The organism is Neobacillus drentensis, from assembly GCF_036965425.1.
GTDB lineage: Bacteria > Bacillota > Bacilli > Bacillales > Cytobacillaceae > Neobacillus > Neobacillus drentensis_F.
This window is the reverse complement of record NZ_JBALPP010000106.1, coordinates 1-57,671: the sequence shown is the minus strand read 5'-3', so window position 1 is coordinate 57,671 and position 57,671 is coordinate 1. Positions and strand designations below refer to the sequence as shown.

The following is a 57,671-nucleotide window of genomic DNA, read 5'->3' as shown; positions in this document are numbered from 1 at the left end:
TTCGCCTTGGCCACCTCATCCGGCGCCCGGTAAGAACGGTCATCATCATCGGAAGAGTGTGGTGTTAAACGGTAAGAAACAGTTTCAATCAGAGTTGGGCCCTCGCCACTGCGACCGCGGTCGGCAGCTTCTTTTACCACTTTATAAACTTCTAATGGATCATTCCCATCAACCGTATATCCTGGCATCCCGTAACCAATTGCACGATCTGAAACCTTTTCACAGCCCAATTGCTTTTCTATCGGAACAGAAATAGCATATTTGTTGTTTTCGCACATAAAAATAACCGGAAGCTTATGTACACCCGCAAAATTTGCACCTTCATGGAAATCCCCCTGGTTTGAGGAACCTTCACCAAACGTAACAAACGTAACAAGGTCTTTTCTTTCCATTTTTCCAGCAAGAGCAACACCTACTGCATGTGGAACTTGGGTAGTAACTGGCGAGGAGCCAGTCACAATCCGGTTTTTCTTTTGGCCAAAGTGCCCAGGCATTTGACGTCCGCCTGAGTTAGGATCTTCCGCTTTAGCAAATCCTGACAACATAAGTTCTCTTGGTGTCATGCCGAATGTTAAAACAACTCCCATGTCGCGATAATATGGCAGTACATAATCTTTATCACGATCAAGGGCAAATGCTGCACCGACCTGAGCTGCCTCCTGTCCCTGACAAGAAATAACAAATGGAATTTTCCCAGCACGATTCAAAAGCCACATCCGTTCGTCTATGCGGCGGGCTAAAAGCATCGTTTCATACATTTCCAATACTTTTCCGTCGTTTAACCCTAAAGCTTCATGACGCTTTTCTACCATTAATTTCTAACCTCCCAATTGTTCGTAAAAAAAGTCCTTATTATGAATGAATTGCTTTTCCGTCCACTGCCAGTGCAGCTTCTCCAATGGCTTCAGATAATGTTGGGTGCGGATGAATTGTGTGGCCAATTTCCCAAGGTGTAGCATCTAAAACCATCGCAAGCCCAGCTTCAGAAATCATATCAGTTACATGAGGACCAATCATATGCACACCTAGAATATCATTGGTTTCTTCATCTGCAACAATTTTAACAAATCCATCTGATTCTCCAAAAACTAATGCTTTACCAATTGCCCTGAATGAAAACTTTCCGACCTTTACTTTATAGCCCTTTTCTATCGCTTGGTCCTCTGTTACCCCGACACTAGATACTTCAGGGCTTGAATAAATACATCTTGAAACTAGATTGTAATCAAGATTTGAAGGATCTTTTCCAGCAATATGCTCAACGGCAATTATTCCTTCGTGGCTTGCCACATGTGCAAGCTGAAGACCGCCGATGACATCACCAATTGCATATATATGGGATTCCTTAGTTTGGTAAAATTCATTTGTAGATATAAAACCTTTTTCTATTTGTATTTCGGTGTTTTCAAGTCCAATTCCTTCTGTATTTGCTTGTCTGCCAACAGAAACAAGCAGTTTATCTGCTTTAAACTCTTTCACAGAACCTTTAACTTCCGCTGAAATGGCAACTCCATTATTTTTTACCATTGTTTCTGAAAGGACTTTTGCACTTGTTACCAGTTTAATCCCTTTTTTCTTCATTAAACGCTGCATTTCTTTGGAGATTTCCTTATCTTCTGTCGGGATGATTCGGTCAGCATACTCAATGACAGTAACTTCAACCCCGAAATCTGAAAGCATGGATGCCCATTCTATTCCAATTACACCGCCGCCCACAATAATGATCGAGTTTGGAAGCTCCTCGAGCTGGAGTGCTTCATCAGAGGACATAACATACTCCCCGTCAATTTCAAGTCCAGGAAGAGTTCTTGGTCTCGATCCAGTCGCCACAATCACATTTTTCGGTATTAGCATTTCGTTTTCCGATCCATTATTCATTTCAACGGAAATCGTTCCTGGCATTGGTGAAAAAATGGATGGTCCAAGGATACGTCCAAGGCCTTCATAGACATCAATTTTCCCCTGCTTCATTAAATGCTGAACACCCTTATGTAACTGATCGATAATTTTATTTTTTCTTTCCTGAACCTTAGTAAAATTAACAGAAACTTCACCTGTGACAACACCGAAATCTTCACTATGTTTTGCTGTTGCGAAAACTTCTGCACTTCTTAGGAGTGCCTTACTTGGAATACACCCTTTATGAAGACATGTTCCTCCTAATTTTCCCTTTTCGACAATCGCTGTTTTTAACCCAAGCTGAGAAGCGCGAATGGCAGCTACATAACCGCCAGTTCCACCGCCAAGAATGACTAAATCATATTCTTGTGCCACTTAAAATTCCTCCCCAAAGTTTCTTATATGTTTGCTGTTGTAAAATTCCCAGGGTATACCTTTACCTCTTCTTCACCGCGCAAGACCCTGATAGCCCCTTCTGCCAAAGCTTGAAGTTCATTTTCACCAGGATGGACAATAACATCGGCAATCCAGTTTATTCTATCAGATATTTCTTTTACAAAATCTTTACCATAAGCAAGACCGCCTGTCAGCACAATGGCATCTACTTTACCAGCCAAAACGGCACTTGCCGCCCCAATTTCCTTAGCAACCTGATAGGCCATTGCATCGTAGACAAGTTTGGCTTCTTTGTCACCAGAAGCGATCCTTTGTTCCACCTGAACGGCATCATTCGTTCCAAGATATCCAACAAGTCCACCTTGACCAACAAGTTTCTTCATAATTTCTTCCCGGTAATATTCACCTGAATAACAAAGGGCAATTAAATCTCCCGCCGGAACTGTCCCTGCTCGCTCTGGACTGAAAGGTCCATCACCATGGAGTCCATTATTTACATCAATAACTTTTCCATTCTTATGAACACCAACGGTAATGCCGCCGCCCATATGGGTTACGATTAAGTTCAACTCATTGTATTTTTTCCCTAATTCTTTTGCGATTCTTCTTGCAACTGCCTTTTGATTTAAGGCATGAAAAATACTTTTTCTTTCAATTAAAGAGAACCCTGAAATTCTTGCTATTGGATCGAGTTCATCGACAACCACCGGATCTACGATATATGCAGGAATATTAAGACCTGCCGCAATTTCGTAAGCAATGATACCGCCTAGGTTTGATGCATGCTGTCCGGAAAAACCGGCCCTTAAGTCTTTTAGCATCAAGTCATTGACTGCATAGGTACCACCCTCGATTGGACGGAGTAATCCGCCCCTGCCGCATACGGCACTTAATTTGGAAATATTTATTCCTTCTTTATCCAGTGTTTCCAAAATAGTGGACTTTCTAAAATCGTACTGTTCAATAATATTGGAAAAAGAATTGATTATTTCTGCATCATGGCGGATTGTTTTTTCAAAAATAGAAATTTCATTATCGAAGACTCCAATCTTTGTTGATGTCGAGCCTGGGTTGATGACGAGAATTCGATATTCTTTATCTGGCAACGTTTTAACCTCCAATTAGGAAAATTCGCTTTATGAAAGGCAAAGACGCTGAACTTCTCATTCAGCGTTCTTCCCCAGCCTTATATCTTATCTTGAGATTCTATGGCTTAGAATGTGATGGCCATTTTGCAGGAATTGGCTTCTTGAATTACGTATTTTTGCAATTCTCTCTTCTGCCATCCGATCAGCAGCAACATATGTTGGGATACCATCCCGTTTAGAAATTTCAATTACTTTTTCTATCGTTGTATAGAGCTGCTCTACTTTTTTCATCGCACGTTCCTGGTTATATCCATATAGCTCGTCGGCGACATTTATAACTCCGCCAGCATTTATAACATAATCCGGAGCATAAACAATACCCATTTCATGAATGATATCGCCGTGACGGGTGTCCTTTAACTGATTATTGGCTGAACCTGCAATTACCTTTGCTTTCAGTTGTGGAATGGTATCGTCATTAATTGTTGCCCCAAGAGCACATGGAGCATAAATATCACACTCTACACTATAAATTTCATTAGGGTCTACAGCACGCGCACCAAATGCTTCCACCGCACGATTAACAGCTTCTTTATTAATATCTGTAACAATAAGCTGAGCGCCTTCTTTATGCAAATATTCGCATAGAGTGTAGGCTACATTTCCAACACCTTGCACTGAAATCACTTTTCCTTCAAGTGAATCTGTGCCGAATGCTTCTTTCGCAGCGGCTTTCATTCCGCGATAAACACCGTATGCAGTTACCGGTGAAGGATTTCCCGAAGAACCGAAAGCTGGTGAAATTCCCGTTACATAATCTGTTTCTTCATGGATTAAATCCATGTCAGCCACTGTAGTACCAACATCTTCTGCTGTTATATATCGGCCATTCAGCCCCTGAATATATCGGCCAAAGGCACGGAACATTTCTTCATTCTTATCTTTGCGAGGGTCACCGATGATAACCGTTTTACCACCGCCAAGATTTAATCCAGCCGCAGCATTTTTATAAGTCATTCCTTTTGCGAGGCGAAGAGCATCTTCAATGGCTGCTTCCTCAGATTCATATGTCCACATGCGGGTTCCGCCTAATGCTGGACCAAGAGTTGTATCATGAATAGCAATTATAGCTTTTAATCCTGACTGCTTATCTTGGCAAAACACCACTTGCTCATAATCATATTTCTCTAAGTACTTGAAAATTTCCATTATCTTATTCCTCCTCGAATGTTAACCTTCTATTTTAATACGCAGCATAATGCAAGTGCAAGCGAGTATAGTTTACTTTCTGCAGAATCAGCTCTGGAAGTCAGAACAATCGGCGCACGAGCCCCGGCAATTATTGCCCCAACCTTGGCTTTAGCAAAATAAATTAATGATTTATATAAGATATTACCTGCCTCAACAGTAGGCACCAATAAAATATCGGCTTTTCCTGCGACTTCACTCTGAATTCCTTTATGCTCTGCTGCAAGCTCCGAAACGGCATTATCTAATGCCAATGGTCCATCGACTATGCAGCCGGATATTTGCCCACGTTTATTCATCACCGTTAAAGCAGCAGCATCTAAAGTAGGCTGCATGACTGGATTAACTACTTCTACTGCAGCAATCGGTGCTACTTTCGGTATTTCAATTCCAATCGACTTAGCTATAGATACAGCATTTTTTGTAATTTGTGCCTTTTGTTCTAAATCTGGATTAATATTCATCCCAGCATCTGTCACAATTGTAAATCGATCAAAGCCAGGTATCTCAAAAACCGCGACATGGGACAGGACATTTCCTGTTCTCAGCCCATATTCCTTATTTAAAACGGCTTTTAATAAAGTGCTTGTTGGAATATTACCTTTCATCAATACATCTGCCTTTTTGTTAAAAACGGCTTTGACTGCCAATTCAGCAGCTGATGTGTTTGATTCAGCATGAATGATCTCCAAATTGTTTTTACCATGTTTTTTCAATTCCAAAATGGTTCTGATTTTTTCCTTATCACCAAATAATATGAAATTTGCGAGATTTCGGTTATGTGCATCCAAAACAGCTTCAATAACTTCTTCATCCTCTGCAGCTGCAACGGCCACTGTTTTGGCACTAACCTGGGTTGCTTTGTCTATTAGTGATTCAAGCAACAAGTTGTCATCAACCCCTTCTCCTATTTCTTCCACTCCGATATATTACATTGCAAGTTCTATGCCAAACTAAAATACAATGAAAACGCTTTATTTTTAAATTCCCTGCATGAAAAAAAATTCACACTATGAAATTTATTGCATGATATTTTTTTCAAGATTGTATTTTTCCAGTTTATAATATAAATTCCTTACAGATAAACCAAGGGTTTTAGCTGTTAATGTTTTATTGCCCTTTAATCGGCTTAGTGTTTGCTGAATAATATTCGCTTCATATTCTTCCATCATTTCGGAAAGTGTACGATCTAATGTAAAGGACTCACTTTCGTTTGTTGAATTTAGTTCTTGTCCTGATTTTTTATTTTTTAATTCAGGCAAGTGATGGACATCGATTAAGGTTTCATAATAATTCATAAAAATAATCGCTCTGCCAAGAATATTTTCCAATTCTCTTACATTGCCAGGCCAATCATACCCCATCAACTGCAACAAGGCTACTTGGGTAACTCCTTCAACATTTCGTCCGTAATCTCGATTAATCTTTTGAATTAACCTTTCACATAATAATGGAATTTCATCTTTGCGTTTTCGTAAGGGAGGAATGTGGATAGGCATGCGATTTAAACGATAATATAAGTCTTCCCTAAACGTTCCTTTAGCAATACCCTTTTCTAGATTGACATTTGTCGCTGCAATAATCCTAACATTGATCGTGACTGGTTTTGTTCCACCCACACGGATGATTTCATTTTCCTGTAATACCCTAAGCAGCTTCGCCTGAGTATTGGCGGAAAGTTCGCCGATTTCATCGAGAAATATACTCCCATTATTTGCTTCCTCAAAAAAGCCTGTCTTTCCTCCTCTTATTGCACCAGAAAAAGCACCTTCTTCGTAGCCGAACAATTCGCTTTCAAGCAAAGATTCCGATATAGCAGCACAATTAACCCGGATAAATTTGTTATATTTGCGATCGCTCGCATTATGTATAGCATGGGCAAATAACTCTTTTCCCGTTCCTGACTCACCGCGAAGAAGGACTGTCGCAGGAGTTTTGGCTCCAAGCTTTGCCTGTTCGATTGCCAAGGTCATTTCGTCCGATTTTCCGATGATATCCTCAAATGTGTATTTTGCCTCCAGCTTCCGAATCAACTGTCTAGCACGGCTCAATTCCCTGCTGAGCGATTTCATTTCAGACATATCATGGATAACGCCGACACTTCCCTTTAATTTCCCCTTTACGATAATAGGCGCTACATTAACAATTACTTCTTTTTTGTTCGGTCCAACTCGCATCGCTACGCCTCGAACTGCCCTTCTTGTTTGCAGCACCTTCATATGCATACTTTCACCTTCAGAAATATCGGTGGTTGCCGGCTGGCCGATAACCTGTTCTTGTGTAAGACCAGTTATTCGGGTATAAGCAGGATTTATCAGGAGCCCCCGGCCATCTTCATCCACAACCGAAATCGCATCATCGCTTGAGTGGATTATGGCTTGCAGCATCGTTTGTATTTCTTTTAGATCCGTGATTTCTTCCGCAAGATTTACAACCTCTGTAATGTCTTTAAAAACAGCGAAAGCCCCTATTAAGGTTCCATTTTCCTCAATAATCGGAATACGAGTGGTAATAATTTTTTTACCATTCTTTAAGATCATTTCTTGGTTAGACTCAATCCTTCTGGTTTCGAGGATATGCGGCAGACGGCTATGCGGGATAACTTCAACCACAAATTTCCCAATTGCCTCATCTTTCTTGACTCCCATTATTTCTTCTGCCCGTCTATTAAATAAAATGACCTTTCCAAATTTATCAATGACAACCATCCCATCATTTGTAGCGTTAAAAATTAATTCTTGCTGATAGGATTCATTCTGGTGCTTTTCGATGAGCTCCTCTTTTTCCTCCATCAGCCTTGCCACGAGAAAGGCCACACTACCTGGAATTAAAACTGTTTTTTTATTTTTGGTGTCCCGTATTTCTTGAAAAACTTCATCATTACCTGTAACTTCAATAATGATATCTATGTTTTCGTTTAGAAATGACTGCCAGCAGGTCCCTGTTTTAATACCTTCTTCTTGTGCCATTTGTATACCTGGTGCATCCAAATTCCGATCAACAACGGCATGAAGGTTTAACATTTCTGATTCCTTTAATATTTTCAAGATTGCTGTACCGCCCTTACCGGCTCCTACAATCATGACATTTTGCATTTTTCCCACCCTTTCATATTAAGAAAATCTTTTCATTCCTTACAGGAAAAATATGCAACTTTTTTCAGTATCTATTTTATAACCAAACACTGACTCTTGACAAATTTCAACTATGTAATAATATTTTCATAAGTTATAATTTAGATATACTTATTTAAATTACAATTTGGAAGGATTTCGTTCATGAGCAGGATTATTGCCCTTATTATAGTATTGATCCCTGGTGTTTTGGCTGCAGTTGGAATAAAATTAATGCGAGATATGACCTTCGGGATTCTTCAAGCACCATTCCCTAAATTATGGATTCAATTTCTCGTTGGATTAGTCTTTTTCATTGGAGGTCTTGGTTTTGTTGCCGGATTCATCCTCCATCGCGACCGAAAAAGAAATAAGGTACAAACTAAATTTAAAAAATAAAAGAGGCCAGTTATGGTCTCTTTTCATATTGTTTTCTTATTCGTAAAGCTTTTACTGGGTCATCGGTAATAAAAGCGGTACAATTAATATTAAAGAACCGGTGCATATCCGCATCCTTATTAACAGTATAGGGCCGAACTGCTATCCCATTTTGCATTGTATTGATAAAAATATTATCTGACATGGAAGAATGCTTTGGATGAATCCCTTTTGCCCTAATGGCTTGAGAGTATATCCACGGCATATAAATTCCTTCAATAAACAGAGGGGCCGTTTCAATTTCGGGGGCTAGAAGATAACTTTGAACAATACTATAGTGATTAAACGATGAAATGATAATCCTATCAGATAAACCATATTTCCGAACAAGCTTAATAACCTTTTCTTCCATGCCTTCATAAGGAATCAGGCCATTTTTTAATTCAATATTACAAATTAGTTTGTTTGTATTAAGCCATTCTAGCACCTCCGCCAAAGAAGGAATCGATTCCTTTTTGAGACCATTTTTATTGGCGTTAAGTTTTCTAATTTCTTTAAATAAAAAATCCTTAACAAATCCTTTTCCCGTCGTGGTTCGATCGACTTTTTCATCATGGATGACGACAATTTCGCCATCTTTTGTTAATTGAACATCTAGTTCTAGACCGTCTGCACCTGCTTTTTCCGCTTCAATAAAGGCAGCCATTGTATTTTCAGCAAATAAAGCAGAGTAACCACGGTGCGCGAAAATTTGTGTCAATTTTTTCACATCCCAACTAAAAATATGGAGGATTCAAAATGAAACCATTACAATTATCACCTGATACTGCCCTAAAGCTTGCACAGAAATTAAATATTCCTCTTGAACAGCTTATGCACATGCCACAGCATATTCTCATTCAAAAGCTAATGGAAATGGAAAAGGATAAGAATAATTAACAATTAAAAGCAAAAAAAGCCTTCATTTTCCAAAATGAAGGCTTTTTAATTAAATTTACTCTTCCTTTCAAGAAGCCTTATGCTCTAAGCGAAGTTTATCAGCAACCATGGCGATAAATTCAGAGTTCGTCGGCTTTGCTTTTGACATACTGACAGTATATCCGAACAATGAAGAAATAGAGTCGATATTCCCGCGGCTCCAAGCCACTTCAATTGCATGTCGGATCGCACGTTCTACACGGCTGGCTGTTGTATTATATTTCTTTGCGATATCTGGATATAAAACCTTAGTAATCGAGCCAAGCAGCTCGATATCGTTATAAACCATCGAAATCGCTTCTCTTAAGTATAAATAACCTTTAATATGGGCGGGTACTCCGATTTCATGGATAATGCTCGTAATGCTGGCATCAAGATTTTTGGGTTTTTGTTCGGATTGGGAACGATAATTTGTTGCCGGAGCCTTACGTGTGGTAAATAAATTACTGCTTCCGCTAACTTGTCTTATATGACTGCCTAAATTCTCCATATCAAAAGGTTTAAGGATAAAGTAAGAGGCCCCAAGTTCAACCGCTTTTTTGGTTACATCCTCTTGACCAAATGCAGTCAGCATAATGACATTTGGCAATACTCCTTTTTTCAGTTCACGAAGACGTCCTAAAACCGCTAAACCATCAAGATGCGGCATGATAATATCTAAAACGAGAACATCAGGATCTGTATTACTTAACATTTCTAAACATTCCTGACCATTATGAGCAATACCTACTACTTCCATATCATCCTGGGACGAAATATAGTCCTCTAATAATCCAACTAGTTCCCTATTGTCATCAACGACACATACTTTTATTTTTTTCAACTCCGGTTCCTCCTTAACTCGACTCATTAATCTCTATTTCAATTTCAATCCGTATTCTCAGTAAGCTCTTAATTCTATTCTAAATTAGAAATTCGACAATGCAACAAAAAATCCTCTCATTTTTTTAATATTTCTTAAATTAGTGATAAAATCTTATCTTTTCTTTGTTTTTCTCGTCCTTTCGACGAAAATCGCATTTTTTCCAAATTATAACTGGTAATTGTCGAAAAAACTTTATATAAGAAAAGAAGCAAAATAGGGAACTTTACCTATTTTGCTCAATTATCAACTCGCTTTATTTTTCGGCATATCATATATGTTAATTCCAGCTTCATTTAGCATCCATTCAATATGAACCCCATAACCCGAGGTTGGATCATTAACAAAGACATGTGTCACTGCTCCGACAAGCTTACCATCCTGAATAATTGGACTTCCGCTCATTCCCTGAACGATTCCTCCCGTTTTTTCAAGCAGCTTAGGGTCGGTTACTTTAATGACCATGCCTTTTGTAGCTGGAAACTTTTGCGGGATTGTGCTTACAATTTCAATATTAAATTCTTCAACTTTGTCATTATTTACAACCGTTAAAATTTTTGCTGGCCCTTCTTTTACTTGATGGGATAAAGCAATTGGCAATGGTTTATCTAACACACCATTTTTTAAATCCTTATTTAATTCTCCAAAAATTCCAAATGGGCTATTCTTAGTAATATTACCAACAATTTCTCGGTCCGAAGAGAAACGCGCAAGCTTCTCACCCGGATCTCCATTACTCCCTTTTTCAATTGATGTTACGGTTGACCTTACAATTTGACCATCTTCTACAACAATCGGCTTTTTCGTATCCATATCTGAAATGACATGGCCAAGAGCACCATATTTTTTGGATTGCGGATGAATAAAAGTCATCGTCCCAATCCCAGCAGCAGAATCTCTAATATACAATCCAAGCTTATAACTATTTTCCTCTTTATCCTTTAATGGGGTAAGTTTAGTCTTAAATTTGCCGCTTTCTCGGCTAATCATCATATCTAATGCTTTGCCATCCTGTCCAGCAGCTTGTACAAATGGTGCTACATCTGTCATTTTTTCAATTTTATTTCCATTGATTTCTGTGATGATATCTCCAACTTTAATTCCTGCAATTTCACCTGGAGACTTTTTTCCATTTGTTGTGTTAACTAAGTGGTGGCCGACAACCAAAACTCCTACCGTATTCAATTTTACACCGATTGATTGACCGCCTGGGATAACACGGAAATCTTTTAAGACATGTACATCAACCTTTTTAATGGGGATACCGGCATATTCTAAAAGCATTTCATTTTTGCCTCTTTCAGAAGCCTTTACCGAAACCGAATGTTTTTCCTGTTCAAGTGTGATTGTGGAATTGTGAGAAACTAAAGAGGCTGAAACCGGGACAGCCTTTTGAAATGTGTAATCTTGTCCTTCAAAAACAGTGATTGTTTTAGGTACACTTAAATATTGTTGCAATGGCTGAAAAAAAATAAGGCTAATTAATGAAACAAGGAGAATTCCACCAATAATTTTTCTAATTATCTCTAACTTCAAACTTTTCACTCTCCTCGCTTCTAGTTACAACTTAAATGGCTACATCTATAATTTTGCCTCCTTGACAATCATTTATAACTTCGTTCTACATAAAAAAGCTACCCAGAATGGATAGCTTTTCAATTTTTTTTATTTATTTCAGCTAATTGCAATAATTCCTCGGCATGTTTTTTGGTTAAATCGGTTATTTCCACACCAGAAATCATCCGTCCGATTTCTTTTATTTTCTCTTCAATATTCAGTGGAGAGACGGAGGTTTTTGTTCTTCCTCCTTTAATGATCTTCGAAATAAATAAATGCGTATCCGCCATAGCCGCAACTTGAGGCAAATGAGAAATACATAAAACCTGGGAATCAGATGCAACTTTATAAATTTTTTCGGCAATTGCCTGGGCCACTCTGCCACTAACACCCGTATCTACTTCATCAAAAATAATGGAAGTGACGCCTTGATGTTTAGAAAAAATACTTTTTAACGCAAGCATGATACGTGATAATTCTCCACCTGAAGCAACCTTTGATAATGGTTTTAACGGTTCTCCCGGATTGGTACTGATATAAAATTGAACATGATCAACACCTGTTTTAGAAAAATGCTCGATATCTGGCTCAAAGCGAATCTCAAATACGGTTTTCGCCATGTATAATTCTTTCAATTCTTTATGTATTAACTTCGTCAGCTTTTCTGCCCATTTTTTACGAAGTTCAGTCAATTGCTTTGCTTCAAGGCTCAAATCCTTTTTGATGGAAGTTAATTCCTTTTCTAATTCCTCAATATGTGTTTCCTTATTTTGCAACGTTTCAATCTCTTCTTCGATTTTAGCGGCATACTCCACTATTTCATTAATGGTTTTTCCGTATTTACGTTTTAGTTGGTTAATTTCATTTAAACGATCTTCAATTTCATTTAACCTTTGCGGATCGAACTCTAGTACATCTAGTTCATTTCTTAACGACCGTGCAGCATCCTCTAGTTGATAAAAGCTATTGGAGACTGATTCATAAATTTCTTTATAAGCATTATCGAGGGAAGCTGCATCTTCAAGATGCCCCATGACCAAACTAATCCAATCGAGTCCTTTTTGTTCTCCGTTTAAGCCATTATAACCTGATTGTATAGCCCCAAATACCTTTTCAAAATTCCCCAGTCTCTTCTTTTCTTCATACAAATCTTCGTCTTCCTGGGGCTTTAAATTTGCTTTTTGGATTTCATCTAACTGAAATACGATTAAATCCAGACGATGGGCCGTTTGTTGATCATTATCACTTAAGGATTTAAGCTTTTGCCTGGTTTGTTCATATCGGCGGAAAACTTCCTGATATTCTTCAAGTGATGGCAGGATTTCTTCTGTACCAAATTGATCAAGCAGTGGTAAATGCCAAGTTTCATCCATTAATTCTTGGTGTTCATGTTGTCCGTGAATATCCACCAGGGCAGCCCCAATTTCACGAAGTGTTGAAATGGTTACGAGCTTGCCATTTATACGGCATACGCTTTTTCCAGTCTTAGCAATATCACGACGTAAAATGACCATTCCTTCTTCGATATCAATCCCGAACTCCATTGCTTTGAATATTACTGGATGTTGTGGATCATCTATTTGAAATAACCCTTCAATTTCTGCCTTTTCTTCGCCATGGCGGACAAATTCCGCTGATCCCCTACCGCCAACAAGGAGATGAATGGCATCAATGATAATAGATTTTCCAGCGCCTGTTTCTCCTGTCAAAACGGTTAAACCTTTTTTAAAAGAAATCGTTAAGTTTTCAATTATCGCGAAATTTTTAATTGATAATTCTGCTAACAAGGACCTCTCCCCCAATTAAAGCATGTCCAGGAACCGATTGGTTATCACTTCTGTATCCTCAGGTGTTCGGCAAATAATAAGCATCGTATCATCACCGCATATGGTTCCTAATATTTCGTCCCAATCCAAGTTATCGATGAGAGCACCAATAGCCATAGCATTTCCCGGCAGGCATTTCATGACTAGCAAATGTCCTGCGGAATCAATTCGAACAAATGCGTCTATTAATGACCTTTTTAGCTTTTGTAATGGATTAAATCGCTGGTCCGCCGGTAAGCTGTACTTATAGCGCCCGTCACTTAGAGGCACCTTTACAAGGTGTAACTCTTTAATATCCCTAGAGACGGTCGCCTGAGTCACATTATAGCCTGCATTTTTTAGTTCATCGACTAAATCGTCCTGTGTTTCAATATCATTTGTGGCAATAATTTCTCTAATCTTTATATGTCGTTGCCCTTTATTCATCACTTTCACCTCGTAGTCGTTAAAACAACTGAGTATTTTGTTCTATTTTGTCGCTTCTACTCATATGTTAGCCCATTTTTCAATCCTTGTACATTTTTTTCTTAATAAATATGCAATGAAATACAAAAAAAAGGGTAAGCGAACCTACCCTTGTTATTCTTGCTTTGTATGAAATTCTCTATGTGCTTCCTTCACTACATCGGCTGGCAAAATCGGCAACAGGTTTACTCCGGCCTCTCTTTCACCTTCCCATTTCAGATGAAGAAGAAACTCTATGTTTCCATCTCCGCCAGTAATGGGTGAATAAGACAAATTCATAATTGTAAACCCTTGTTGAATAGAAAAATGAATAATTTTATCAATCACCTGAAGGTGAACTTTTTCATCCCTTACAATACCCTTTTTGCCTACTTGCTCTCTGCCGGCCTCAAATTGTGGCTTAATAAGGGCAATTATGTCACTCCCTGGTACTAAGAGTGTTTTAAGTACAGGCAGAATTAGAGTTAATGATATAAATGAAACATCAATAGAAGCAAAATTCGGCATTTCTCCGTTTAAATCAGCTGGTGTAACATAGCGAAAATTTGTTCTTTCCATTACAACGACTCTATCATCTTGGCGCAGCTTCCAGGCAAGCTGATTGTAGCCAACATCAAGGGCATACGACATTTTTGCCCCATTTTGCAGGGCACAATCCGTAAACCCCCCAGTGGAAGCCCCTATGTCTAACAAAACCTTTTCCTGAATATTTACCTCAAAGGATTTTAATGCCTTTTCGAGCTTTAATCCTCCCCGGCTGACATATGGCAGCATATTGCCCTTAATGTTAAGTGGGATATCCGTTTTAACTTTTTCACCTGGCTTATCTAAGCGCTCTTCGTTTGTATAAACCAAACCAGCCATTATCGCCCTTTTCGCCTTTTCGCGTGTTTCAATTAATCCCCGTTCCACAAGTAAAACATCTAAACGTTCTTTATTTTTCATTTTTTAAGCCCTTTGTTGTTTTTTTCGTGCAAGAATGGAAATTCGTTTAACTACTTCCTCTGTTGTCAGGCCAATTTCATCAAGGAGTGCACCTACATCACCATGTTCAATAAATTGATCAGGAATTCCTATTCTGTCTATTTGTGAATGATAAAAGCCATTTGTCTGGGCATACTCAAGAACAGCACTTCCAAATCCACCTTGCAGCACTGCTTCCTCAATTGTAAGGATCGGCATATTTTTTTCTAAGAGAATATTAAGCATTTTTTCATCCAAAGGTTTAATAAAGCGGGCATTAACAATTCTCACAGAAATCCCTTGCTTCTCAAGGCGTTGAGCCGCTTCTAGTGCCATTGGAATAGTCGTTCCAAAGGTTAAGATTGCAGCATCTTCCCCCTCTTTGAGTACTTCCCATGTACCAATCGGAATACTGTGCAAATCCGTATCCAATGGCACACCAAGCCCATTTCCGCGGGGAAATCTTAAGGCTATTGGACCATCATCATATTTCAAGGCAGTATAAACCATATGCTGCCCTTCATTTTCATCCTTCGGCATCATTAACACAATGTTAGGCACATGCCTTAAGAAAGCAATATCAAATACGCCTTGATGTGTTTCACCATCTGCACCTACCAAGCCAGCTCGATCGATTCCGATAAACACATTTAAGTTTTGCCGGCAAATATCATGAACCACTTGATCATAGGCCCTTTGCAGAAAAGTTGAATAAATGGCTAAAAAAGGTTTCATGTTTTGAGTAGCTAATCCTGCAGCAACTGTTGCAGCATGCTGTTCCGCGATCCCTACATCATACATTCGTTCAGGGAACTCGCTTGCAAATCCTTCAAGCTTGGAACCCACCGGCATCGCTGGAGTTATAGCAACAATGCGTTCATCCTCACGGGCAAGCCTTCGAACGGTCTCACTTATCAGGCTGCTCCAGGCTGCCGGCTGTTTTTTATCAGGTTTAACAAAAGCACCCGTATCCATCTTATATGGCCCCGTCCCATGCCATGTTCCGGTTTTATCGCTTTCAGCAGGTTGAAAGCCTTTACCCTTTTTCGTAATCACATGTATAAGTACTGGGCCTTCTGTCTTTTTAGCATAGCTAAGGTTTTCAAATAAGTCATCAAAGTTATGGCCATCAATTGGGCCTAAATAAGTAAAACCAAGCTCTTCAAAAAACATGCCAGAAACAAATAAATATTTTAGGCTGTCTTTTACTCTCTCAGCCGTTGCAGCCAATTTCCCTCCAACAGCAGGGACCTTCTTTAATAATACTTCTAACTCATCTTTTACCCATTGATATTTTCCTGCTGTCCGTAATTGACCAAGGATATTATGCAGGGCACCTACATTCGGTGCAATTGACATTTCATTATCGTTTAAAATCACGATCATATCTTTTTTCTCGTGACCAATATGATTTAAGGCTTCTAAAGCCATACCACCGGTTAAGGCACCATCACCAATAACAGGAACAACGAACGATTTTTCCTTTTTTAAATCTCTGGCAATCGCCATTCCCATAGCAGCAGAAAGAGAAGTGGAACTATGTCCCGTTTCCCATACGTCATGCTCACTCTCAATTCGTTTTGGAAAGCCGCAAAGGCCCTTGAACTGTCTTAATGTATCGAACTCACAAGCTCTTCCCGTTAAAATTTTGTGGACATAGGATTGATGACCTACATCCCATATAATTTTATCGGTTGGGCTGTCGAAGCATTTATGTAAGGCAATTGTTAATTCTACTACACCTAAATTAGGTCCAATATGGCCTCCAGTTACGGATAACTTTTCAATCAAGAATTGGCGAATTTCCTGACTTAAAGCCTCCAGTTGTTTGTTTGACATCCTTTTCAAAAAGGATGGGTCTTTTATTGATAACAGATCCATGTTTGGACCACTCACTTTCATACTTGATCATTCTAAAAAAAGCCGCTAACACGAAAGTGATAACGGCATGAGAACGTTTCTACATTGAAAACAATTATAACACACTTATTACATTGCCTCAAATAGCCGTTCTTAATGGTCTCTCGAAGCGACTAAATCCGTTAATTCCATTAGTAAATTCGTATTTAAGCCTGTCTTTTCCAAATGATCCTTTGACAGGTTTATTTGCCTATGTAAAGCATCTCTAGCACCATCTAAAGATAACAATGTCGGGTACGTACTTTTTTGATTCGTCTTGTCACTTCCAACAGGCTTTCCAATTAAATGTTCATTTCCAACCACATCCAGGATATCATCCTGGATTTGAAACGCAAGACCAAGATGATGGGCAAACGCTGATAAATATTCCATCTGACTTTGAGTGGCATCAGCAATAATTGCCCCAGCTAGAACACTATATTTCAACAGTTTCCCAGTTTTATGAATATGGATATATTCCAATTCTTCAAGAGAAAGGGCTTTCCCTTCTCCCTCCATATCTGCTACTTGACCGCCTACCATTCCTTCCGTTCCTGCAGCCTTTGCCATTTCTATCGTTAACTTTAGCTTTGTCTCAGGGCTGGCATATTCATTTGGAATTTTACCAACAACCTCAAAGCTATAGGTTAGTAAGGCATCTCCAGCCAGAATTGCGATGGCATCTCCAAACACTTTATGATTGGTCGGTTTCCCTCTTCGAAGATCGTCATTATCCATACTGGGAAGGTCATCATGGATTAAAGAATAGGTATGTATCATTTCAATTGCCGCAGCTGCAAGAAGGCCTTTTCTTGGGTCCATTCCAAATGCATCCAAGGTTGCGAATAATAATAAGGGACGTATTCTTTTTCCGCCTGCTTCAAGGGAATAGATCATTGATTCCTTAATGATAGAAGGTGCATCGAGCTCTTCAACCAGAGATTTAAGTTCATTCTCAAGGAGCTGCTTATAATCTTGTGAAAATGTATGAAGTAAACCGGTTTCCAAGTCTATTCCTCCTCAGCAACAGAAAAATTCTCCGTGCGTCCATCCTCCGTAATAATTTGCGTCAGCTGTTCTTCTACGCTTTTTAATTTATCATGACAAAGTTTGGATAATTCCATACCTTCTTTATAGAAGATAATCGCTTCCTCTAAAGGTACATCCCCTTCTTCAAGTTTATCGACGATTTGTTCGAGTTTTGTCATCGCCTCTTCAAAGGATAATTTGTTTTCATTCGGCACTTTTTTCGCTCTCCTTTATGTTCTCCACTTTACAGTATAGACTGCCATCTGTTAATTGAATCTGTACTCGTTCATTCACCTTTACCTGGCTGACACTTTTGACCAGACGACTTTCTGCTGAATAAGCTAAACTGTAACCGCGTTCCATTATTTTCAATGGACTTAATGCCTGTAAAGTTGATACTAAACGATCAAAATCTGTTTGTTTTTTTGATAGTATTTTGTGCATTGCACGGTCCATGTCTTTTTGTGTTCGGTCAAAACTTTTTTGGGCTGCAGCTAGGGCTTCGCTTGGGTGATTTCTCTGCAAACGTTTATGAAGAAGGTCATGTTGTCCCTTTTTAATCGAAGCCAAGCGAGAACTTCCACGGACAAGCAATTCAGTTAGTTTATCAACCTGCTCCAATTTTTGTTCATATAAACGATGAGGATAACGGAAAGCATACGATTTTTGTACTCTGTTTAATCGTTCCTTTTCGAACCGAAATTTTTCCTGCATCGCCCTAAGCAGCCTTGTTTGCCGCTGGAGGACCCTATCCATTAGTTCCTCAATATGGGGAACAGCCAGTTCAGCCGCACCTGTTGGAGTTGGCGCCCTTAGATCAGCCACAAAATCGGCAATTGTAAAATCGGTTTCGTGTCCGACTGCTGAAATAATTGGAATCCGCGATTGATGGATCGCCCGGGCTACCAGTTCCTCGTTAAAAGCCCATAACTCCTCAATTGATCCACCGCCGCGGCCAACAATCAATACATCAATTTCTTTCATAGAATTTGCTTTTTCAATTTGCTTTGCGATTGACGAGGCTGCATTCTCCCCCTGCACAAGTGCAGGAAAAACAAGAATATTAGCAATGGGGTACCGTCTTTTAATTGTTGTAATAACATCCCTTATTGCTGCTCCGGTTGGAGATGTGATGATTCCTATCGTTTTAGGAAATAAAGGAAGGGCTTTTTTAGTTTCAAGAGCAAATAAGCCTTCTGCCTCCAGCCGTTTTTTTAATTGCTCAAAAGCCAAAAATAATTCACCGATTCCGTCCGGCTGCATTTCTTTGATATAAATTTGATATTGACCGCCTGGTTCATATACCGTGATGTCACCTTTGACTATCACTTTCATTCCGTTTTCAGGCGAAAACTTCATAAACCTTGAATGACTAGAGAACATAACTGCAAGTATGCGGGCTTTTTCGTCTTTTAAGGTAAAATACATATGTCCACTCGAATGCTGTTTAAAGTTCGAAATTTCCCCTCTTACATGAATATCACGTAAATGAGGGTCCGCATCAAATTTTCTTTTTATGTATTTGGTTAAAGCATTCACAGATAAATATCGTTCTTCCTGCATGGCCGCTCCTTTTATTAAAACCTAGAGAATAAAACTGTCCTTATCGATGATAAGGACAAGATCCTGCTTAAAACCCTCCGATACTTTCAGAAGCCGATTTTAAGGTATTGTACATAAGCATTGTAATCGTCATCGGCCCTACTCCCTTTGGAACTGGAGTGATATAGCCTGCTTTTTCGCTAACCTCATCAAAAGCTACATCACCACAAAGCTTGCCTGCCTCATTTCGATTAATTCCTACATCGATGACTACAGCGCCTTCTTTTACATGATCAGCTTTGATAAAATTTGGAATTCCCACAGCAGCAATTAAAATATCTGCCTGCCTTGTATGTACCGATAAATCTTTTGTTTTGGAGTGACAATACGTTACTGTTGCATTTTTATTAAGGAGAAGCTGTCCTACCGGTTTGCCCACAATATTACTTCTTCCAACAACAACCACATGCTTTCCTTCTAATTGGACCCCTGTTTCTTCAAGAAGGACCAAGATACCGTAAGGAGTACATGGTAGAAAGGCATTCTGGCCAGTCATCATTCTGCCAATATTAATTGGATGAAAGCCATCAACATCTTTTAATGGAGAAATCGATTCAATTACCCGTGTTTCATCAATATGTTTTGGGAGTGGAAGTTGAACTAATATTCCATGAATGGAAGGATCTGCGTTCAACTCTTCAATTTTTGCTAAAAGTTCCACTTCAGAAACTTCTTCTGGCATCGTAATTAAAAGGGAGTACATACCAAGCTCTTCACAAGTTTTTTGTTTGCTCTTTACATATGTCTTGGAAGCATCGTTATTTCCAACAAGAATAACGGATAATCCCGGGGTGACTCCCTCGCTTTTAAGTTTCTGAACCTCTTCCGCAATTTCTAATCGTTTCTTTGCAGCAATTTCTTTTCCATTAATAATTTCAGCGGTCATTTCCTTCTCTCCCTTACCCTAGAGATAACCCAGTAATTAATCGTTAAGAATTTTTTCTTTTACCTTTGAAAGAACACCGTTAATAAATTTGCTTGATTGGTCATCTCCGAAAATTTTTGCAATTTCTATGGCTTCATCTAAAATAACTTTTTCCGGGACTTCAGAACGATAAAACTTTAGTTCACATACTGCAATTCTTAGTAAGTTTCGATCAACTGTTGCCAGCCGGTCCATAGACCATTTTTCTAGGCTTTCAATAATTAATTTATCAATTTCAGCTTTGTGCTCTACCACACCTAAAACAAGCTTTGATAAATATTCGTCGCCTTCCTCTCCTTCCAAAACATGTTCAATAGCTGATTCTGGTTCAGTATTGCTTACATCGATTTGAAAAAGCGCCTGCAACGCTTTTTCCCTGGCTGTTCTTCTTTTCATTATACCTTTATCTCCTTTAGGGATATTAAGTAAATTTTGTCTATTTTATATACAAGATATAGTATTAAGGTAATCGTGAAACCTTACACATAAAATGATAATAGCATAACTAAAAACGATTCGCACATTTACATAGACAATTTTCTAATTTGCAACCGCTTTTATTTTTAAAAAATGAAAAAACCAAAGGAGTTAGCTCCTTTGGTTTTTTCATATTATATTTCTGAATCAATTTCAGGCTCGATTTTTTGTGATTCAAATTGAATGCCGACAACATGGATGTTAACTTCTTCCGCATCCAATGCCGTCATATTTAGCAGTGCCTGACGAATATTATCTTGGATTTTCCCAGCAACCGTTGGAATAGAAACGCCAAATTTCATTAAACAATAGACATCTACTTTTATTCCTGTTTCGGTTAGTTCCACTTTCACACCTTTACCATGGTTTTTCTTCCCAAGGCGCTCGACTACACCTGTTGCAAAATTACCACGCATGCCTGCAACACCTTCGACTTCGGATGCAGCAATACCAGCAATAACTTCAATTACTTCAGGAGCAATCTCAATTTTCCCAAGGCCGTTATTACCTTGTTCCATTTCCAAGATGCTAAATTCGCTCATCAAAAACACCTCCAGATTTTAGACTGATTTCATCACATCATGCAATTCTAAGAACTTCGTATTAAACTGGCCTTCTACGAATTTTTCGTGCTCAAGAAGTTTTAAATGAAACGGAATGGTTGTTTGAATACCCTCCACTACAAATTCACTTAAAGCACGCTTCATTCTTGAAATTGCCTCTTCCCTGCTGCTTCCATATGTGATAACTTTCGCAATCATCGAATCGTAGTATGGTGGAATTGTATATCCTGGGTACGCTGCTGAGTCAATCCGAACACCTAGCCCGCCAGGAGGTAAGTACATTTTGATTTTTCCAGCGGAAGGGAGAAAATTCTTCTCCGGATTCTCTGCATTAATTCGACATTCAATTGCCCAGCCTGTAAAGGTGACATCCTGTTGTTTTAAGGAAAGCTTTTCGCCATTTGCAACACGAATTTGCTCTTTAATTAGGTCGATTCCCGTGACCATTTCGGTAACAGGGTGCTCTACCTGAATCCTGGTGTTCATCTCCATAAAATAAAACTTTCGATTGCGATAGTCATAAATAAATTCTACCGTGCCTGCACCTGAATAATCAACTGCTTTCGCCGCTTTAACAGCCGCATTTCCCATTTCTGTGCGAATTTCGCCATCTAATGCTGGTGAAGGAGTTTCTTCGAGAAGTTTTTGTAGTCTCCGTTGGATGGAACAATCCCGTTCTCCTAAATGAATCGTGTTTCCATAATTATCGGCTAACACCTGTATCTCAACATGGCGGAAATCCTCAATATATTTTTCAATATAAACACCTGGATTCCCGAATGCTGTTAATGCTTCCTGCTGAGTAATATTGATTCCTTTAATTAATTCCTGCTCATTTTTAGCAACGCGGATGCCTTTACCGCCTCCGCCGGCAGTTGCTTTAATAATGACTGGATATTCTATCTTTTTCACAAGCTCAAGGGCTTCATCAATATTATTAATGATGCCTGTTGATCCAGGGACAATTGGGACACCTGCTTCCCTCATCGTTTCCCTTGCAATATCCTTGGTTCCCATTTTGTTAATGGCCTCTGGACTTGGTCCAACAAAGGTGATATTGCATTCCCTGCATAACTCTGCGAAATCAGCATTTTCGGCTAAGAAACCATATCCTGGATGAATGGCATCACAACCGGTTAACTTTGCAACACTAATAATATTAGTAACGTTCAAATAACTGTCTTTTGATGAAGTTGGTCCAATACAGTACGCTTCATCGGCAAGCTGTACATGTAATGCTTCGCGGTCTGCTTCAGAAAATACGGCAACTGATTCAATTCCCATTTCCCGGCAGGCTCTAATAATCCTAACTGCAATTTCTCCTCTGTTTGCAATTAACAGTTTTTTAATCATCCTGTTATCGCTCCTTATTCAGGCTTTACTAAAAATAAAGGCTGTCCGTATTCTACTAATTGGCCATTCTTAACAAGAACTTCCACAATTTCTCCATTTACTTCCGCTTCAATTTCGTTAAATAATTTCATTGCTTCAACGATACAAACAATTGAATCCTTAGAAACTTTGGATCCTGATTTTACATAGACATCCGCATCTGGTGTTGGCGAAGCATAAAATGTTCCCACCATCGGCGAAGTGATCTTGTGTAAGTTAGCTGTATCAGCTTGAGAAGGTACTTCCACTTTTGGTGTTTCCTGTTTGACTTCCTCTACTGCAGCTACAGGTGCAACTGGGATTGGTTGAATAGGTGCAGCCGCCACTGGAGCAGCGGCATGTGGAACTGGTTGTACAGCCGTTACCACTTGAGCCCCATTCTTTTTCATTTTAATTTTTGAACCGTCAATTTCATATACAAATTCATCAATGCTAGACTGGTCAACTAATTTAATCAATTCGCGTATTTCTTGTACTTTTAACATTATGTAACACCCCTTGTACTACTTTTAATTAGGACTTACTACTAATACTATACGATAATACCGCATAAAAGTTCAATAATCTATACCTGAAGGCGGGCGAATTTTGAGAGAATATTTCAATTCAAAATATTATTTTCCCCTTAAAAAGTTAAATTAAACCATTTAAAAAGGAAAGTCTTTGACTTTCCCTTTTTGTGCAAGCTATTTAGCTGGCTGGAAGGTTACTGCTACGAAATTAGTATCTCCAATTTCTTTTTTCACTTCTTTAATAATTTTATTGGCCTCAGCAGCACTATGCTTCTTCTTAGATTTAACGGTTACGTTAACTTTTTCTCCATTTGCTCTGACAAGGACATCATCATAGCCCATTGCCTTAATAAGGGTTTCAAGAATTTCTTCTTGTTGAGCTGTCTGCGTTAATTTATCCATTTGATCTTTTGCCTTGCTCCGTTCGTCAGGAGTTAGGTCAGTAGAGGCAAGGGTTGCTGTTAGCTTTTCCTTCTCCTCACTTCGAGCATCTTCAAGCTTCATACGTAATTCTTCAAAGGCCGCATCCCCTGCAATGGAAGAAACAACTGTTTTTCCATCCTTGGCCTGGGTCTTAGTTTTTGCCTGTTTTTGATCCATTTGGTCTTTAGGATTTTGTTGGACAGCTGCGAGGTCATTGCTCTTTTGTTCTGGTGAAGTAATGTAATACACCGATAATACGACTACTAAGCTCAACATTGTTAATAACCAAACCGTTTGTTTTTTCAAAAGCATTATTAAAATCCCCCTTTTATTTTTTAGGCATTACAGCAACTCTATGGCTCGGAACTCCTAAGACACGTGTTACTGCTTCGACAATCCATTTTTTCACTTGAATATTATCTGCACCCTTTGCAACCACCAAGACACCTCGAATGTCGGGTTTCTTTGTTTCTACAACAATCGGAACCTCTTTATCTCCGTTCCTGATAATCACGATCTGTTCATCTGAGGAGGTCTCCTGAACCTTTCGCTGTCCGCCTTCACGATCTGTTTCGTCGGTGGTTTGCGTTTTTGAAACCTTATTTTTTTCTAGCACCTTTTTATCTGTAGAATCTATATTTACAACAACGGTGACATCGTCAACACCTAACATTTCCTTTAGTGCTTTCTCTAGCTGAGTTTCGTATTTTTCTTCATATTCAGCTATTGCTTTATTACCTGAACTCTTTTTTATCCCAAAAGCCGGCACATCACTTGATCCGCCCTTATTACTAGTTGTTGCAGGTACATTAGAAGAATTGGAGCCCGTTTTAAAGATGACATTACCTGCCAGCATAAAGGCTGCTCCAATACAAAGGACAAGTATCATATATTGATATTTCCCTGGTTTCTTTTCAGATTTCCCATCAAGTTTGAGCCATTTTTTCAAGATTGATAATGGTCCTTTATTATTATCCATTCTTTTTATTGATCCCCCCTTCAATCGAAACTTCAACTGTTTTTTCTTTTACATTCCATTTTTGCGATAGAAATGCGGCTATTTGTTCTGTTTCTTCTGTTGATTTTTTTGATGGAAGAGGTGTTTCTGTGTTAATTTCTATTTGTTTAATCGCTTCGACTGTCTTCACTTTTGTTTCTGGCTGTTTCAGAAGAACCATAACCTTTTGGAGGTTTTCAGGGAATGCTAGATCACTTTCTTCGTTTATGGCGATATCGATATTTGCTATCTCCAATCCGTATTGTTCCATCAACTCCTCTTTAACGTCCTTTTTAAGTCGGACAGCCATTTCTTCTAAAATATATGCATGTTGGGAGGCTTGTATTTCTTTTTTCTTTAAATCTATTGAATTTTTCATATTTTTTTCTCCAGGGGCTTGATATGAAGGGAGAGAACCCATAGCTGTTTCGAAGTCCTTAGAGATTAATTTGAAGATTGGGGTTAAAATAATGGCAATTAACAGCAATCCGGTTACCATCTTCGTATATTTTTGCATACTTGAATTAGGAAGGAGCATATCGATTACTGTTGCTAAAAGAATAAAAAGAATAATATTTGTTACCCATTCTTTCAAAAAGTCCATTACTAAGATCTCCCTCCTATCTCATCATCATCGTTAAATTTCCAGCCGCGACAATGACAGTAATACTTAAAAAGAACATAAGGGATACAATGCCAAGGGCGGCGAAGACGTAAATCACGCTTCTGCTGATAATGTCCAGACATTTTATGACCGGCCCTCCCCCAAGTGGCTGCAGAATAGCGGCAGCAAACTTATAAATAAAGGCAATCATTAAGATTTTAATTGCGGGAAAGGCAACAATAATTAATAGGATGGCTACACCCGCAATACCGACCGTATTTTTTAACAGGACGGAGGCACTAACGACCGTGTCTGTTGCATCCGTGAACATTCTTCCGATAACAGGAATGAAATTCCCTGTCACAAATTTAGCCGTTCTTATGGTTACTCCATCCGTTACTGCTGCTGATGCACCTTGTACTGAGATAACCCCAAGAAATACGGTTAGAAATAGCCCCATTAACCCAATGCTCCAGTTTCTTAATAGAGCCGCCAATTGTGACACTTTATATTGTTCCGACATCGTACTTACAATACTGAGCAATGTGGCTAAAAAAAGGAGCGGCAGAATAATATATTGCATGAATACTCCGCTCATATTCATTAAGAAAAGAATAACTGGATGAAAGAAAGCAGCCGAAATGAGTCCACCGGACGCGGCAATTAAAGCCAGCAGCAATGGGACGAGCGCTAGTATAAAGGAAATCATAGTCCCAATTGCTTCATTGGTGTAATTAATAGCAATATGAAAGCTATTTAAGGCGAGTATAACGAGTACCATGTAAACGATAGAATAAGCAACCTTGCTAATGGCACTTTGTTCAAACGCATTTTGCATGGATTGAAGAAACATGCTAAAAATGGTCAGCATGATTAAGGATCCAAGTAATTTACCGTTTGCAACAAATTCATGGAAGGCAAACTTTAGTACCCCCTGCCCCCATTGTTTAAAAGAAAACTTTTTTTCACCGCTTACAAAGTCATACAAGCTTCCCTTTTGGCTTTCTGGCAGGAAACCGCCATATTTATTGGAAATATCCTCCCAATATTGTTTAAGTTCTGTTAAATCCAAGGATTTAAGCTGTTCGTCAACCAATGCCTGAGGTGAAATTGGAGCAGCTGGGTCTTTAGATTCTTCGGCAGCTTGTACACTTGGAATAAATAAAAAAGAGAATAAGAGAACGATAATGGGAATAATCTGCAGCCTAGCCTTCAATTTTTACACCTCATTAGCTCGGAATTAGTTTGATTATTGTTTCGATCAGCACCGTCAGAATCGGTATCGCCATGGCAAGTATGATAATTTTTCCTGCTAATTCAATCTTTGATGCCAGCGCTCCCTGCCCAGCATCCTTGGTGATTTGCGTAGCAAATTCAGCAATATAGGCAATGCCAATTATTTTTAGAATAGTTTCAACATAAACCAAGTTTACCTTTGCATTGACGGCCAATTTTTCGAGCATATGAATAATTTCATAAATTTTATCTACCAAAAAAAGGAAAATGACACAACCGACAAAGACGATTAAAAGGAAGGCAAAATTAGGTTTTTGTTCCTTTACAATTAAAGCCAGAAAGGTTGCAACAAGAGCTACGCCGATAATTTTTATGATTTCAATGGCAGAGCCCCCCTTTCTATTGAAACAAAAATACTGATTTTATTTTCTGGAAGAGATCATCGACTATCGAAGCGACCTGAAATAAAATGTAAATAAACCCAAAAAGGGTAACCCATTGTGCATATTCCTTTTTTCCAACCTGATCAAGAACTGTATGCAAAAATGCAACGACTATCCCCACTCCGGCTATTTTAAAAATAATATCCACTTCTAAGCCCATTGCTTTTCCCCCTAAAATAATAAAATGATCAGTAACAATCCCGATAAGAACCCGAGACTCTTTACCATTTTTTCGTATTTTGTCTGTGCTTGAATCGCGTCAGCTTCTTCTCTTTCCAAATGGGAAAGAGTCAGTAATATATGTTTCTGTTGGGAAAAGCGATCATGACGGCCAAGGGTTTCCCCAAATTGCTTCATAATTTCAAATTCTCCCTGCTTTAAAGCCGTTGACTTCCATATCTCTTTTAAGCTGGTTTCCCAAGCATCTTTTACCGTTGTTTCCGTATCCGTTAATCTCTTGGCAAAACTATCAAAGAAAGAGGATAGTGGTTTTGGCAGCTGGACGGCCAATCTTCTCGCTGCTTCATGTAATGGTGTATGGCTGTACATTATTTCAGCCTCAAGAGATTGCAAAGCAGACCTTAGGGCACGAAGCTGCTTCGGCCGTTCACTAAAATGCCGGGCCGCCTCAAATCCAATGACAGTGGTTGCAACGATTATAAAGATGGCTCCAATAAGCTTAACCATTTATGTCACACTCACTTTTTGTTTCATTTCTTTGCCTGTTTCATCTAATATTTGAGTAATGGTACCAGGACCACTTTTTCGGCTAAGAACAACAAACCGCTCGAAAATTTTTTGATCAAGGATTTCCCTTAAGGAAGGTCTGCTCCTTATTTCCTCCAAGCTCGTCCCATGTGTGGTCATGATGAGTTTTATTCCCGCATGAACAGCCTCCTGAATGGCTTCAGCATCTTCTTTCCTGCCAATTTCATCCACAATGAGGACTTCCGGACTCATCGAGCGAATCATCATCATCATTCCCTCTGCCTTTGGACAAGCATCTAAAACGTCTACCCGGTGTCCAAAGGTCAGTTGTGGCACTCCATTTACACATCCGGCAATTTCACTGCGTTCATCCACTATCCCTACCTTATTAGCCTCAATGCTTTTCACTCTATCCCCTGCAGAGATTATTCTTGCAATATCACGAAGCAAGGTTGTTTTTCCTGTTTGAGGAGGGCCGATAATCATAGTGTGCTTCCAGCTTCCGTTAAACAGATACGGAATCATCGGGTCTGCAATCCCAATCTTTTCTCTTGCGATCCGAATGTTAAACGAAGCGATATCTCTGATGGCCTTAACTTTTTCGTCTTCGAGAATAACTTTGCCGGCAAGACCAATTCTGTGTCCGCCTGAAACGGTTATATACCCTCGTTTAAGTTCCTCTTCAAGGGTATAGATGGAGAATTGACTAATTTTATTCATTAGATGGAAGGCATCATCAGGCTGGATAATATATGAAAGGAATTTTGGTGCACCCTTCATCGTTATTTCAATTGGCCGATCGATGCGAATCCGTATTTCTTCCAATTCTTCTTTTTGATCAGAGGGGATTTGTTTAATTAGGCCGGCGATATTTTTAGGTAAAAAGTTTAGGATCGTTTCCACAAAAAGCTTCCTCCTCTTAAATGCCTGTCTCATTATTTAAAATGTATGCCTGCTAAGACACATTATGACTTTCAAATCTGTCAAAATATGTTTTGAGTCTATTAATAAATGGAACCTTTATTAAGGGGTATCGTATTTTATAGGAAGAAGAAAAGCTTTTGGGAGGGGGACATATGTGTATCATTACCAGCAATCGATTCGTACCGGATTTCCAAGAGTTGGGGAATCTTTAATCAAAGTGAATGGGGAAGGAGAATTAGCGGTACAACCGGACTCAGCTTCGGTAAACTTAGGCGTAATAACGGAAGGAAAGGAACTAATAACTGCTCAGCAGCAAAATTCTCAGGTATCTACAAAGGTAATCAATGCTTTAGTATCGCTAGGGGTCAGTAAAAATCAGATCCAAACCTTCGATTACCGTATTGAATCAAATTATGATTACGAACAGGGAAAACAAATATTCCGCGGATATAAAATCACTCATATCCTCCAAGTGAAGATAGACGATTTATCGAAAATAGGAAAAATAGTGGATACAGCGGTCCAAAACGGAGTTAATTATGTCTCTAATGTTCAGTTTAAAGTAAAAAATAAAGATGTCTATTACCAGCAAGCACTGAAGCTTGCGCTGGCCAATGCAATCCAAAAAGCAGAAACGATTGCCGGGTCTTTAAATGTGACATTAATACAAACTCCTAGCTTAGTCGTTGAGGGAGGCGCAACGGTCCAACCTTTTTCCTATCAGCCTGAAATCATGGTTAAAAGCATGACTACTACTCAAATTGAACCGGGACAAATTATTGTAAGGGCCAATATATTGGCCGAATTTCATTACACATAAAAAAGGATTGAGCCATGGCTAAATGGTTCAATCCTTTTTTACTTTTTAATTATTTGTCGTATTTCTTAGCCCAATTATATAACTGCATTTCGGTTACCGGACCGTTATAATGTTCTCTAATAATTCCTTGTTTATCAATAACAAATGTTTCAGGCTGCCCTGTAACATTATATAATTTAGAAATTTTGGCATTATAATCAAATAAATAGGTCATTCCCTCTTGATTTTTTTTCGTAACCTTATTGATTCTATCCATCGTTTCTCCGCGGTTTATCATGATTAATGGATACTTTTTGCCATAATCTTTTTGAAAGGCCGCCAGCTCTGGAAATTCTTCCTTACAAGGTGCGCACCAGCTGGCAAAATAATTCAATATAACCACTTCGCCCTTATAATCTGTGAGTTTTGTTTTGCTGCCATCCAAATTGGGTAATTCGAAATTATAAGCCTTATCTCCCACATCTGTATGTTTGCCCTTCGTTACTAAACTATAACCAAAAAAGCCAAACATCCCTACGATGAGAATCATTACGAGCAATTTGCCAACTCGCTTGTTCATCGGACTTCCTCCTGACACGGATCAACATTTATTTATCGAGCTGCTTTAAGAATTCGATTTCCTTCTTAAGCTTGTCATGTCGTTTTCCAATGATAAACATATAACTAAAAATGATAACCCAAGCAACGGAATAAGCTCCTAACATATATTCATAATTCATGATTCATTCCTCCTATTTATCCAATGTTTCTCTTAATTTTTCTTTATACCGATCCACTTTAATTTTTATATTTTCAAATGAAACACCTTTATAAAGAAGATAAGAATAAAGAATCGTAAAAGCCGTGATGGTAACAAGCAGTGCAACTAACATCGTATCCTCAATACCGCCGCCCTTTTGAGACGGCCCTTCACCAAACACAATTGGATGGAATTTTGTCTGCCACCAGCGAATCGCGAAGAAAACAATCGGGACGTCTGCAAACCCAATAATGCCAAAAACGGCTGCTAGACGAGCCTTTTTATCCCAAACACCATCCATTTGACGAATCATAATATAGGCAACGTAAATAAAGAAAAGAATTAACGTCGTAATCAACCGTGGTTCCCATACCCACCAAGTATTCCAGGCGGACCTTGCCCAAATCGGACCTGTGGTTAATACGATGATGGTGAAGACTATACCGATTTCAGCAGAAACATACGCATAGGTATCAAATATTCTTTTCCGTTTGATTAAAAACAAAATACTAAACACAAAGGTTACAAAAAAGGCTAGAAAAGCCAGCCATGCTGAACTCACATGGAAATAAAAGATTTTTTGAGCAGCGCGCATGGTTGATTCTTCGGCAGCAAAAATGAAGATAAAATATAGTGAAACCAGCATGGAAATAGCGGATGCACCAAACAAAACTTTTGATAGATTCACTCCCCTGGTTTCCGTCAGGCCTGAACCAGGAAGCATAGCTTTCTCTCGTTCGAGATTTACACTCATCACTTTAAACCTCCAGCACATAATCGATTAATAAGAAACAAACTACAAAGAAAATCACATCGTAAGCAGAAACCAATTGAATCCAAGCAACTGCACTCGGGAGTTTTTCTATATTGGTTAAAATAATTTTTGTTGCCTGAACAACACCAATTAAGATAGGAGTTGTAATGGGAAATAACAATAACGGCAGCAGCATTTCACTGCTTTTTGAATTGGCCGCGAGGGCTGCTAAGAACGTTCCAATGGCGATAAACCCAAAACTCCCTAAAAATATGACTAAAATAAAATATGGAAGGCTGCCAAAAAACTTAAAATCAAATAATAGGAATAAAAACGGAATTGAAACAAGTTCGACTACAAGAATCATTGAGAAATTTGCCAGGAATTTTCCAAAATAAACACTCGCAGCCTCCATTGGTGCTACCAATAAGCCCTGCATGGTATCATTTCGCTGTTCCGATATAAACGACCGATTAAGTCCTAATATTCCTGCAAACACAATAATGACCCAAATAACTCCGGGAATAACTGCTTTTGTTGTGTTATTAGCCGGATCAAAAGCAAAACTGAATACGACAATAACAAGTCCTGCAAAGATAATTTGCGTAACTAGAATTTGTTTTGTTTTTAGTTCTGAATATAAATCCTTTTTGGCAAGAAGGAGAGCAGTACGAAATAAATTCATGATACCCCCTCCATCTGCATTTCATATTTTTCTGAAACAAGGTCTAAATTGCGATTCTTAATTTTAAAATCATCGACAATTTTTCCGTTTTTCACAATGATAATTCGGTCACAAATTTCAGCTGCCTGTTTGAAATCGTGAGTAACCATTAATGTAGTAGCGCCCTTTTCTTTCATCGAAAGAATGACATTATTTAAAATTGATATAGCGCCTTGATCCAAACCAGTATGGGGCTCATCTAAAAGGAGAACCTCAGGGTCATGGACAATTGCCCGTGCAATCGCAATTCTTTGAATCATTCCCCGAGAAAAGTTCTTAACCGGTTCATTTAAGAAAAAAGATAGTCCAACGTCCTTCACAAGTTTCATTGCTCTTTGTTCTACATCCCGCACTCCATATACTTTTCCGAAGAATACCAGATTTTCTAATGGAGAGTAATGATCATAAAGCAAACTGGAATGGGGTAAATAACCTAATATTTTTTTTATTTCAATATGGTTCTTTTTAAGATCTAAACCATTTATTCTGACAATACCTGATGTCGGTTTAATTAGAGTTGCCAGCACCTTTAGTAAGGTACTTTTACCAGCACCATTTGGTCCAAGGATGGCGACCGTTTCCCCTTTTTTTACCTGGAGGTCAACACCACGTAAGATTAGCTTATTATCGGCTTGCTTCGTCAGATTCTTTATATCTATCATTCGCGTTCCCTCCCCATGCCAGCTGCTACTCTATGAAATGACGTAAATTTAATTTCACTTGAACTAAATGCTGTTTATAAGCGTCCAGCTTAGCATGGTATTCACTCTCTGAAAGTTTTCCATCACCAAAGGTTTCTTCGAGTTCTATAATTTTATCCATTATGGCCTTCTGCTTAGCCATTAATAGTTTGAAAGCTTTTTCTTCCTTATCTGAGCCAAGTCTTTCCTCCTCCAATCTCGCCTTTCTTTTGAAGTAGGCATAATAGGAGATTGCAGCGATGATGATGGCTCCTAAAATAATTAAGAAAACATGTGGATTAAAGCGGTGTAATGGCGATTGTGCCCACATTCTAAGATGACCTGGATTATGAAAAGCCGGTGCTGTGTGAGTTACGGCACTATTTTTTGAACGGTCACTTGTTGTTTGAGCTTGTTTTGTCTCATCCGCTGCAGGCTGTACATCTTTGTTATATACTAGCGAGAAGCTTTGACCTGCTTTAAGACCTTCAATGCTATAGCCAAAATAGTTTTGATCATCAAATTTAAATAGTCCTTGACTTGTAGCTTGGACGCCTTTTGTTTCAATGCTTCCCATTCCTTCAGGAACAAGAATTTGCATCATTTGTACTTGATAATCTACCGTTAGTGAAATCTCCTTGCCTTTTTCCATTCGATAGCTGTAAGGGAGTACCTGTGTTTGGTTTGCTGGAACAGGAGTTGTCGTAATAAACCCCTCGTCTACTTGTTTAATGGCAATTTTGTTATCTAAAAAGTTTAGTTCTTTTGCTCCTTTAGGCAGAGTCACCTTTAATACAGCCTCATCTGAACCCTCACCTTTAATTTCTTCAGATGATGTATTCGTGTAATTTACCATATTCATCATATTCGTTGACCCATCTTCAGCTGGGCTAACAACAATGTAATGCATATCAATGGAAACCTTTGATTCAAATGCTGCAAAACCATTTATTGGAATGAACAGCATTAGTCCAAGGAGGAGAACGGTGATTTTTTTAATCACTTTCCTTCCCCCTTTTTCTGTCCATAGTTTTTCATTTGAGCCTCAATTTCTTTTTCCACTTCAGCCATTAAATCTTGATCAACTCGTGATGCGATTGTAAGTTCTTCTTCTTTCATAATTCCTGCTACTTCAGTTTCATATTGTTTCTTTAAATTTTTATAATCAGCGTGTGAGATTTTATCCATTTTGTATTCAAACTCTAATTCATTCAAGGTTGTTAACAACGCTTCCTTTGTGGAAACTAAATCTTGACCTTTTCCACTAACGTTTAAATAAGTATCCCACTTAAAATAAGGTGATAATATTAAAAACAGGCAAGTAAGCGCTAATAAGGCCGTAAAGATCATCGAAATAATTGTGATATCGTGCATTATATTCACATCCTAAAGATACTTTTTGCGTTCTTCATCGATCATGGAAGAAAGAATTTCTCCTTCAATTTCATCTTCAGTGTTCAGATAATCAGTGATTAGTTCTACTTTTCCTTTTCTCTTCACCCATTTACGAATGATAAAATATAATGCTATCGCTGCAACGCCTAATACCGCAAAAGGAATAGCCCAGGCAGTTAAGCTAAAACCGCTTTTCTCCGGAGCAGTTAAGATTTCTTCTCCATAAATATTGATATAGTACTCACGGATTTTATCCTTATCCCAGCCTTTTTTCATCATGCCTACTAAATCCTTTTTAAATTCAGTAGTCAGACTGCAAGTATTGGGATCACATTCATAATGGTCTTGGCCGCAGCCGCAGGTACAGGCAAATTGAGAGGCTACTGCTTTAAATTCAGCAGATTTATAGTCGAACTCTTTTGCTTCTACACGAAAGAATGATCCTTGAAAGAAAAACGCTATAATTAGGAGCCCTAGGTATATTTTATTTTTCATATTAAGACACCTCTTTGCGAACTCCAGTGTACCTTGGAGTGACATTACCATATTTTCCGTTCCAAATAGCGAATAGAGCACCGATGACAATCATAAAGGAACCAAACCATAACCAATTCATCATTGGATTAACCTTAACAACGAACGTTGCTTTCCCATCATCTTCCCAAGCACTCAACACAATATACAAGTCTTCTTTAACCGATGAAATAATGGCTACTTCTGATGATGGCTGTTCCCAGTTTCCATAAAAAACTTTTTCCGGCTGGAAAGTACCAAGTTTTTTTCCATCTCTAAACACTGTCACGTCTGCATAAACGATATCGTTTATGCCTTCTTTTTTCTGATCAAGGCGATCATAATTAATTCGGTAATCCTTCAATTCAATCGATTGACCTAGCGCGACTGTTTTCATTGTTTCTAAATCATAGTTTTGTGAACCGATAATACCCATTGTAATAAAGGCAATTCCAAGATGGACGATATATCCCCCATATCTGCGGCGATTACGAATCATTAAACGGTATAAAGCCGTAATTGGCGCTTCTTTTGTCATCTTCCTTCTTGCTTTGACTCCTCGATAAAACTCTAAGAAGTGAGTGATTAAAAGTAGAATAATAACTCCATAGCCAATAACAGCCCATGCTTTTTGAATTCCAAGTACAATCATCAGTACCATGCCGGCTACGGCAAGGATAGAAGGTATCAAGAAATTTTTTCTTAGATTTTTTATTGTTGATCTTTGCCACGCAAGCATTGGACAAACAGCCATGACAAACATCATGGATAAAAGGATTGGCGCTTCTACTTTGTTAAAAAATGGAAGTCCAACAGTTACTTTTGTACCGCGAACCGCTTCTGATACCAGCGGGAAAATCGTCCCCCAGAAAACAGCAAAGGCTGCACCTACTAGCAATAGATTATTTATTAAGAAACTGCTTTCCTTTGAAACAAAGGATTGGAATTCTCCGGCACTGCGCTTTAGCATGTTGTAACGACTCATTAAAACGTATAATGCAAGAATGACAGCAACACCCATAAATATTAAGAAATATAATCCTAAATTCGAATTGGCAAAAGCATGGACGGATGTCAGTACTCCACTTCGGACGAGGAAAGTACCAAATAATGTAAGAGCGTATGACACGATAATTAAACTAATATTCCATATTTTCAGCATGTTTTTTCGTTCTTGAATCATGACAGAATGGAGGAATGCAGTAGCAGTAAGCCATGGCATAAATGAAGCATTTTCAACCGGATCCCATGCCCAATATCCGCCCCAGCCAAGCTCAACATATGCCCATTGTCCGCCAAAAATATTTCCGAGACTTAAAAATAACCAAGCAATAATCGTCCAGCGCCTTGTCATTTTAATCCAGAAGTCATCAACGTTTTTGAGGATTAATGCAGACATAGCAAATGCAAATGGCACAGCAAGACCCACATAACCAAGATAGAGAGTAACTGGATGGATGATCATTCCAGGATTTTGAAGCATCGGGTTTAAGCCTTTACCCTCAATCGGAACTGTATCTAGAAGAACGAATGGTTTTGCGACAAATCCTAGGATGAAGAAGAAGAAAACCGCATTAGCTAAAAGAATAGCTGAGATATATGGAACCATCGGGTTTCCCTTCATCTTCCTTGAAAAAGCGATCATAATGGAGTACAGAGTAAGGAAGAATGTCCACAGTAACAAAGAACCAGCATTACCTGCCCAAAGGGCAGTCAGTTTATAGATGATTGGCAGCTCACTGCTCGTATAATCAGTTACATATTCATATTGAAATTGTGATGTTGCTAAAAGGTAAAAAAGGGATAGCATCGCCATGGCAGCACAAACAAATAATGCAATCATTCCGCCTTTACCACTGTTAATCAGTCTTTGATTTTTCGTGCTAATTCCCAAAGTTATAATAAGCAATGAATATATGGCAACAGCTAACCCTATATAAATTGTTGCGTTTGCGAATAAATACATTTCTTCACCTTCTTATGTTTGCTATTTTTCATTCGGTGGTTGATTAAGCTTATCCTTATGGGTTTCTGGATTATAGTTCTTCATATCTTTTCCTTCATATTTAGAAGGGCATCTCGTTTTGACTGTTTCTGCGACGAAGGTGTCTTTCTTTGTTGGAGCCCCTTGAAGAATAGTGATCACTCCCTCTGAGAAGTTATCCGGTTTTGGCCCTTTGTGAATCACGTGCATAATATTTCCGTCGTTGTCCTTTACGTCAAATTTCAATTCTATTTTGTCAGGATTCCATTTGATAGAGTCCTCGATTAATAGACCTTCTACCGTAACAAAATCGTCTTTATGTTGTTCTTGTGTTGCTAGAAGCTCTTTCATGGTCAATTCGATTCCACTTGAACCTGGGGTAGCTGCCATTAATAGAAAAACAATGGCTCCCGCAATAATAAACCCTCCAAGCATGACAAGCGTGTTCTTTCTCATTCAACTCACCTCATTAAATTAATTTTTTCATTTCTTCTTCGTACATTTCCTGATCGATCTTTCCCGTTAAAAGCTTTTTACGAAGTTCCTTTTTCTCATCATCATTTGCAGTCTTATGTTCATTTTTTACATTTGTTGGTTTTTTCGGTTGTTGTTTATTTTGTTTGGTTATCTTTGTTGGTCTTGGTGATTTCCCTTTTAATCCTAAGAAAATAAAGGCACCGGCAATAATAATCGCAATCCCAATAATTGATGCTCCGCCAACTCCAATAATTGGCTGTTTAGAATTATCGCTTCCGCTTTTTTTGACTTGATCTGTTGCTGTTCCATTTACACCGGAATGGTTTTCATCATTGGGGGGCTGCTGCTTGTTTATTGCTTCCATGGTTGATTCTGTTCCATCTTTTTTATAGGTGAAGGAATATTTTAAACTATCAGCTGGCTTTACATTTTTGTATTGGTAGTAATACAGTTCTTCGCCATATTCACTTTTTGAATTATTTTGTGCCTTCGGTTCAAGCTTAATATCTTTAGCATTCATAGGTGCATAAAAGATAACATCCAGCAGCTCTATATCAGCATTTTTTTGAAGTTCGTATGTAAAGCTTTTGTTGTCATTTACGTTCACAGTTTTGGTATAATATTCGATAACAAATTTATACGATTCGTTACTCTTTATCGCCTTCGCTGGTTTCCAAGTGATGAGCCCCTTTTCTTTATCAACATCATAGGGCCGCTGGACTTCTGGCTTATTTTCTTCTGGAAATTCTGCTACTAAATAGGCTTCGAAACCTTTTTCCATAGCAGGAACCGGTATTTCAATTTTCCCGTCATAATCTTGACCGCTTTTGTTGGTAATGGTCCCGTATTGACCTACAAGTAATGAAGTAATATCCCGGGATCCCCAATCCTCTGGATAATCAAATTCTGGCATTACTTGTATCTGCATTTCCTTAAAAGGAAATTTATCCGCTTGAAACACTGTTTCGGCACTAGCCTTTGGAATAATAAAGTTCGTAAAAAATGCTCCAATTACGAATAATGCCAACAACCTTTTTTTAAGCATATTAATCCTCCTTGACCTATGGAAAGCTGAGTAATTTTTACTATAGTCCTCTTTGAAATAAATATAATCGTTATTGAATCCTCTTTGTTGAACCACTCTTGAACATTTTGTTAAAGGACAAAAAACGTTACCTTTTCGTCAAAAAACAACCACAAATTGGACACATTTGATAAAAAATAAAAAAAACCCTAAATCTACCATGTAGATTTAGGGTTTTGCTTTCATCATTTTTTCTCCCAAGAACGAATATAGGAAACAATATCGGAAATATCTTTTTCTTTAAGCTGTCGTGCTCCATCAAGACCCTTTAAAGAAGGACCCATTCGTGTTTCTTCACGACCGTAGGCAATATCAATCCAAATTTGCTTATTGGTTGTATACTTCAAATACATTGGATTTGACAATGCAGTTCCCATTTTTTGCTTCCCTGAACCAGCTTCGCCATGACAAGTTAAACAATACATATTATATTTTTTCTTGCCTTTTTCCGGATTACCAGAAAACGTTTTCGGAGCATTAAATTTTATCTCCTCGGTTTGCCAATCCCTTAAGAATGCAACAAGATTTTTCAAATCCTTTTCCGATAAACTTGATCCATAAGCTGGCATCGTGGTCGCTTCTCTGCCGAATTTCACATAATTATACAGATCCTTATTCGATACAGAACTTAATAAATGTTGATTGTTTATGGCTGTCCCAACTTTTAAACCTTCACCTTTTCCGGTTTTACCGTGACAAATAAGGCAGTTTTTATTGTAGACTTTTTCACCTGCAGCAATTGACTTAGAGTTCTTGGAATTAAAAAAATCGCTATTCCCGATACAAAAAATGATTCCAGTAATAATCAAAATGTAACTGCCGATTAGTATTTTTTTCATGGGTTACTCCCTTACTTTGGTTCCTGTGTTGGAGTTGGTTCCCCGTAATCTTCATATTTTTTAGTGATTAAATCATAAATCTTTTTTGTACTTTTTCCATCAACGTGCATTTCCACAGCATCTCGGGCAATATCAATACATGTATCGCAGCCTATACCGTGTTGATCCCATCCTTCTACAGCATTATTATCTCCTACTTGGCTGACAAAGCAATCAAGGTTACTCTTATGACCTTCGACTGCACATCCGCAATAGCAAGGAACTGAAGCGACAACCTCTGGATAAGTGGCTGCCATAATATATGTTTCTTGTACTTTTTCAGATGAATTTAACACATATTCGGGCAGCGGTTTATGCTTTTTATCCAGTTTTAAATCAGCTAATTTGGAGCTGCAGCCTGCTGCCACAATGGCTAATAAAATGGCAAGAAATAAAAGGGATGCAATTCGCTTCATAATCAGTGTCAATCCTTCCCATTCAATTAATTTCATGTTTATTTTAGCAAAAAGAATTTACTTGAAATGCTCTTAATTCTTACTATTTAGTGAAGTTTTCACGATATTAAAAAAGCAAACGCTGGAAATACAATATGGTACCTCCAGCATTTTCATTTCACATATTCATCATGTCATGACCTGTATGGCTTACAGAACCAAGAGACGGATCGACCATTCCAAAAATCATCGCCACGTGGGCAACGACCAGGAACATCCCCACGAAAAAGGCATGAATCTTCAACTTTTCTTCTGCGGTTTTGCTTTTGTAGATAAGACCCAAATCTAAGAGGGCCATTCCTAGTAATGGCACGATTCCAAGCAGGTAAAAGGTCACCGCGACAACATCAATCCAGCCTTTCCATTCTCCATTTGCGGTTAATGGAATATACGCTGTCTTCATTAAGTAAACGAATATTCCTGTAAAATAAAAACCAGCTATAATACTAACGATCTTATTAACTTTTCTTAACCCGCCATTTAGATTCCGGGTAAAAAGGATTCCTAATTCTGTAATCGCAATGGTTTCGGCACAGATGACTGGAATCGCCATAAAAATGATTAAATTCCACGGCTGATTGTCTGCTAATAATCCCATATAATGTGTCATATTCATGTTTATCTACTCCTTTAGTTTGATTACACTCTTAATCTAAAAAAAAAGTGTGCAGAAACTTAGGAGAAAGTTTGGAGAATTTGTTAAAAATAAAAAAGCCTTAGTACCGTTTTTGGCGGTCTAAGGCTTTTCAATCATTATTATGCTCTTGATACGTATGATGCTTCTGTAGTATTGATAATCAATCGGTCACCTTGGTTAATGAAGAATGGCACTTGAACAATTAATCCAGTTTCAAGTGTTGCAGGCTTCGTACCGCCGGAAGCAGTATCACCTTTAATTCCTGGTTCTGTTTCTGTTACTTCCAGTTCAACAGTGTTTGGCAATTCTACTCCAAGTGTTTCATGATTAAACATCATAATATGAACTTCCATGTTTTCTTTTAAAAACTTTAATTCATATTCTATGTTATTGGCAGGAAGTTCCACTTGCTCGTATGAATCCATATCCATAAACACATGCTGGTCACCGCTTGCATAAAGATATTGCATTTTGCGGTTATCGATTTGTGCTTTTTCTACCTTTTCACCCGCACGGAATGTTTTTTCTTGAATGGCTCCATTACGGAGGTTACGGAGTTTAGAACGAACAAACGCCGCCCCTTTCCCTGGCTTTACGTGTTGGAAATCCATGACGCGCCAAAGGCCGCCATCCACTTCGATAGTTAATCCTGTACGAAAATCGTTAACAGAAATCATGTTATAAATCCTCCTAGGTTCGTTACAAAATAATTAGATCTTTCGTTGAATGAGTAAGTGCTTCGTTATGATTCTTGGTAATTAAGGTATCATCTTCAATCCGAACGCCGCCAAGTCCTGGAATGTATATACCTGGTTCACAAGTAACGACCATTCCTGGCTCTAAAACAAGATCAGATTTGCTGGATAGACCAGGGCCTTCATGGACCTCTAGACCAATTCCATGGCCTGTTGAATGCCCGAAATATTCTCCATAACCTTTTTCGGTGATGTAGTCTCTCGTTAAAGCATCTGCTTCCTTCCCAGTTATCCCAGGTTTAATACCATCCATACCACGTAATTGGGATTCTAGAACGATATTATAAATTTCCTTCAGCTTTGAATCAGGCTCACCAACAGCAACTGTTCTAGTGATATCGGAAACATATCCCTTGTAATACGCACCGTAATCAAGTGTTACCATGTCACCATTTTCGATTACTTTGTCACTCGCTACACCATGCGGAAGCGCAGAGCGATGTCCAGAAGCAACAATGGTATCAAAAGAAGATGAAGTTGCTCCAGCTTTTCTCATAAAGAATTCTAACTCATTCGATACTTCCAGTTCAGTTTTCCCTGGACGAATAAAATCTAAAATATGTTTAAATGCAGCATCAGCAATATCCGCTGCTTCCTTTAATATCTTAATCTCTGCATCGGTCTTAATCAAGCGTAATTTTTCCACAACCCCTGAAACCGGAACAAGTTCAGCTTCAACTTCTTTGTCATATACTTTAAAGGAAGAGTACGTTAAATAATCCTCTTCAATTCCAAGCTTTTTAATGCCTAAATTTTTTGCCTGCTGGGCCACTTCCTCAGGAATGGAACCAGAAAACTTAATGATTTCAAAACCGCCGCATTGTTTCGAAGCCTGCTCAATATAACGAAAATCGGTGATAAAAAGGGCTTTATCTGCACTTATTAAAACAACCCCTGCAGAGCCTGTGAAATTTGATATGTACCGGCGATTATACGAGCTTGTAATTAGGATTCCATCAATCCCATATGCACCAAAGCTTGATCGTAATTTTTCTAATTTCTCCATCGTTCCCACTCTCCTTTTCAAATCCAAACGAAGACACAAATATTTTATCATAACAAAGCGGAATCCGACCAATTACAAGTTAAGATGATGCCTCATTCTCTTGTGCTATATTATTTTGGTACTCGTAATTAATGGAATATCCAATAAAAATTCCATATACGATATAAATACAGATAGACGTAATAATGGTATCACGGCTTAAATCAAAAAATGGTTTTATTCCAGGAAAAAGAGGATTTAGGACAAAGAATACCAAAAGGTACAAGATAAGCCCATAAATGATACCAAACCAAAATCCTTTCAGTTTCCTTAAAACGAAATAATATATAAATGCTGCCACAACTGAAATAATTCCTAGTAACAAAAGGGAAATTAACGTTCCCTGCCATTGAGTCTTCCAATCCCCAAAAGCCCATGGCTCTAAGATTACATTGGGATGAATTTCCGTAAAACTTAAATAATTCGCAAGATATCCAATGAACCCCCAAAAAACACCACCAAATAAACCAGTCCAGAAGACCATTACAGGAAAAGACATTGGTTTTGGATAATCATCTGTTTTTAGTATATTAGCCATTACCATAAACCTCCAATTTTAACTTTCAAACAAAAGCTTTTTTTACAAATCAGGTATGCACTTGAATAAATTCCACCTTATTATGTCCCTAGGGTTTCATTCCCTTGCATGTAAAAAAAAAATTACTGAATTTAGATGGAAAAATTATGTCATTCCTAGAGGTTTTTTCATTTTTCTAGTAGAATACATTTAAGTACATACAGATTAATCATTTCTGCTATTGTGCAACTTTTGTAATAGGTTGGTGTTCACTTATGTCCCATATTCAAAAACCCGTTTATGGCGGTCAAGCCGTTGTAGAAGGAGTCATGTTTGGCGGAAAACATCACTATGTGACCGCGGTTCGCAGAAAAGATCATTCTGTAGAATATTTCCATTTGCCCCGTAAAGGAAACCCTTATTTTTCATTTTTGAAAAAAATTCCTTTTATCAGAGGGATTATTGCCATAATTGAGGCAAGCGCGAATGGCTCCAAACACTTAAACTTTTCCACGGAAAGATTTGATTTAGACCCAAAAGAAGATGCGAAAATTAAAGAAAAAGAAGTCTCCAAATTTACGATGTATCTTGGAGTTGCTGTGATAGGAGTCATTTCCTTTTTATTTGGTAAATTCGCTTTCACCCTAATTCCAGTTTTCTTAGCGGAATTAACAAAACCCATCTTTCCATCAGATGTTGCTCAAGTATTAGTAGAAGGGCTGTTTAAACTTCTACTGCTCCTTTCCTATATATATTTCGTATCACTTACTCCTCTTATTAAAAGGGTGTTTCAATATCATGGGGCTGAGCATAAAGTAATTAATACCTTTGAAGCTGGAGTCGAATTGACAATTGAAAATGTTCAGGCAAACTCACGGCTTCATTATCGGTGTGGCAGCAGTTTTATCCTATTTACAGTCATTGTCGGCGTTTTTGTCTATTTACTTGTTCCAACATCGCCGCTTTGGTTACGTATTGTCGACCGACTTCTTTTAATACCTGTTGTATTAGGTATTGCCTTTGAAGTCTTGCAGATTACAAACAAACTTAGAGATATTCCAGTATTGAAATACCTAGGTCTGCCGGGACTTTGGTTACAGCTTTTAACAACTAAAGAACCAAATGATGACCAGGTAGAAGTGGCTATCCTTTCCTTTAATGAATTGTTAAGAAGAGAAAAGGAATCTGAGGTCTCTTTTGAAAAGGAAGAAATTGTTTAATCTTTGCTTTTTTCGGGTTTAAAAGGTAAAAAAAATGCTTATGATGCTCTTAGGGAGGTGGCTTTCTTGAAAAATCGGACATCCGTGTTTGTCGTTGGCGGTCTTATTATTCTTGCATTATTAGGTATTTATGGCTCTTTTACAGCTAATCCTGCCGGTTTCATTCAGAGAATAGCTGTCATCGCATTGATCGGTTTAATCATATATTTCGTTGTACGTAAATTTTCAAATTCAAGCCCCCAGAAAAAAGAGCAGCGGGCATTTCTTAAAGCAGCAAAACAATCGAAAAAACGATTGCAGCTAAAGGGCGGAGATGCCTCTGTTAAAGGCTCTGCCCATGGGACGTTAACCTCATTAAAGAAAAGCAGCAAAACAAAAAAGAAATCTCCTGCTCATCTCACCGTCATTGATGGGAAAAAGAGTAAAAAGAAAAATCGAGCATCGTTTTAGATGCTCGATTTTTTAATAACACCATGATTTCAAGAACTGTTTTGCCTGCTCTTTTCCTAACTCAAACAGTTTTTGTTTCTTTTCATCTGTTAAATGGAACTCCAATGAGAAAAAACCATCAGTTGGAATAAAGATGATATTTTTTGCATGTTTTTTGGAAATGTACCTTGCATCATGCGCATCCTTCATGGTCTCGAATAAGGCTCCCATTAATTGAATGCCATTGTTGATTTTGTGTTTTTTATGTTCATATTCATTTGGACTTAGCTTGATTCCCAGGACAGGTCTTACTTTTTGAATATTTTCCTTATCAAAAAGCCACATCGGGAAATTACTTAGGACTCCTCCATCCACTAAAATGTTTGAACGCATTTTAACAGGTTCAAAAAAATATGGAATGCTGCAGCTCATTCTAATTGCTTTTGCGACTGGAAAAGATCCAGGATCGATCCCGTATTTTACTAAATCATCTGGCAATACGACCATTTGACCATTTGTTAAGTCTGAAGCGATTACTCTTAAAGATTGTGGAGGTAAATCGGAAAAGGTACTTATTCCTTTAGCTTCCAGCTTTTTTTTCATCCAATTTTCAAACTTTTTTCCTTTATAAAGACCGAGTTTCCAATAAACAGATAGCCATTTTATAAATGGTATTGGGATGAATGTTTTACGGGCATCTAGCATATTTGATATATCCAGCTCATCTATCATTTGATAAATTTCTTTGCTTGTGTAACCGGCAGCAATTAGCGCTGCCACGATTGATCCTGCACTGGTTCCTGCCACCCTGACAAACTGTAATCCTCTGCTTTCAATTTCTTCACAGGCACCAACAAGTGCAAAGCCTTTCATTCCTCCTCCAGAAAAAACGCCGTCTATTTTCATGGCAGCCACTCCCTAGATGAAGTCATTGTTACATTTTTAATCGGCTTGTTAGCAAAATAGTACAGCGGACAAAGAGAAAATTTTTATGTGTGTGGTGTAGAATAGCTTTATAAGAAAGGAGATAATTAAAATGGCAGTTTCGGAAAAGAATTTAAGGATTTGCAGTCAAGGACACAAATATTATAAAAGCAGCGATTGTCCAACCTGTCCGACTTGTGAGCAAGAACGTAAACCTGAAAATGGATTTCTTTCATTGCTCTCTGCCCCAGCTAGGCGAGCATTGGAAAACAATGGGATATCTTCCTTACAGTCGTTATCAAAATATAGTGAAAAAGAAATTTTACAATTCCATGGAATGGGGCCAGCTTCTATACCTAAACTTAGGTCTGCTTTAAAGGAACATGGATTGACATTTAGGTCATAAAAAAGAACATCGCCATGGACGATGTTCTTTTTTGTACAATTAGATTCGTTTTGCTCCAATGTATCTTGGCTTCCAGTAGCTGTTGCTTGTATAGGTAATGATTACACCCTTCGAAGATGAAGCCATAATCATTTTTCCTGCTCCGATATAAATCGCAACGTGATCTGGTCTGCTTGCTTTAGTTGGTGCAAAGAACATTAGGTCTCCCGCCTGTAAAGAACCTACACGATAACCTTTTGTGTAAAACATGTCGGCTGCCGTTCTAGGTAATACTTTACCAGCTTGTCCGAAAGAGTATTTTACAAGACCTGAACAGTCGAAGCCTCTTGGGGTAATGCCGCCATATCGATATGGAACGCCTAAATTGGCTTTTGCTACGGAAATTGCTTTTGTATGATAATATGCCGCTTCTGCTTTATCACCCGCAGTGGCAAACAAAGAAGTTGTTATAGTAGCTGTAATTGCTAAAGCTGCGATAAGTTTCTTCAACATTTGTTAGTCCCCCTTGCAGTGATTTGTTACTCATACTATACAAGGAAAGAGTAACAGAGAGGTCACAGCCAGATTACAGTTTTGTTACAAAAATTATTCTAAAATAATTTTATTGTGAGTGTAAATTAGAGGATCATTAGGCTCAGCGCATTGTCAAAATAACAAAAAAAGCGAATGGACATTACCTTCCATTCGCTCTAATTATTCTATAATCCACACTTTAATTGGGCATTACAATTTGTACAAGTATTACATCCGCCAATTTCTTTTACTTTTCCTTTTCGGCAGACTGGGCATGTGTTGCCAACTTCAGATCCAATCGTCACGTCAGTTGATCTAAGATCGCTGATCGTATCGACTAGAACAACATGCTGTTTTGGTTTTTCATCAAACATGGATAACTGTTCATTCGTGTTCTCTTCTGCTTTCAGTGTTAGTACTTGAGAATCACGTGAACCATCTACATAGACGGTACCACCTTTTGCACCGCCGCGGTATAGTCGCTCATATACCTTCTCTACTTGTTCCACACTGTAGCCTTTTGGCGCGTTAACCGTTTTACTAATAGAACTGTCAATCCATCGCTGGATGACGCATTGAACATCTGCATGGGCTTCAGGAGCAAGCTCCATTGCTGTAACAAACCATTTTGGCAGATTGTTTGGATCTGCTTCTGGATGCTTCTCAAGATATTCCTGAACAATATCTGCATTTACTTCAATAAATTTGCCTAGACGTCCACTACGGAAATATGAGAATGAGAAATAAGGCTCTAATCCGGTTGAAACACCAACCATTGTTCCAGTGGATCCAGTTGGAGCAACAGTCAGCAAATGAGAATTTCTAATTCCACTTTCCAAAATGGAGTGGCGGATGTCTTCAGGCATTTTTTTCATAAATCCAGTTTCAGTGAAAGCCTGCCGTAAACGATTTGTTTCTTCATATGTTTCCCCGTTTAAGAATGGGAAGCTTCCTTTCTCTTTCGCCAATTCAACAGATGTTCTATACGCAGTCGTTGCAATTGTTTCAAATACCTGATCAACGAGTTGGTTACCTTCTGGTGAACCATACTCTGTTTCACAGTAGATTAATAAATCATGTAATCCCATAACTCCAAGCCCCACACGTCGTTCACCTAGTGCTTGCTTTTTGTTTTCTTCTAAGAAATATGGAGTAGCATTGATGACGTTGTCCTGCATGCGGACGCCAATTGCTACTGTTTGCTTTAATTTTTCAAAATCAACTGTTTTTGTTTCCTTATCAGCCATTTCAGCTAGATTAACTGCTGCTAGGTTACATACAGAAAACGGTGCAAGGGGTTGTTCACCACATGGATTTGTTGCAACAACTTGTTGACCATATGCTTTCGCATTTGTCATGTCGTTTGCGTTATCAATAAAGAATATTCCAGGTTCAGCAGAATAGGTTGCGCAGATGTTTATTAGATTCCAAAGTTCTTTTGCTTTGATTTTTTTATAAACACGTACTTTATAACCGAGCTTTTCCCATTCACGAACATCTCCGACTTTATGCCATTCTTCGTTGTAGAATTTCATTTCCTCTTCATTGTAATGCTCTACATATGGGAAACGGAGTTCATATTCACCATCGTTTTCAACAGCTTCCATAAATTCTTTTGTTAAACACACAGAGATGTTTGCTCCCGTTAAGAATTCAGAATTATGAACTGTAAAATTACCGCCGGTTTCTAGTTTTTCTTCAGCCTCAGCAATAATCGAATCACTGAAGCCTCCTAAACCAGGGATGTTTTTATAATTGACAATTCCTTGGTACATCGCAGTTTCCTGCAGTGTCAATGGTGTGAACTTTAGCTTATCTTTAGCATGCTTTTTAATTGTTTCATCATTTGTATTTTCAATTAAGAATCGTAGAATTCTAGGGTTTTGCATTTTTGAAATAATAAATTCAATAATGTCAGGATGCCAATCCGCCAGCATGATCATCTGCGCGCCCCTGCGGCTGCCTCCTTGTTCGACTAAGTGAGTCAACTTCGCAATATCATCCAACCAAGAAACCGAACCCGATGACTTACCATTTACGCCTCTTGCAAGGGTGTTTCTTGGTCTTAATGTCGAACCATTCGTGCCAACACCACCGCCACGGCTCATAATCTCCATGACCTGCTTCCGGTGGTCTGAGATACCTTCACGAGAGTCTGGAACAAACGGCATTACGTAACAATTAAAGAATGTTACCTCCGTGCCTGATCCTGCCCCGTAAAGAACGCGTCCGGCAGGAATAAAGTTCATATTCACAAGTTCCTGATAAAACTTCTCTGTCCACTCAATTCGCTTCTCTTCTGTTTCTTCAACCGAAGCAAGCCCCGTAGCATTCCTCTTGGCAATCTGCTCATAAAAAAGTTCCAGCGGCTTCTCGATTACATCAAGAGAGCGCCAGATCATTCCTGTTTCAGATTCCTGCTGATCATCCAGAACGCCTCTGAATTCCTCTTCCACTAAAACCTTTGCCTTTTTCTTTTCCCAATCAATTTCCTTTATTGTACCCAGCCCTCTAGCTGGAAATTTCGGATCCTCTTTAATCGTCAAAACAACAAAGTCACCATTCGTCAGGGTAATTTTTGCAGTATCTTTAAAGGTGTAGCGGTCTAACATGACCAATCGCGAAACGCCCTTGTGGGTTATTTTCATATCCGGGGTTACTGGGTGCACCTGGGGAAACAAGCGGATGTCCTCATTCAACCTCTCAAAATCGATATTCATTTTTTGTCTAAAAACAATAGACATGAAAACAACTCCTTCAATTTATAAATTCTGTATATTGTGTTAGATTCTAGAAAGTTATGCTATATCTAGTTGTCTTAATAAACATAAGTTAACATAGAATTACAAAACAAATCAACTAAAACTCAATATATGGTACCGAAAATATTTTCGACACTACTACATATTGTAGAATAGGCAAAAAACAATTATTTTGTCAAACTTAAAATACACTAGATTTTTGAGTAAAATAAAGATTTCTATGGTTTTTCGGCAAAAAACTGCAATTTTTAACATATTTTGCGGTTTGAGATTTATTTTTTATCCAAAAACAGTCATACAAATTTATCAGCTTTGTCCAAAATGATATTATAAACTAATAGATTATTGGGAGGGGCATAAAATGCTTGCAGAAATAAAAAAGGACGGAAACGGCTATATCGCTAAATTCGAACGTCATTTAAACCATTCGGCGGAAGATGTATGGTCATATTTAACGGACAATGAAAAGCTGCCAAAATGGTTCCCAGAGCTTCGAGTAGATGAGCTTCGCGAGGGCGGTGTTATAAAATTTAATATGGGCAATGGCACCTTTATCGAGATGACGATTACAGAGTTAAAAATGCAATCCATATTGGAATATACCTGGGCAGAGGATCTAGTTCGGTTTGAACTTTATCCCAAGATTGATGGCTGCAAATTAGTCCTGAATGAAAAATTAACTAAGATTACCGACCATACTCCTCGTGACCTTGCTGGATGGCATGTATGCTTAGATGTCATCGATGCCCTGCTCGATGGACGGACAATTGAGTCTCGAAAAGACGTATGGAAAATTTGGTATGAGAAATATATAAAGGCAATTGAAGAAGTCGTCTCTGTATAATAAAAAAAGGCGAAAAATTTCGCCTTTTTTTATCTTTTAAAATTCCACTCATCATTCTCATAGCGTTCTTTTGCAATTTTTTCAACATAAGCAAGCTCTTCTTCTGTTAACTGATATGGTTCAAGCTCTACGTTCAGTCCTTCCGCAAAGCCACTGTAAAAAGCATCCTTGGCCTCTTCCAGCGTTATTCTTCTTGGACTAATCGCATTAATCGCGACGGCTTTATCTTTAAAGGCCTTCTTCATCCGTTCCTTTACACGGTCGTTTGGATACTTGAATAAGCTAAACAGCTTATCTTCATCTAAATCCAATAAAATGGAGCCGTGCTGGAGAATGACTCCCTTCTGCCTTGTTTGCGCACTGCCTGCCACCTTCCTGCCTTCCACTACAAGCTCATACCAGCTCGGAGCATCAAAGCAGACTGCAGAGCGAGGATTTTTAAGGGCATCCCGTTCTTCTGCCGTTTTTGGAACAGCAAAATAGGCTTCTAACCCTAAATGGTGGAAACCTTTTAAAATGCCTTCTGAAATCACTCGGTAAGCCTCTGTGACCGTTTTCGGCATCTCTGGATGGTCTTCTGATACGATTACACTATATGTAAGCTCATGCTCATGTAGGACGCCGCGTCCGCCCGTCGGCCTTCTGACAAAGCCTAACTGATGTGCTCTAACTGCCTCCATATCGATTTCTTTTTCTACTTTTTGAAAGTAACCAACAGATAGAGTTGGAGGGTTCCAGCCATAGAAGCGAATGACCGGCGGAAATTTTCCTTCGCTGTGCCAGTCAAGAAGTGCCTCGTCTAATGCCATATTAAAAGATGGTGAACTATTTCCCGTATCTATGAAACGCCAAACTTCTTTTTCCATGCAAAAACCCCATTTTTGTAAAATTATTTCGATATTAAGTCTACCAAAATCTGATAGGAATTCAAAATGAGATGATTCTGCTATAATATATTTAGGGACTCTTTAAAGAATTTTTTCCATTCATCTTTATCTTTCCGGGTTTGGCTTATATAATAAATACTAGTGCAGCAAAGCTTGAAAGGAGCAAAAAGGAATTGAATTCACTTTATTTCTTATTAGTCGTTATCGCAGCAGTTATTATTTACTCCGTTTTCACGTATTTCTACCAAAAAAGGATTGTCAAAACGATAACTGAAGAAGATTTTCGTTCAGGGTATCGTAAGGCACAGCTAATAGATGTTCGTGAACCGAACGAGTTCGAAGGCGGTCATATTCTAGGCGCACGTAATATCCCAATGTCTCAAATGAGAATGCGCATGAAAGAAATTCGACCTGACATGCCAGTTTATCTTTATTGCCAAAGCGGCATGCGCAGCGCACGTGCAGCCCAATTTTTACACCGTAAAGGCTATAAAGACCTAACTCAACTGCAAGGCGGATTTAAAAAATGGTCTGGAAAAGTAAAAGCGAAGAAATAAGTTTGAGGGCTCCGGAAGCAGTTTCCGGTGCCTTTTTTATGTATGTCGGTGGATTGGACAATAGTTTATGCGTATTGGACATTTTTCAAGCCTTATTGGACAATTTTAAATGATGTTTGGACAATTTCCAGACCGCTTTGGACATATATTAGTGGACTTTGGACATTTAAACTTTTTTTCCAACAAAAAGGGATGATTCACAAACGAATCATCCCTAAACTTATTATGCCTTTTGGTATTTTAATACTGGTTTCCGAGCAGCAGTAGTTTCGTCCAGACGACCGACCACAGTTGTGTGCGGCGCCTCTTGAACAACCTCTGGGTTTTCTTCTGCTTCTTTGGCAATTTGGATCATGATATCGACGAAAGAATCCAAGGTTTCCTTTGATTCAGTTTCTGTCGGCTCAATCATAATACACTCTTCCACATTTAACGGGAAGTAAATGGTTGGCGGATGGTAGCCGAAATCAAGCAGGCGCTTCGCAATATCAAGGGTACGCACGCCTAACTTCTTCTGACGGCGGCCGCTTAAGACAAATTCATGTTTACAATGTCTATCGAACGGAAGATCATAATATTCAGCAAGTCTTCTCATCATGTAGTTCGCATTTAGAACTGCATATTCTGTTACCGCCTTTAAGCCGTCTGGACCCATGGAACGGATATAAGTATAGGCACGAACATTAATGCCGAAGTTTCCGTAATATGGCTTTACACGTCCGATTGATTGTGGACGGTCATAATCAAGAACATACTCTTCACCGCGTTTCGCGATCACTGGTTTTGGCAGGAACGGAATTAAGTCAGCCTTAACCCCAACAGGACCAGAACCTGGTCCGCCGCCTCCGTGAGGACCGGTAAAGGTCTTATGAAGATTTAAGTGAACAACGTCAAAGCCCATGTCTCCTGGTCTTGCTTTAGATAAAACCGCGTTTAAGTTCGCGCCGTCATAGTAAAGCTTACCACCAGCTTCGTGCACAATCTTAGCCATTTCAAGGATATTTTCTTCAAATAGTCCTAGTGTATTTGGGTTGGTCAACATTAAAGCAGCCGTATCTTCACCAACAACTCTTCTTAGATCCTCAAGGTCAACAAGACCATTTTCATTCGACTTAACGGTAATCGTCTCAAGACCTGCGACTGTGGCTGAGGCCGGGTTGGTACCGTGCGCTGAGTCAGGAACGATTACTTTCGTACGCTTCAAATCCCCATTCGCTTCATGATAAGCACGGATCATCATTAATCCTGTCCATTCACCATGGGCGCCTGCAGCCGGCTGAAGGGTTACTTCGTCCATTCCAGTAATTTCAATTAAATGCTCCTGCAAGTCATACAAAAGCTCTAATGCGCCTTGGACAGAGCTTTCGTCTTGCAATGGATGCACATGGGCAAAACCGTTAAAGCGGGCAACATTTTCATTGATTTTTGGATTATATTTCATAGTACAAGAGCCGAGCGGATAAAAGCCAGAATCTACCCCGTGATTTCTTCTTGAAAGGGCAGTATAATGGCGCATGATATCAAGCTCAGCTACTTCAGGAAGCTCCGGTTCATCAACACGTAAGTATCCTTCTGGGAGAAGACCATTTAGATCTGCTTCCGGAACATCCATTTCCGGAAGGCTGTAACCAATTCGTCCGGGTGTGCTTAGTTCAAAAATGAGCGCTTGATCTTGATTATGCATGCAAATCCCCCAATTCTTTCACTAGTGTATCAATTTCTTCCTTCGTTCTTTGCTCCGTAACCGCAATAAGCATATGGTTAGACAACTCAGGATAATCACGGCCTAAATCATAACCGCCAATGATTCCTTTTTGTAAGAGCTGTTGATTGACTTCTTTAACAGGCTTATTTAATTTGACCACAAATTCGTTAAATGAATGGCCATCGAAAACAACTTCAACCCCTGCTTCTTTAAAGGCATTTTTCGCATAGTGCGCCTTCTGTAAGTTGGATGCTGCCATTTCTCGAACGCCTTTTTTACCAAGAGCCGTCATGGCAACCGACGCAGCAAGTGCATTTAGCGCCTGGTTCGAACAAATGTTGGAAGTCGCTTTATCACGACGGATATGCTGTTCACGTGCCTGAAGGGTTAATACAAAACCGCGGCGGCCTTGGTCATCGATTGTCTGACCAACGAGACGTCCTGGTACTTTACGCATCAATTTAGTTGTTACAGCAAAAAATCCGCAGTGTGGTCCGCCAAAGGCAGTTGGAATTCCGAACGGCTGTGCATCGCCGATCACGATATCCGCACCGAATTTCCCTGGAGGTGTCAAAACTCCTAGTGATAATGGATTGCTTGAAACAACAAACATCGCTTTATGTTCATGAATGATTTCTTCAAGTTCTTTTAAAGGTTCGATTCTGCCGAAAAAGTTTGGATATTGGACAATAACAGCAGCAACTTCTGAATTCACCAATCCTTTTAAAGCCTCAACATCAGTGACACCGTCTTTTACAGGAACTTCTACAACGTCAAGATATTGACCCTTTGCATAGGTCTTTAATACTTCACGGGACTCTGGATGTACCGCACTTGATACAACAATCGTCTTGCGTTTTGTATGACCCGCACTTAGCATCGCGGCTTCTGCAAGAGCTGTTCCACCATCATACATCGAAGAGTTAGCTACATCCATTCCTGTTAATTCACATATCATTGTTTGGAATTCAAAAATGGCTTGAAGTTCACCTTGTGAAATCTCTGGCTGATATGGTGTATAGGCTGTATAAAATTCTGACCGAGAAATGACATGGTCTACAATTACAGGCATGTAATGATCATAAACGCCGGCACCTAAGAAAGAAACATTTCTTTTTAGGTCTGCATTACGGCTTGCCATATTAAATAGTTCTTTCATTAATGCCGTTTCTGATTTTGCTGCTTTTATATTATATTCACCTTTAAATCTCACTTTTTCAGGGATATCACTAAACAGCTCATCAACGGAGGAAACACCAATCGTTTCAAGCATAGCCTTCTTATCTTGTTCAGTCATTGGTAAATAACGATGTTTCATAAACCTAGCTCCCTTCTGTTATTTCTTTTCTTTTTTATAAAAAGGTGTTGGAACTACTGTAGCTTTCAGGCGTTTACCGCGAATTTCCACTTCTACCTCTGATTCAAGACCAGCAAATTCAGTCTTAATTAAGGCAAGACCAATATTCTTCTTTAAGGTTGGAGACTGAGTTCCAGTCGTAACCTCTCCGATTATTTCTTCACCTTTATAGACTGGATAGCCGTGACGCGGAATTCCACGGTCAATCATTTCGATACCAACCAATTTTCGTGGAAGACCGTTTTCTTTTTGCTGCTTTAATGCTTCTTTCCCGATGAAATCTGTTTCTTTAGTCAATTTCACCGCAAACCCAATACCGGCTTCCAGCGGAGAAATTTCCGCCGATAACTCTTGGCCGTAGAGTGCTAACACCGCTTCGAAACGAAGAGTATCGCGCGCTCCTAATCCACATGGGAGAATTCCTTCTTCTTCTCCTGCTTTTAAAATTTCTTTCCAAAGCAGTGCGGCTTCTGCAGAATCACAATAAACCTCAAAGCCATCTTCACCGGTATAGCCGGTTCTAGATACTAGCGCCTTTTTTCCATTTATGAGCACTTCCTGCTGGAATTTGAAAAAGCCAACACCACTTAAATCAGTATCCGTAAGCTTTTGCAGTACCTTTTCAGCGAGAGGTCCCTGAACGGCAAGCTGTGCCGTTTTTTCAGAAAGGTTTTCAAGGCTGACATCGCCCTCTAAATGTTCTTCAAGCCATTTATAGTCCTTTTCAATATTGGATGCATTCACAACCAATAAATAGTGATTATCTTCGATTTTATAGACGAGCAGGTCATCAACTGTACCGCCATTTTCATAGCACATTGCTGTGTACTGGGCTCCGCCGTTTTTAATTTTTGAAATATCGTTTGTCATCATTTTTTGTAAATAATTTAAGCTGTCAACACCTTTTACTTCTACTTCCCCCATATGGGAAACATCGAATAATCCAGCCTTTGTTCTTACGGCTTCATGCTCTTCCTTAATGCTTGAAAACTGGACAGGCAGTTCCCAGCCTCCGAAATCAATCGTTTTACCGCCGTATTCCTTATAAACGTCAAACAGCGGAGTACGTTTCAATTCAGTCATCATAGATCCCCCTTCAATCTTTTACATGTTCATTATTCGTAAAAATTGACTCTTTAACAGAGATTAACCCATTAACAAAATCAGGAAAAATATTATTCTGATTTCGCATTTAAAAAAGTATTTTGACAAAGGAAAACATAAAAAAGGACAGAGACCTCCCTTAAAACGAAAGAAGGTCTCTGTCCTTGCACCTGAAAGTTTAACCTAAGAATGGCTTTCCCCTTTGGTGGCTGCCCAATCTATACAGCACTCTCCAGAGCCGCGTCAAACAAGAGTTCTTTTGCCTGAGAGATTCACATGGTCTGCTTGCTCCTTCGGCGCTACAAAGTAGTCTCTCCCCTTGTTATCATTCGCATTTATAAAATTTTCCATTTTGGTCATACTAATTATACTTCTAAAATAAATTACCTTATTAAAATATTTAAAACTTTCAAAGCTATTATCATCCTACCATTAAAACATTACATTGAGCAATAACTTTTGTAAGGAACTTTTGCAGGAACAGGAGCTGAAACGATGTCTGTTGAAATTGAATTTGATTCCTCTTGGCAGGATGATTTTTTGCATAGAATTGACAACGATGGTCCTTGGGGAAATTGGGAGCTTTTTAAACTGGCTATTGGGGTTGAAAAACACCTTGTCATCCCTGAATTTGAGGGCCTTCAGGCACCGAATCATCTGGCTAATTTAACACCGCTTCCTCACCAGCTTGAAACCGCTAAGCAAGTAATTGAAAACATGAATGGCAAGGCGATTCTTGCCGATGAAGTCGGACTGGGTAAGACGATTGAAGCCGGCTTGATTTTAAAAGAATACATGATTCGTGGACTGGTAAAAAAAGTATTGATCCTTGTTCCCGCTTCATTAGTAACCCAATGGGCCATTGAACTGAATAGCAAGTTTTTTATCCCAGCCATCACCCAAAGGAAAAGCTATGTATGGGAGCAGTGCGATGTGGTGGTTTCTTCGATTGATACAGCGAAGCGGAATCCGCACCGGGACATTATTTATCAACAGGATTATGACCTTATCATTATCGATGAAGCCCATAAATTGAAAAATAATAAAACGAAAAACTATGAATTTGTTCAAAATCTAAAAAAGAAATTTTGTTTATTGTTGACGGCCACTCCTATTCAAAATAGAATCGAGGAAATTTTTAACCTTGTTTCGCTCCTTAAACCAGGTCATTTAGGCAGTGAAACCGCATTCTATGAAAAATACAAACGCGATTCTCGATCCTTAAATGATGACGAGCATTTAAAAGAGCTCGTCAATAAAGTGATGATTCGAAACCGCCGTGCAGATACGGGAATTGAATGGACGAAACGACATGTTGAAACAATTCCTATCGAATTTACACAACCGGAAAAAGAGCTGTACATGTCGATAACAGACCTAAAAAGCGAAGGTGACTGGCTCCAGACCAGTGCTTTCTCGGTCATGACCCTGCAGCGCGAAGCTTGCAGCAGCAGAGAAGCTGTTTTTTACACATTAAAAAATATGCTGCAGAAAAAAGAAAATCCTACACAGGCTTTTGAAGAACAAATCCAATATTTGATTAAAAAGGTGGAAGCAGTTCAGCAAAATTCAAAGGCAGAAAAGGCTCTCGAGTTAATTCAAAAAGTGAATGACAAAGTCATTATTTTCACGGAATACCGAGCAACCCAGTTGTATTTGCAATGGTATTTAAAGCAGCATGGAATCTCTTCTGTTCCTTTTCGCGGCGGGTTTAAGCGCGGTAAAAAAGACTGGATGCGTGAATTGTTTCAAAAGCACGCCCAGGTGCTAATTGCAACGGAAGCAGGCGGTGAAGGAATTAACCTGCAATTCTGTAATCATATCATTAACTTTGATTTGCCATGGAACCCGATGAGACTGGAGCAGCGGATTGGACGGATTCATCGCCTTGGGCAGGAAAAAGATGTCATGATCTACAATTTTGCGATAAAAAACACGGTCGAGGAGCATATTCTCAAGCTATTGTATGAAAAAATTCATTTGTTTGAGAAGGTTATCGGCGAGCTCGATGATATTCTCACGAAACTGGAATTCGGCAATATTGAGGATCATTTAATTGATATATTTGGCCAGTCCGCTTCAGAGGGTGAAATGCGGATCAAAATGGAAAATTTATCATCTATGATTGAATTTGCAGAAAGTATGAAGAAAGGAGATTCACATGCAGCAGCAGGAAATTCATAGTTTTCTTTTGAATTATTTTAAAGCCAATGATTGTCCGATTGTCGAAAATAAGCCGGGATATTTAACGGTTCAGTTGACGATTGAACTTGATAAAGCCCTAATGAATCGCCCTTTTTACTGGCATTATTTAGAAAAAACGGGCGGCATTCCGAATCCGATGAAGCTGACGTTTATTACTAATCAAAAAGCGGCACCTGAAAATATGAGAGGGGAGATTATTCATTTCGGCTCGCCTCGGCTCCACCAAATATTTGAATCAACGAGAAATTTAGCCAGTTACATACGGCTTTATGAAAACCATCAACATGGCAGCAGCCAAACTCCATTAATGCCCTGGCTCTGTATGAATGTTAAAATTTCTTACCAATGTGATCGGAAACGAGATATTTTTAAGTCTATTGGCTTACAGCTGATTAATGGGCAAATGGTGGAGGATTTCCATGATCGGCTTCAGAAAATATCGCTGACACCTAAAATACCGGATTACTCTTTTACCCTATCACCATTAGTAAAGCCGAAAAGCGGGATGTCAAGAATTGAAAATTACCTTAAATCGATGATTGAGGGTGATGACCATTCTTGGGCAGATGACGCGAGAAAGCGCTGGGAGCAGGATTTACGTCTTTTAGACCATTTCTATGAAGATGCTGAGGAAGAAAACGACAGCTACGAAACAGAAAAACAGGCATTAAAGGAGCAATACGAACCTAAAATAAACATTTCCTTCATCAATGGCGGGCTTTTCTACTTAACTGAAAAAGCAATCTAATCCTAGGGTGTCAGGCACCATGTGAAAATTTCACATGGTGCCTGAC

General features: G+C 38.8%; 63 protein-coding genes and 1 riboswitch (1 of these 64 running past the window's edge). Of the genes, 10 read left to right on the top strand and 53 right to left on the bottom strand.

What is annotated here, in order from left to right; all coding sequences use genetic code 11:
- The 6 genes from V7161_RS23005 to V7161_RS22980 all read right to left on the bottom strand — a co-directional run.
- Positions 1–812: the 5' portion of a thiamine pyrophosphate-dependent dehydrogenase E1 component subunit alpha gene (locus tag V7161_RS23005; protein WP_335715170.1), read on the bottom strand. The gene continues 187 nt to the left of window position 1, outside the view; only the first 812 of its 999 coding nucleotides appear in the window; it begins with the start codon at positions 810–812; its stop codon lies beyond the left edge, outside the window.
- A gap of 40 nt (positions 813–852) precedes the next feature.
- Positions 853–2,274 (bottom strand): dihydrolipoyl dehydrogenase, encoded by a 1,422-nt coding sequence (gene lpdA / locus V7161_RS23000; protein ID WP_335715169.1) that lies wholly within the window; start codon positions 2,272–2,274, stop codon positions 853–855.
- A gap of 23 nt (positions 2,275–2,297) precedes the next feature.
- Positions 2,298–3,401 carry a butyrate kinase gene (buk, locus tag V7161_RS22995; protein ID WP_335715168.1) on the bottom strand — a complete coding sequence of 368 codons (1,104 nt, stop codon included), beginning with the start codon at positions 3,399–3,401 and terminating at the stop codon, positions 2,298–2,300.
- An 87-nt stretch (positions 3,402–3,488) separates the two neighbouring features.
- Positions 3,489–4,592: a branched-chain amino acid dehydrogenase gene (bcd, locus tag V7161_RS22990; protein WP_335715167.1), complete on the bottom strand. Its 1,104-nt coding sequence runs from the start codon at positions 4,590–4,592 to the stop codon at positions 3,489–3,491.
- 29 nt (positions 4,593–4,621) lie between these two features.
- Positions 4,622–5,518 (bottom strand): phosphate butyryltransferase, encoded by an 897-nt coding sequence (gene yqiS / locus V7161_RS22985; protein WP_335715166.1) that lies wholly within the window; start codon positions 5,516–5,518, stop codon positions 4,622–4,624.
- Positions 5,519–5,650: 132 nt separating this feature from the next.
- Complete coding sequence (locus tag V7161_RS22980; protein ID WP_335715165.1) at positions 5,651–7,726, bottom strand: sigma-54 interaction domain-containing protein; 2,076 nt, start codon at positions 7,724–7,726, stop codon at positions 5,651–5,653.
- Positions 7,727–7,909: 183 nt separating this feature from the next.
- Between V7161_RS22980 and V7161_RS22975 the strand changes: the two genes are divergently transcribed.
- On the top strand, positions 7,910–8,143 hold the full coding sequence (locus V7161_RS22975; RefSeq protein WP_335715164.1) for a DUF2627 domain-containing protein: 234 nt from the start codon (positions 7,910–7,912) through the stop codon (positions 8,141–8,143).
- Positions 8,144–8,153: 10 nt separating this feature from the next.
- Here V7161_RS22975 and V7161_RS22970 read toward each other — a convergent pair whose 3' ends face one another.
- On the bottom strand, positions 8,154–8,882 hold the full coding sequence (locus tag V7161_RS22970) for a glycerophosphodiester phosphodiesterase (protein ID WP_335715163.1): 729 nt from the start codon (positions 8,880–8,882) through the stop codon (positions 8,154–8,156).
- Between the two features lie 38 nt (positions 8,883–8,920).
- Between V7161_RS22970 and V7161_RS22965 the strand changes: the two genes are divergently transcribed.
- Positions 8,921–9,061, top strand: coding sequence for a YycC family protein (locus tag V7161_RS22965; protein WP_223591484.1), 141 nt, complete (start codon positions 8,921–8,923; stop codon positions 9,059–9,061).
- A 67-nt stretch (positions 9,062–9,128) separates the two neighbouring features.
- Here the strand turns inward: V7161_RS22965 and spo0A are convergent, their stop codons facing one another.
- The 22 genes from spo0A to spoIIIAA form a co-directional block, all read right to left on the bottom strand.
- Complete coding sequence (gene spo0A, locus V7161_RS22960; protein ID WP_223591483.1) at positions 9,129–9,923, bottom strand: sporulation transcription factor Spo0A; 795 nt, start codon at positions 9,921–9,923, stop codon at positions 9,129–9,131.
- Positions 9,924–10,208: 285 nt separating this feature from the next.
- On the bottom strand, positions 10,209–11,498 hold the full coding sequence (spoIVB, locus tag V7161_RS22955; protein ID WP_335715162.1) for a SpoIVB peptidase: 1,290 nt from the start codon (positions 11,496–11,498) through the stop codon (positions 10,209–10,211).
- Between the two features lie 119 nt (positions 11,499–11,617).
- Positions 11,618–13,306 carry a DNA repair protein RecN gene (gene recN, locus V7161_RS22950; protein WP_335715161.1) on the bottom strand — a complete coding sequence of 563 codons (1,689 nt, stop codon included), beginning with the start codon at positions 13,304–13,306 and terminating at the stop codon, positions 11,618–11,620.
- A gap of 15 nt (positions 13,307–13,321) precedes the next feature.
- The gene (gene ahrC / locus V7161_RS22945) at positions 13,322–13,771 is read right to left on the bottom strand and encodes a transcriptional regulator AhrC/ArgR (protein WP_223591477.1); all 450 of its coding nucleotides are present in this window, start codon (positions 13,769–13,771) and stop codon (positions 13,322–13,324) included.
- Positions 13,772–13,924: 153 nt separating this feature from the next.
- On the bottom strand, positions 13,925–14,755 hold the full coding sequence (locus tag V7161_RS22940) for a TlyA family RNA methyltransferase (RefSeq protein WP_335715160.1): 831 nt from the start codon (positions 14,753–14,755) through the stop codon (positions 13,925–13,927).
- Between the two features lie 3 nt (positions 14,756–14,758).
- Positions 14,759–16,654 (bottom strand): 1-deoxy-D-xylulose-5-phosphate synthase, encoded by a 1,896-nt coding sequence (gene dxs / locus V7161_RS22935; protein WP_335715159.1) that lies wholly within the window; start codon positions 16,652–16,654, stop codon positions 14,759–14,761.
- 132 nt (positions 16,655–16,786) lie between these two features.
- Entirely contained in the window at positions 16,787–17,680 is an 894-nt protein-coding gene (locus tag V7161_RS22930; RefSeq protein WP_335715158.1) for a polyprenyl synthetase family protein, read from the bottom strand.
- Positions 17,681–17,682: 2 nt separating this feature from the next.
- Entirely contained in the window at positions 17,683–17,916 is a 234-nt protein-coding gene (locus V7161_RS22925) for an exodeoxyribonuclease VII small subunit (protein WP_335715157.1), read from the bottom strand.
- Positions 17,906–19,264, bottom strand: coding sequence for an exodeoxyribonuclease VII large subunit (gene xseA / locus V7161_RS22920; RefSeq protein WP_335715156.1), 1,359 nt, complete (start codon positions 19,262–19,264; stop codon positions 17,906–17,908). The genes V7161_RS22925 and xseA overlap by 11 nt, the downstream gene beginning before the upstream one ends.
- 67 nt (positions 19,265–19,331) lie before the next feature.
- Positions 19,332–20,189 carry a bifunctional methylenetetrahydrofolate dehydrogenase/methenyltetrahydrofolate cyclohydrolase FolD gene (folD, locus tag V7161_RS22915; RefSeq protein WP_335715155.1) on the bottom strand — a complete coding sequence of 286 codons (858 nt, stop codon included), beginning with the start codon at positions 20,187–20,189 and terminating at the stop codon, positions 19,332–19,334.
- 36 nt (positions 20,190–20,225) lie between these two features.
- Positions 20,226–20,624 (bottom strand): transcription antitermination factor NusB, encoded by a 399-nt coding sequence (gene nusB / locus V7161_RS22910; RefSeq protein ID WP_335715154.1) that lies wholly within the window; start codon positions 20,622–20,624, stop codon positions 20,226–20,228.
- 215 nt (positions 20,625–20,839) lie between these two features.
- Positions 20,840–21,247 carry an Asp23/Gls24 family envelope stress response protein gene (locus V7161_RS22905; protein ID WP_335715153.1) on the bottom strand — a complete coding sequence of 136 codons (408 nt, stop codon included), beginning with the start codon at positions 21,245–21,247 and terminating at the stop codon, positions 20,840–20,842.
- 18 nt (positions 21,248–21,265) lie between these two features.
- Positions 21,266–22,621 carry an acetyl-CoA carboxylase biotin carboxylase subunit gene (gene accC / locus V7161_RS22900; RefSeq protein WP_335715152.1) on the bottom strand — a complete coding sequence of 452 codons (1,356 nt, stop codon included), beginning with the start codon at positions 22,619–22,621 and terminating at the stop codon, positions 21,266–21,268.
- A gap of 14 nt (positions 22,622–22,635) precedes the next feature.
- On the bottom strand, positions 22,636–23,145 hold the full coding sequence (gene accB, locus V7161_RS22895; RefSeq protein WP_335715151.1) for an acetyl-CoA carboxylase biotin carboxyl carrier protein: 510 nt from the start codon (positions 23,143–23,145) through the stop codon (positions 22,636–22,638).
- A 201-nt stretch (positions 23,146–23,346) separates the two neighbouring features.
- Positions 23,347–23,907 (bottom strand): SpoIIIAH-like family protein, encoded by a 561-nt coding sequence (locus V7161_RS22890; protein ID WP_289985100.1) that lies wholly within the window; start codon positions 23,905–23,907, stop codon positions 23,347–23,349.
- Between the two features lie 16 nt (positions 23,908–23,923).
- Positions 23,924–24,574, bottom strand: coding sequence for a stage III sporulation protein AG (spoIIIAG, locus tag V7161_RS22885; protein ID WP_335715150.1), 651 nt, complete (start codon positions 24,572–24,574; stop codon positions 23,924–23,926).
- The gene (spoIIIAF, locus tag V7161_RS22880; protein ID WP_335715149.1) at positions 24,567–25,196 is read right to left on the bottom strand and encodes a stage III sporulation protein AF; all 630 of its coding nucleotides are present in this window, start codon (positions 25,194–25,196) and stop codon (positions 24,567–24,569) included. Before spoIIIAF ends, spoIIIAG begins: the two co-directional genes overlap by 8 nt.
- Positions 25,197–25,212: 16 nt before the next feature.
- A complete protein-coding gene (gene spoIIIAE, locus V7161_RS22875; RefSeq protein WP_335715148.1) occupies positions 25,213–26,412 on the bottom strand; it encodes a stage III sporulation protein AE in 1,200 nt (399 codons plus the stop codon).
- A gap of 13 nt (positions 26,413–26,425) precedes the next feature.
- The gene (gene spoIIIAD / locus V7161_RS22870; protein ID WP_223591661.1) at positions 26,426–26,815 is read right to left on the bottom strand and encodes a stage III sporulation protein AD; all 390 of its coding nucleotides are present in this window, start codon (positions 26,813–26,815) and stop codon (positions 26,426–26,428) included.
- A gap of 16 nt (positions 26,816–26,831) precedes the next feature.
- Positions 26,832–27,035, bottom strand: coding sequence for a stage III sporulation protein AC (gene spoIIIAC / locus V7161_RS22865; protein WP_007084610.1), 204 nt, complete (start codon positions 27,033–27,035; stop codon positions 26,832–26,834).
- A gap of 11 nt (positions 27,036–27,046) precedes the next feature.
- Positions 27,047–27,562, bottom strand: coding sequence for a stage III sporulation protein SpoIIIAB (gene spoIIIAB, locus V7161_RS22860; protein ID WP_335715147.1), 516 nt, complete (start codon positions 27,560–27,562; stop codon positions 27,047–27,049).
- Positions 27,563–28,486, bottom strand: coding sequence for a stage III sporulation protein AA (gene spoIIIAA / locus V7161_RS22855; RefSeq protein WP_335715146.1), 924 nt, complete (start codon positions 28,484–28,486; stop codon positions 27,563–27,565).
- A 175-nt stretch (positions 28,487–28,661) separates the two neighbouring features.
- Between spoIIIAA and V7161_RS22850 the strand changes: the two genes are divergently transcribed.
- Complete coding sequence (locus tag V7161_RS22850) at positions 28,662–29,327, top strand: SIMPL domain-containing protein (protein ID WP_335715145.1); 666 nt, start codon at positions 28,662–28,664, stop codon at positions 29,325–29,327.
- A gap of 49 nt (positions 29,328–29,376) precedes the next feature.
- Here the strand turns inward: V7161_RS22850 and V7161_RS22845 are convergent, their stop codons facing one another.
- The 17 genes from V7161_RS22845 to V7161_RS22765 all read right to left on the bottom strand — a co-directional run bounded on the left by V7161_RS22845 (position 29,377) and on the right by V7161_RS22765 (position 41,985).
- On the bottom strand, positions 29,377–29,886 hold the full coding sequence (locus tag V7161_RS22845; RefSeq protein WP_335715144.1) for a TlpA family protein disulfide reductase: 510 nt from the start codon (positions 29,884–29,886) through the stop codon (positions 29,377–29,379).
- A gap of 28 nt (positions 29,887–29,914) precedes the next feature.
- Entirely contained in the window at positions 29,915–30,046 is a 132-nt protein-coding gene (locus V7161_RS22840) for a CcmD family protein (protein ID WP_223591446.1), read from the bottom strand.
- A gap of 12 nt (positions 30,047–30,058) precedes the next feature.
- On the bottom strand, positions 30,059–30,820 hold the full coding sequence (locus tag V7161_RS22835; protein ID WP_335715143.1) for a cytochrome c biogenesis protein: 762 nt from the start codon (positions 30,818–30,820) through the stop codon (positions 30,059–30,061).
- Between the two features lie 4 nt (positions 30,821–30,824).
- On the bottom strand, positions 30,825–31,505 hold the full coding sequence (locus V7161_RS22830; protein ID WP_335715142.1) for a heme exporter protein CcmB: 681 nt from the start codon (positions 31,503–31,505) through the stop codon (positions 30,825–30,827).
- Positions 31,502–32,206: an ABC transporter ATP-binding protein gene (locus V7161_RS22825; protein WP_335715141.1), complete on the bottom strand. Its 705-nt coding sequence runs from the start codon at positions 32,204–32,206 to the stop codon at positions 31,502–31,504. Before V7161_RS22825 ends, V7161_RS22830 begins: the two co-directional genes overlap by 4 nt.
- Positions 32,207–32,231: 25 nt before the next feature.
- On the bottom strand, positions 32,232–33,227 hold the full coding sequence (locus V7161_RS22820) for a hypothetical protein (protein ID WP_335715140.1): 996 nt from the start codon (positions 33,225–33,227) through the stop codon (positions 32,232–32,234).
- Positions 33,224–33,598 carry a hypothetical protein gene (locus tag V7161_RS22815; RefSeq protein WP_335715139.1) on the bottom strand — a complete coding sequence of 125 codons (375 nt, stop codon included), beginning with the start codon at positions 33,596–33,598 and terminating at the stop codon, positions 33,224–33,226. The genes V7161_RS22820 and V7161_RS22815 overlap by 4 nt, the downstream gene beginning before the upstream one ends.
- A gap of 12 nt (positions 33,599–33,610) precedes the next feature.
- The gene (locus V7161_RS22810) at positions 33,611–34,114 is read right to left on the bottom strand and encodes a cytochrome c-type biogenesis protein CcmH (protein ID WP_335715138.1); all 504 of its coding nucleotides are present in this window, start codon (positions 34,112–34,114) and stop codon (positions 33,611–33,613) included.
- A 1-nt stretch (position 34,115) separates the two neighbouring features.
- Entirely contained in the window at positions 34,116–36,098 is a 1,983-nt protein-coding gene (locus V7161_RS22805; RefSeq protein WP_335715137.1) for a heme lyase CcmF/NrfE family subunit, read from the bottom strand.
- A gap of 21 nt (positions 36,099–36,119) precedes the next feature.
- A complete protein-coding gene (locus V7161_RS22800; RefSeq protein ID WP_335715136.1) occupies positions 36,120–36,572 on the bottom strand; it encodes a cytochrome c maturation protein CcmE in 453 nt (150 codons plus the stop codon).
- 13 nt (positions 36,573–36,585) lie between these two features.
- Positions 36,586–37,638 carry a hypothetical protein gene (locus V7161_RS22795; protein WP_335715135.1) on the bottom strand — a complete coding sequence of 351 codons (1,053 nt, stop codon included), beginning with the start codon at positions 37,636–37,638 and terminating at the stop codon, positions 36,586–36,588.
- Positions 37,639–37,862: 224 nt separating this feature from the next.
- Positions 37,863–38,516, bottom strand: coding sequence for a c-type cytochrome (locus tag V7161_RS22790; protein WP_335715134.1), 654 nt, complete (start codon positions 38,514–38,516; stop codon positions 37,863–37,865).
- 11 nt (positions 38,517–38,527) lie between these two features.
- Positions 38,528–38,971, bottom strand: coding sequence for a PCYCGC motif-containing (lipo)protein (locus V7161_RS22785; protein WP_335715133.1), 444 nt, complete (start codon positions 38,969–38,971; stop codon positions 38,528–38,530).
- 157 nt (positions 38,972–39,128) lie between these two features.
- A complete protein-coding gene (locus tag V7161_RS22780; protein ID WP_335715132.1) occupies positions 39,129–39,626 on the bottom strand; it encodes a DUF6803 family protein in 498 nt (165 codons plus the stop codon).
- 140 nt (positions 39,627–39,766) lie between these two features.
- A complete protein-coding gene (gene efp / locus V7161_RS22775; RefSeq protein WP_223591422.1) occupies positions 39,767–40,324 on the bottom strand; it encodes an elongation factor P in 558 nt (185 codons plus the stop codon).
- Positions 40,325–40,346: 22 nt separating this feature from the next.
- The gene (locus V7161_RS22770; RefSeq protein ID WP_335715131.1) at positions 40,347–41,408 is read right to left on the bottom strand and encodes a M24 family metallopeptidase; all 1,062 of its coding nucleotides are present in this window, start codon (positions 41,406–41,408) and stop codon (positions 40,347–40,349) included.
- Positions 41,409–41,487: 79 nt separating this feature from the next.
- Positions 41,488–41,985, bottom strand: a complete 498-nt coding sequence (locus tag V7161_RS22765; RefSeq protein ID WP_335715130.1) for a YqhR family membrane protein — start codon at positions 41,983–41,985, stop codon at positions 41,488–41,490.
- Between the two features lie 254 nt (positions 41,986–42,239).
- On the opposite strand from V7161_RS22765, the gene V7161_RS22760 reads away from it, so the two are divergent.
- Both V7161_RS22760 and V7161_RS22755 read left to right on the top strand, forming a co-directional pair.
- Positions 42,240–43,184, top strand: a complete 945-nt coding sequence (locus V7161_RS22760; protein WP_335715129.1) for a DUF1385 domain-containing protein — start codon at positions 42,240–42,242, stop codon at positions 43,182–43,184.
- A 57-nt stretch (positions 43,185–43,241) separates the two neighbouring features.
- Positions 43,242–43,634, top strand: coding sequence for an SA1362 family protein (locus V7161_RS22755; RefSeq protein WP_289985054.1), 393 nt, complete (start codon positions 43,242–43,244; stop codon positions 43,632–43,634).
- Positions 43,635–43,646: 12 nt separating this feature from the next.
- On the opposite strand, the gene V7161_RS22750 is transcribed toward V7161_RS22755, so the two are convergent.
- Positions 43,647–44,519, bottom strand: a complete 873-nt coding sequence (locus tag V7161_RS22750; protein ID WP_335715128.1) for a patatin-like phospholipase family protein — start codon at positions 44,517–44,519, stop codon at positions 43,647–43,649.
- A gap of 130 nt (positions 44,520–44,649) precedes the next feature.
- Here V7161_RS22750 and V7161_RS22745 point away from each other — a divergent pair, with 130 nt between their 5' ends.
- A complete protein-coding gene (locus V7161_RS22745) occupies positions 44,650–44,943 on the top strand; it encodes an RNA polymerase alpha subunit C-terminal domain-containing protein (protein ID WP_335715127.1) in 294 nt (97 codons plus the stop codon).
- A 39-nt stretch (positions 44,944–44,982) separates the two neighbouring features.
- Here V7161_RS22745 and V7161_RS22740 read toward each other — a convergent pair whose 3' ends face one another.
- Both V7161_RS22740 and V7161_RS22735 read right to left on the bottom strand, forming a co-directional pair.
- The gene (locus V7161_RS22740) at positions 44,983–45,435 is read right to left on the bottom strand and encodes a C40 family peptidase (protein ID WP_335715126.1); all 453 of its coding nucleotides are present in this window, start codon (positions 45,433–45,435) and stop codon (positions 44,983–44,985) included.
- A 206-nt stretch (positions 45,436–45,641) separates the two neighbouring features.
- Entirely contained in the window at positions 45,642–48,200 is a 2,559-nt protein-coding gene (locus tag V7161_RS22735) for a vitamin B12-dependent ribonucleotide reductase (RefSeq protein WP_335715125.1), read from the bottom strand.
- Between the two features lie 379 nt (positions 48,201–48,579).
- Here V7161_RS22735 and V7161_RS22730 point away from each other — a divergent pair, with 379 nt between their 5' ends.
- Positions 48,580–49,062, top strand: coding sequence for an SRPBCC family protein (locus V7161_RS22730; protein ID WP_335715124.1), 483 nt, complete (start codon positions 48,580–48,582; stop codon positions 49,060–49,062).
- A gap of 29 nt (positions 49,063–49,091) precedes the next feature.
- Here V7161_RS22730 and V7161_RS22725 read toward each other — a convergent pair whose 3' ends face one another.
- Positions 49,092–49,928 (bottom strand): lipoate--protein ligase family protein, encoded by an 837-nt coding sequence (locus tag V7161_RS22725; protein ID WP_335715123.1) that lies wholly within the window; start codon positions 49,926–49,928, stop codon positions 49,092–49,094.
- Between the two features lie 194 nt (positions 49,929–50,122).
- Between V7161_RS22725 and V7161_RS22720 the strand changes: the two genes are divergently transcribed.
- A complete protein-coding gene (locus V7161_RS22720) occupies positions 50,123–50,506 on the top strand; it encodes a rhodanese-like domain-containing protein (RefSeq protein ID WP_335715122.1) in 384 nt (127 codons plus the stop codon).
- A 223-nt stretch (positions 50,507–50,729) separates the two neighbouring features.
- Here the strand turns inward: V7161_RS22720 and gcvPB are convergent, their stop codons facing one another.
- Genes gcvPB through gcvT form a run of 3 tightly spaced genes read right to left on the bottom strand, consistent with a single transcriptional unit; the run spans position 50,730 to position 54,651 of the window.
- Positions 50,730–52,190, bottom strand: a complete 1,461-nt coding sequence (gcvPB, locus tag V7161_RS22715) for an aminomethyl-transferring glycine dehydrogenase subunit GcvPB (RefSeq protein ID WP_335715121.1) — start codon at positions 52,188–52,190, stop codon at positions 50,730–50,732.
- Entirely contained in the window at positions 52,183–53,529 is a 1,347-nt protein-coding gene (gene gcvPA, locus V7161_RS22710; protein ID WP_335715120.1) for an aminomethyl-transferring glycine dehydrogenase subunit GcvPA, read from the bottom strand. Before gcvPA ends, gcvPB begins: the two co-directional genes overlap by 8 nt.
- Before the next feature lie 18 nt (positions 53,530–53,547).
- A complete protein-coding gene (gene gcvT / locus V7161_RS22705; protein WP_335715119.1) occupies positions 53,548–54,651 on the bottom strand; it encodes a glycine cleavage system aminomethyltransferase GcvT in 1,104 nt (367 codons plus the stop codon).
- Positions 54,652–54,913: 262 nt separating this feature from the next.
- Positions 54,914–55,001: riboswitch (glycine riboswitch) on the bottom strand.
- A 166-nt stretch (positions 55,002–55,167) separates the two neighbouring features.
- On the opposite strand from gcvT, the gene V7161_RS22700 reads away from it, so the two are divergent.
- Entirely contained in the window at positions 55,168–56,856 is a 1,689-nt protein-coding gene (locus V7161_RS22700) for a DEAD/DEAH box helicase (protein WP_335715118.1), read from the top strand.
- The gene (locus V7161_RS22695) at positions 56,834–57,625 is read left to right on the top strand and encodes a YqhG family protein (RefSeq protein WP_335715117.1); all 792 of its coding nucleotides are present in this window, start codon (positions 56,834–56,836) and stop codon (positions 57,623–57,625) included. Before V7161_RS22700 ends, V7161_RS22695 begins: the two co-directional genes overlap by 23 nt.
- Positions 57,626–57,671 lie beyond the last annotated feature (46 nt).

What these genes read in the sequence shown, in the direction of transcription:
- bcd (WP_335715167.1), bottom strand. Translation starts at nt 4,592, where the DNA reads ATGGAAATTTTCAAGTACTTAGAGAAATATGATTATGAGCAAGTGGTG.
- V7161_RS22980 (WP_335715165.1), bottom strand. Translation starts at nt 7,726, where the DNA reads ATGCAAAATGTCATGATTGTAGGAGCCGGTAAGGGCGGTACAGCAATC.
- V7161_RS22975 (WP_335715164.1), top strand. Translation starts at nt 7,910, where the DNA reads ATGAGCAGGATTATTGCCCTTATTATAGTATTGATCCCTGGTGTTTTG.
- V7161_RS22965 (WP_223591484.1), top strand. Translation starts at nt 8,921, where the DNA reads ATGAAACCATTACAATTATCACCTGATACTGCCCTAAAGCTTGCACAG.
- ahrC (WP_223591477.1), bottom strand. Translation starts at nt 13,771, where the DNA reads ATGAATAAAGGGCAACGACATATAAAGATTAGAGAAATTATTGCCACA.
- V7161_RS22940 (WP_335715160.1), bottom strand. Translation starts at nt 14,755, where the DNA reads ATGAAAAATAAAGAACGTTTAGATGTTTTACTTGTGGAACGGGGATTA.
- dxs (WP_335715159.1), bottom strand. Translation starts at nt 16,654, where the DNA reads ATGGATCTGTTATCAATAAAAGACCCATCCTTTTTGAAAAGGATGTCA.
- xseA (WP_335715156.1), bottom strand. Translation starts at nt 19,264, where the DNA reads ATGCAGGAAGAACGATATTTATCTGTGAATGCTTTAACCAAATACATA.
- folD (WP_335715155.1), bottom strand. Translation starts at nt 20,189, where the DNA reads ATGACCGCTGAAATTATTAATGGAAAAGAAATTGCTGCAAAGAAACGA.
- nusB (WP_335715154.1), bottom strand. Translation starts at nt 20,624, where the DNA reads ATGAAAAGAAGAACAGCCAGGGAAAAAGCGTTGCAGGCGCTTTTTCAA.
- V7161_RS22905 (WP_335715153.1), bottom strand. Translation starts at nt 21,247, where the DNA reads ATGAGCGAATTTAGCATCTTGGAAATGGAACAAGGTAATAACGGCCTT.
- accC (WP_335715152.1), bottom strand. Translation starts at nt 22,621, where the DNA reads ATGATTAAAAAACTGTTAATTGCAAACAGAGGAGAAATTGCAGTTAGG.
- accB (WP_335715151.1), bottom strand. Translation starts at nt 23,145, where the DNA reads ATGTTAAAAGTACAAGAAATACGCGAATTGATTAAATTAGTTGACCAG.
- V7161_RS22890 (WP_289985100.1), bottom strand. Translation starts at nt 23,907, where the DNA reads ATGCTTTTGAAAAAACAAACGGTTTGGTTATTAACAATGTTGAGCTTA.
- spoIIIAG (WP_335715150.1), bottom strand. Translation starts at nt 24,574, where the DNA reads ATGGATAATAATAAAGGACCATTATCAATCTTGAAAAAATGGCTCAAA.
- spoIIIAF (WP_335715149.1), bottom strand. Translation starts at nt 25,196, where the DNA reads ATGGACTTTTTGAAAGAATGGGTAACAAATATTATTCTTTTTATTCTT.
- spoIIIAC (WP_007084610.1), bottom strand. Translation starts at nt 27,035, where the DNA reads ATGGGCTTAGAAGTGGATATTATTTTTAAAATAGCCGGAGTGGGGATA.
- spoIIIAB (WP_335715147.1), bottom strand. Translation starts at nt 27,562, where the DNA reads ATGGTTAAGCTTATTGGAGCCATCTTTATAATCGTTGCAACCACTGTC.
- V7161_RS22845 (WP_335715144.1), bottom strand. Translation starts at nt 29,886, where the DNA reads ATGAACAAGCGAGTTGGCAAATTGCTCGTAATGATTCTCATCGTAGGG.
- V7161_RS22840 (WP_223591446.1), bottom strand. Translation starts at nt 30,046, where the DNA reads ATGAATTATGAATATATGTTAGGAGCTTATTCCGTTGCTTGGGTTATC.
- V7161_RS22835 (WP_335715143.1), bottom strand. Translation starts at nt 30,820, where the DNA reads ATGAGTGTAAATCTCGAACGAGAGAAAGCTATGCTTCCTGGTTCAGGC.
- V7161_RS22830 (WP_335715142.1), bottom strand. Translation starts at nt 31,505, where the DNA reads ATGAATTTATTTCGTACTGCTCTCCTTCTTGCCAAAAAGGATTTATAT.
- V7161_RS22825 (WP_335715141.1), bottom strand. Translation starts at nt 32,206, where the DNA reads ATGATAGATATAAAGAATCTGACGAAGCAAGCCGATAATAAGCTAATC.
- V7161_RS22815 (WP_335715139.1), bottom strand. Translation starts at nt 33,598, where the DNA reads ATGCACGATATCACAATTATTTCGATGATCTTTACGGCCTTATTAGCG.
- V7161_RS22810 (WP_335715138.1), bottom strand. Translation starts at nt 34,114, where the DNA reads ATGAAAAATAAAATATACCTAGGGCTCCTAATTATAGCGTTTTTCTTT.
- V7161_RS22805 (WP_335715137.1), bottom strand. Translation starts at nt 36,098, where the DNA reads ATGTATTTATTCGCAAACGCAACAATTTATATAGGGTTAGCTGTTGCC.
- V7161_RS22800 (WP_335715136.1), bottom strand. Translation starts at nt 36,572, where the DNA reads ATGAGAAAGAACACGCTTGTCATGCTTGGAGGGTTTATTATTGCGGGA.
- V7161_RS22795 (WP_335715135.1), bottom strand. Translation starts at nt 37,638, where the DNA reads ATGCTTAAAAAAAGGTTGTTGGCATTATTCGTAATTGGAGCATTTTTT.
- V7161_RS22790 (WP_335715134.1), bottom strand. Translation starts at nt 38,516, where the DNA reads ATGAAAAAAATACTAATCGGCAGTTACATTTTGATTATTACTGGAATC.
- V7161_RS22785 (WP_335715133.1), bottom strand. Translation starts at nt 38,971, where the DNA reads ATGAAGCGAATTGCATCCCTTTTATTTCTTGCCATTTTATTAGCCATT.
- V7161_RS22780 (WP_335715132.1), bottom strand. Translation starts at nt 39,626, where the DNA reads ATGAATATGACACATTATATGGGATTATTAGCAGACAATCAGCCGTGG.
- efp (WP_223591422.1), bottom strand. Translation starts at nt 40,324, where the DNA reads ATGATTTCTGTTAACGATTTTCGTACAGGATTAACTATCGAAGTGGAT.
- V7161_RS22770 (WP_335715131.1), bottom strand. Translation starts at nt 41,408, where the DNA reads ATGGAGAAATTAGAAAAATTACGATCAAGCTTTGGTGCATATGGGATT.
- V7161_RS22765 (WP_335715130.1), bottom strand. Translation starts at nt 41,985, where the DNA reads ATGGCTAATATACTAAAAACAGATGATTATCCAAAACCAATGTCTTTT.
- V7161_RS22760 (WP_335715129.1), top strand. Translation starts at nt 42,240, where the DNA reads ATGTCCCATATTCAAAAACCCGTTTATGGCGGTCAAGCCGTTGTAGAA.
- V7161_RS22750 (WP_335715128.1), bottom strand. Translation starts at nt 44,519, where the DNA reads ATGAAAATAGACGGCGTTTTTTCTGGAGGAGGAATGAAAGGCTTTGCA.
- V7161_RS22745 (WP_335715127.1), top strand. Translation starts at nt 44,650, where the DNA reads ATGGCAGTTTCGGAAAAGAATTTAAGGATTTGCAGTCAAGGACACAAA.
- V7161_RS22740 (WP_335715126.1), bottom strand. Translation starts at nt 45,435, where the DNA reads ATGTTGAAGAAACTTATCGCAGCTTTAGCAATTACAGCTACTATAACA.
- V7161_RS22735 (WP_335715125.1), bottom strand. Translation starts at nt 48,200, where the DNA reads ATGTCTATTGTTTTTAGACAAAAAATGAATATCGATTTTGAGAGGTTG.
- V7161_RS22730 (WP_335715124.1), top strand. Translation starts at nt 48,580, where the DNA reads ATGCTTGCAGAAATAAAAAAGGACGGAAACGGCTATATCGCTAAATTC.
- V7161_RS22725 (WP_335715123.1), bottom strand. Translation starts at nt 49,928, where the DNA reads ATGGAAAAAGAAGTTTGGCGTTTCATAGATACGGGAAATAGTTCACCA.
- gcvPB (WP_335715121.1), bottom strand. Translation starts at nt 52,190, where the DNA reads ATGCATAATCAAGATCAAGCGCTCATTTTTGAACTAAGCACACCCGGA.
- gcvPA (WP_335715120.1), bottom strand. Translation starts at nt 53,529, where the DNA reads ATGAAACATCGTTATTTACCAATGACTGAACAAGATAAGAAGGCTATG.
- gcvT (WP_335715119.1), bottom strand. Translation starts at nt 54,651, where the DNA reads ATGACTGAATTGAAACGTACTCCGCTGTTTGACGTTTATAAGGAATAC.
- V7161_RS22700 (WP_335715118.1), top strand. Translation starts at nt 55,168, where the DNA reads ATGTCTGTTGAAATTGAATTTGATTCCTCTTGGCAGGATGATTTTTTG.
- V7161_RS22695 (WP_335715117.1), top strand. Translation starts at nt 56,834, where the DNA reads ATGCAGCAGCAGGAAATTCATAGTTTTCTTTTGAATTATTTTAAAGCC.